49 protein-coding genes (1 of these 49 running past the window's edge) are annotated in these 57,671 nt (G+C 37.1%); 23 read left to right on the top strand and 26 right to left on the bottom strand.

From position 1 onward, the window contains the following. Nucleotides 1-763 carry the 3' portion of a 6-bladed beta-propeller gene (locus tag LVD51_RS15540; RefSeq protein WP_236972278.1) on the top strand. The gene continues 197 nt to the left of window position 1, outside the view, so the window shows 763 of its 960 coding nt (coding positions 198-960); its start codon lies beyond the left edge, outside the window; it ends in the stop codon at nt 761-763. A 1,408-nt stretch (nt 764-2,171) separates the two neighbouring features. Here LVD51_RS15540 and LVD51_RS15535 read toward each other — a convergent pair. Genes LVD51_RS15535 through LVD51_RS15520 form a run of 4 tightly spaced genes read right to left on the bottom strand, consistent with a single transcriptional unit; the run spans nt 2,172 to nt 6,431 of the window. Beyond that, the gene (locus LVD51_RS15535; protein ID WP_236972277.1) at nt 2,172-2,441 is read right to left on the bottom strand and encodes a hypothetical protein; all 270 of its coding nucleotides are present in this window, start codon (nt 2,439-2,441) and stop codon (nt 2,172-2,174) included. Then, a complete protein-coding gene (locus tag LVD51_RS15530) occupies nt 2,438-3,208 on the bottom strand; it encodes a Rossmann-like and DUF2520 domain-containing protein (RefSeq protein WP_236972276.1) in 771 nt (256 codons plus the stop codon). The genes LVD51_RS15535 and LVD51_RS15530 overlap by 4 nt, the downstream gene beginning before the upstream one ends. Further along, nucleotides 3,208-6,033 carry a cytochrome c biogenesis protein CcsA gene (ccsA, locus tag LVD51_RS15525; protein ID WP_236972275.1) on the bottom strand — a complete coding sequence of 942 codons (2,826 nt, stop codon included), beginning with the start codon at nt 6,031-6,033 and terminating at the stop codon, nt 3,208-3,210. Before ccsA ends, LVD51_RS15530 begins: the two co-directional genes overlap by 1 nt. Before the next feature lie 5 nt (nt 6,034-6,038). Next, nucleotides 6,039-6,431 (bottom strand): cytochrome c maturation protein CcmE domain-containing protein, encoded by a 393-nt coding sequence (locus LVD51_RS15520; RefSeq protein WP_236972274.1) that lies wholly within the window; start codon nt 6,429-6,431, stop codon nt 6,039-6,041. A gap of 266 nt (nt 6,432-6,697) precedes the next feature. Here LVD51_RS15520 and LVD51_RS15515 point away from each other — a divergent pair, with 266 nt between their 5' ends. Further along, nucleotides 6,698-7,744, top strand: a complete 1,047-nt coding sequence (locus LVD51_RS15515) for a hypothetical protein (protein ID WP_236972273.1) — start codon at nt 6,698-6,700, stop codon at nt 7,742-7,744. Here LVD51_RS15515 and LVD51_RS15510 read toward each other — a convergent pair. Together LVD51_RS15510 and nhaD are read right to left on the bottom strand one after the other, a co-directional pair. Beyond that, the gene (locus tag LVD51_RS15510) at nt 7,734-8,105 is read right to left on the bottom strand and encodes a hypothetical protein (RefSeq protein WP_236972272.1); all 372 of its coding nucleotides are present in this window, start codon (nt 8,103-8,105) and stop codon (nt 7,734-7,736) included. The genes LVD51_RS15515 and LVD51_RS15510 overlap by 11 nt on opposite strands. A gap of 2 nt (nt 8,106-8,107) precedes the next feature. Further along, nucleotides 8,108-9,421: a sodium:proton antiporter NhaD gene (gene nhaD / locus LVD51_RS15505; protein ID WP_236972271.1), complete on the bottom strand. Its 1,314-nt coding sequence runs from the start codon at nt 9,419-9,421 to the stop codon at nt 8,108-8,110. A 472-nt stretch (nt 9,422-9,893) separates the two neighbouring features. On the opposite strand from nhaD, the gene dusB reads away from it, so the two are divergent. The 3 genes from dusB to LVD51_RS15490 are packed head-to-tail and all read left to right on the top strand — an operon-like array spanning nt 9,894 to nt 12,850. Beyond that, nucleotides 9,894-10,889: a tRNA dihydrouridine synthase DusB gene (gene dusB, locus LVD51_RS15500; protein WP_236972270.1), complete on the top strand. Its 996-nt coding sequence runs from the start codon at nt 9,894-9,896 to the stop codon at nt 10,887-10,889. A gap of 26 nt (nt 10,890-10,915) precedes the next feature. Then, nucleotides 10,916-12,379, top strand: a complete 1,464-nt coding sequence (locus LVD51_RS15495) for a CCA tRNA nucleotidyltransferase (protein WP_394803181.1) — start codon at nt 10,916-10,918, stop codon at nt 12,377-12,379. 15 nt (nt 12,380-12,394) lie between these two features. Beyond that, nucleotides 12,395-12,850, top strand: a complete 456-nt coding sequence (locus LVD51_RS15490) for an FKBP-type peptidyl-prolyl cis-trans isomerase (RefSeq protein WP_236972268.1) — start codon at nt 12,395-12,397, stop codon at nt 12,848-12,850. Between the two features lie 77 nt (nt 12,851-12,927). On the opposite strand, the gene LVD51_RS15485 is transcribed toward LVD51_RS15490, so the two are convergent. Continuing rightward, nucleotides 12,928-13,965 carry a PspA/IM30 family protein gene (locus LVD51_RS15485; protein WP_236972267.1) on the bottom strand — a complete coding sequence of 346 codons (1,038 nt, stop codon included), beginning with the start codon at nt 13,963-13,965 and terminating at the stop codon, nt 12,928-12,930. A 36-nt stretch (nt 13,966-14,001) separates the two neighbouring features. Beyond that, the gene (locus LVD51_RS15480) at nt 14,002-14,559 is read right to left on the bottom strand and encodes a hypothetical protein (protein ID WP_236972266.1); all 558 of its coding nucleotides are present in this window, start codon (nt 14,557-14,559) and stop codon (nt 14,002-14,004) included. Between the two features lie 458 nt (nt 14,560-15,017). Between LVD51_RS15480 and dnaK the strand changes: the two genes are divergently transcribed. After that, nucleotides 15,018-16,940, top strand: a complete 1,923-nt coding sequence (gene dnaK, locus LVD51_RS15475) for a molecular chaperone DnaK (protein ID WP_236972265.1) — start codon at nt 15,018-15,020, stop codon at nt 16,938-16,940. A 708-nt stretch (nt 16,941-17,648) separates the two neighbouring features. Here dnaK and LVD51_RS15470 read toward each other — a convergent pair. After that, a complete protein-coding gene (locus tag LVD51_RS15470; protein WP_236972264.1) occupies nt 17,649-18,365 on the bottom strand; it encodes a sulfite exporter TauE/SafE family protein in 717 nt (238 codons plus the stop codon). A gap of 122 nt (nt 18,366-18,487) precedes the next feature. Between LVD51_RS15470 and LVD51_RS15465 the strand changes: the two genes are divergently transcribed. Then, nucleotides 18,488-18,904 carry an Lrp/AsnC family transcriptional regulator gene (locus tag LVD51_RS15465; RefSeq protein WP_236972263.1) on the top strand — a complete coding sequence of 139 codons (417 nt, stop codon included), beginning with the start codon at nt 18,488-18,490 and terminating at the stop codon, nt 18,902-18,904. An 80-nt stretch (nt 18,905-18,984) separates the two neighbouring features. On the opposite strand, the gene LVD51_RS15460 is transcribed toward LVD51_RS15465, so the two are convergent. The 6 genes from LVD51_RS15460 to LVD51_RS15435 form a co-directional block, all read right to left on the bottom strand. Beyond that, the gene (locus LVD51_RS15460; protein WP_236972262.1) at nt 18,985-21,153 is read right to left on the bottom strand and encodes an insulinase family protein; all 2,169 of its coding nucleotides are present in this window, start codon (nt 21,151-21,153) and stop codon (nt 18,985-18,987) included. A gap of 2 nt (nt 21,154-21,155) precedes the next feature. Then, on the bottom strand, nt 21,156-22,478 hold the full coding sequence (locus LVD51_RS15455; protein ID WP_236972261.1) for a M16 family metallopeptidase: 1,323 nt from the start codon (nt 22,476-22,478) through the stop codon (nt 21,156-21,158). A gap of 30 nt (nt 22,479-22,508) precedes the next feature. After that, nucleotides 22,509-22,709: a hypothetical protein gene (locus tag LVD51_RS15450; protein ID WP_236972260.1), complete on the bottom strand. Its 201-nt coding sequence runs from the start codon at nt 22,707-22,709 to the stop codon at nt 22,509-22,511. Continuing rightward, nucleotides 22,696-23,922 (bottom strand): exodeoxyribonuclease VII large subunit, encoded by a 1,227-nt coding sequence (gene xseA, locus LVD51_RS15445; RefSeq protein WP_236972259.1) that lies wholly within the window; start codon nt 23,920-23,922, stop codon nt 22,696-22,698. Before xseA ends, LVD51_RS15450 begins: the two co-directional genes overlap by 14 nt. Before the next feature lie 34 nt (nt 23,923-23,956). Then, a complete protein-coding gene (sucC, locus tag LVD51_RS15440; RefSeq protein WP_236972258.1) occupies nt 23,957-25,168 on the bottom strand; it encodes an ADP-forming succinate--CoA ligase subunit beta in 1,212 nt (403 codons plus the stop codon). Nucleotides 25,169-25,321: 153 nt separating this feature from the next. Further along, nucleotides 25,322-26,839, bottom strand: a complete 1,518-nt coding sequence (locus LVD51_RS15435; protein WP_236972257.1) for a T9SS type A sorting domain-containing protein — start codon at nt 26,837-26,839, stop codon at nt 25,322-25,324. 122 nt (nt 26,840-26,961) lie between these two features. Between LVD51_RS15435 and mdh the strand changes: the two genes are divergently transcribed. The 3 genes from mdh to LVD51_RS15420 all read left to right on the top strand — a co-directional run bounded on the left by mdh (nt 26,962) and on the right by LVD51_RS15420 (nt 30,098). Continuing rightward, nucleotides 26,962-27,891: a malate dehydrogenase gene (mdh, locus tag LVD51_RS15430; protein ID WP_236972256.1), complete on the top strand. Its 930-nt coding sequence runs from the start codon at nt 26,962-26,964 to the stop codon at nt 27,889-27,891. A gap of 143 nt (nt 27,892-28,034) precedes the next feature. Further along, nucleotides 28,035-29,129 (top strand): vWA domain-containing protein, encoded by a 1,095-nt coding sequence (locus tag LVD51_RS15425; protein WP_236972255.1) that lies wholly within the window; start codon nt 28,035-28,037, stop codon nt 29,127-29,129. Nucleotides 29,130-29,201: 72 nt separating this feature from the next. Next, nucleotides 29,202-30,098: a hypothetical protein gene (locus tag LVD51_RS15420; protein WP_236972254.1), complete on the top strand. Its 897-nt coding sequence runs from the start codon at nt 29,202-29,204 to the stop codon at nt 30,096-30,098. Here LVD51_RS15420 and tilS read toward each other — a convergent pair. Genes tilS through LVD51_RS15400 form a run of 4 tightly spaced genes read right to left on the bottom strand, consistent with a single transcriptional unit; the run spans nt 30,022 to nt 34,333 of the window. Next, nucleotides 30,022-31,518, bottom strand: coding sequence for a tRNA lysidine(34) synthetase TilS (gene tilS, locus LVD51_RS15415; RefSeq protein ID WP_236972253.1), 1,497 nt, complete (start codon nt 31,516-31,518; stop codon nt 30,022-30,024). The two genes, LVD51_RS15420 and tilS, sit on opposite strands and share 77 nt — an antisense overlap. Next, nucleotides 31,518-32,552: an endolytic transglycosylase MltG gene (gene mltG, locus LVD51_RS15410; RefSeq protein ID WP_236972252.1), complete on the bottom strand. Its 1,035-nt coding sequence runs from the start codon at nt 32,550-32,552 to the stop codon at nt 31,518-31,520. Before mltG ends, tilS begins: the two co-directional genes overlap by 1 nt. After that, nucleotides 32,552-33,367 (bottom strand): 3-methyl-2-oxobutanoate hydroxymethyltransferase, encoded by an 816-nt coding sequence (gene panB / locus LVD51_RS15405; protein WP_236972251.1) that lies wholly within the window; start codon nt 33,365-33,367, stop codon nt 32,552-32,554. The genes mltG and panB overlap by 1 nt, the downstream gene beginning before the upstream one ends. Nucleotides 33,368-33,373: 6 nt before the next feature. Next, nucleotides 33,374-34,333 (bottom strand): threonine ammonia-lyase, encoded by a 960-nt coding sequence (locus LVD51_RS15400; RefSeq protein ID WP_236972250.1) that lies wholly within the window; start codon nt 34,331-34,333, stop codon nt 33,374-33,376. A gap of 89 nt (nt 34,334-34,422) precedes the next feature. On the opposite strand from LVD51_RS15400, the gene LVD51_RS15395 reads away from it, so the two are divergent. Together LVD51_RS15395 and LVD51_RS15390 are read left to right on the top strand one after the other, a co-directional pair. Next, nucleotides 34,423-35,106 carry a DUF502 domain-containing protein gene (locus LVD51_RS15395; RefSeq protein ID WP_236972249.1) on the top strand — a complete coding sequence of 228 codons (684 nt, stop codon included), beginning with the start codon at nt 34,423-34,425 and terminating at the stop codon, nt 35,104-35,106. A 30-nt stretch (nt 35,107-35,136) separates the two neighbouring features. Continuing rightward, on the top strand, nt 35,137-35,643 hold the full coding sequence (locus tag LVD51_RS15390) for a metallophosphoesterase family protein (protein WP_236972248.1): 507 nt from the start codon (nt 35,137-35,139) through the stop codon (nt 35,641-35,643). Between the two features lie 227 nt (nt 35,644-35,870). Here LVD51_RS15390 and LVD51_RS15385 read toward each other — a convergent pair whose 3' ends face one another. The 4 genes from LVD51_RS15385 to LVD51_RS15370 form a co-directional block, all read right to left on the bottom strand. Next, nucleotides 35,871-37,388: an NAD(P)H-hydrate dehydratase gene (locus LVD51_RS15385; RefSeq protein ID WP_236972247.1), complete on the bottom strand. Its 1,518-nt coding sequence runs from the start codon at nt 37,386-37,388 to the stop codon at nt 35,871-35,873. Between the two features lie 94 nt (nt 37,389-37,482). Beyond that, nucleotides 37,483-38,145, bottom strand: coding sequence for a bifunctional 4-hydroxy-2-oxoglutarate aldolase/2-dehydro-3-deoxy-phosphogluconate aldolase (locus LVD51_RS15380; RefSeq protein ID WP_236972246.1), 663 nt, complete (start codon nt 38,143-38,145; stop codon nt 37,483-37,485). Between the two features lie 45 nt (nt 38,146-38,190). After that, entirely contained in the window at nt 38,191-39,231 is a 1,041-nt protein-coding gene (locus tag LVD51_RS15375; protein ID WP_236972245.1) for a sugar kinase, read from the bottom strand. Nucleotides 39,232-39,403: 172 nt separating this feature from the next. After that, complete coding sequence (locus tag LVD51_RS15370) at nt 39,404-39,658, bottom strand: RNA recognition motif domain-containing protein (protein ID WP_236972244.1); 255 nt, start codon at nt 39,656-39,658, stop codon at nt 39,404-39,406. 1,069 nt (nt 39,659-40,727) lie between these two features. Here LVD51_RS15370 and LVD51_RS15365 point away from each other — a divergent pair. The 6 genes from LVD51_RS15365 (at nt 40,728) to LVD51_RS15340 (ending at nt 47,635) form a co-directional block, all read left to right on the top strand. Continuing rightward, nucleotides 40,728-41,786 carry a hypothetical protein gene (locus tag LVD51_RS15365; RefSeq protein ID WP_236972243.1) on the top strand — a complete coding sequence of 353 codons (1,059 nt, stop codon included), beginning with the start codon at nt 40,728-40,730 and terminating at the stop codon, nt 41,784-41,786. Nucleotides 41,787-41,902: 116 nt separating this feature from the next. Continuing rightward, the gene (locus LVD51_RS15360) at nt 41,903-42,250 is read left to right on the top strand and encodes a 4Fe-4S dicluster domain-containing protein (protein ID WP_236972242.1); all 348 of its coding nucleotides are present in this window, start codon (nt 41,903-41,905) and stop codon (nt 42,248-42,250) included. A 128-nt stretch (nt 42,251-42,378) separates the two neighbouring features. Then, nucleotides 42,379-44,178, top strand: a complete 1,800-nt coding sequence (locus LVD51_RS15355) for an acyl-CoA dehydrogenase family protein (RefSeq protein WP_236972241.1) — start codon at nt 42,379-42,381, stop codon at nt 44,176-44,178. Between the two features lie 563 nt (nt 44,179-44,741). Further along, nucleotides 44,742-45,776, top strand: a complete 1,035-nt coding sequence (locus LVD51_RS15350; protein ID WP_236972240.1) for a serine hydrolase domain-containing protein — start codon at nt 44,742-44,744, stop codon at nt 45,774-45,776. A 166-nt stretch (nt 45,777-45,942) separates the two neighbouring features. Next, nucleotides 45,943-46,806: a tetratricopeptide repeat protein gene (locus LVD51_RS15345; RefSeq protein ID WP_236972239.1), complete on the top strand. Its 864-nt coding sequence runs from the start codon at nt 45,943-45,945 to the stop codon at nt 46,804-46,806. A 208-nt stretch (nt 46,807-47,014) separates the two neighbouring features. Then, on the top strand, nt 47,015-47,635 hold the full coding sequence (locus LVD51_RS15340; protein ID WP_236972238.1) for a WbqC family protein: 621 nt from the start codon (nt 47,015-47,017) through the stop codon (nt 47,633-47,635). 7 nt (nt 47,636-47,642) lie between these two features. On the opposite strand, the gene LVD51_RS15335 is transcribed toward LVD51_RS15340, so the two are convergent. Next, complete coding sequence (locus LVD51_RS15335; protein ID WP_236972237.1) at nt 47,643-48,008, bottom strand: hypothetical protein; 366 nt, start codon at nt 48,006-48,008, stop codon at nt 47,643-47,645. Between the two features lie 214 nt (nt 48,009-48,222). Then, nucleotides 48,223-49,701: a catalase gene (locus LVD51_RS15330; RefSeq protein ID WP_236972236.1), complete on the bottom strand. Its 1,479-nt coding sequence runs from the start codon at nt 49,699-49,701 to the stop codon at nt 48,223-48,225. A 224-nt stretch (nt 49,702-49,925) separates the two neighbouring features. Between LVD51_RS15330 and LVD51_RS15325 the strand changes: the two genes are divergently transcribed. The 5 genes from LVD51_RS15325 (at nt 49,926) to purU (ending at nt 55,056) form a co-directional block, all read left to right on the top strand. Further along, on the top strand, nt 49,926-50,705 hold the full coding sequence (locus LVD51_RS15325) for a glycerophosphodiester phosphodiesterase (protein WP_236972235.1): 780 nt from the start codon (nt 49,926-49,928) through the stop codon (nt 50,703-50,705). Nucleotides 50,706-50,791: 86 nt separating this feature from the next. Further along, nucleotides 50,792-52,066, top strand: coding sequence for a replication-associated recombination protein A (locus tag LVD51_RS20145; protein WP_236972234.1), 1,275 nt, complete (start codon nt 50,792-50,794; stop codon nt 52,064-52,066). Then, nucleotides 52,067-53,209 carry an acyl-CoA dehydrogenase family protein gene (locus LVD51_RS15315; protein WP_236972233.1) on the top strand — a complete coding sequence of 381 codons (1,143 nt, stop codon included), beginning with the start codon at nt 52,067-52,069 and terminating at the stop codon, nt 53,207-53,209. A 64-nt stretch (nt 53,210-53,273) separates the two neighbouring features. Further along, complete coding sequence (locus LVD51_RS15310) at nt 53,274-54,068, top strand: thioredoxin family protein (protein WP_236972232.1); 795 nt, start codon at nt 53,274-53,276, stop codon at nt 54,066-54,068. A gap of 163 nt (nt 54,069-54,231) precedes the next feature. Then, entirely contained in the window at nt 54,232-55,056 is an 825-nt protein-coding gene (purU, locus tag LVD51_RS15305; protein WP_236972231.1) for a formyltetrahydrofolate deformylase, read from the top strand. A 137-nt stretch (nt 55,057-55,193) separates the two neighbouring features. On the opposite strand, the gene LVD51_RS15300 is transcribed toward purU, so the two are convergent. Next, nucleotides 55,194-57,671 (bottom strand): T9SS type A sorting domain-containing protein (locus LVD51_RS15300; RefSeq protein WP_236972230.1); only part of this gene is annotated, 2,478 nt, incomplete at its 5' end.

Below are 57,671 nucleotides of genomic sequence, written 5' to 3'. Positions count from 1 at the left end.
TTGGGGCCATGATTACCCAGGAGGTCACGGTTTAACACTGGCTGACGAGGGAGATGAACAGTTTCTATTCCTTACAGATACCGACCGCAATCAAGTACTAAAAACCGACTTAACAGGACGAGTCATTATGAAATATGACTATCCCGCAATGACAGGAGTTTACGATTATCCCGGACAATTTAGACCCACTGAAACTGCGGTAAATCCAAATAACGGAGATCTGTATATTGCCGATGGATACGGCAAGAACTATATAACACAATACAACCATAAGGGGGAATACATTAGACATTTTGGTGGCAAGGGAACAGAAAATGACAACTTCAACTGTTGTCACGGAATATTGGTGGATACCAGAGATAGCAGCAATCCTACATTGTTGATTACCGACAGAGGCAATATGCAATTAAAGAGATTTACCCTAGATGGTCAATATTTATCGACTATTCCCTTACCCGGCTCTTTTATCTGTCGACCAGTTTTGAAGGACAACCATATATACGGAGCAGTATATCGAAGTACAACCCAAGCATATCCAGATTCGGGTTATATTACCATCCTCAACGAAAAAGACCAAGTGGTATCTACTCCAGGCGGAACGGCTCCTATGTATATCGGAGGTCAGTTGCAAGAACAGCGAAAAGATCGGTCGTTTTTGGGTTTTATGCATCCCCATGATGTGTGCATAGATGGCGATCACAATATCTATGTTCCACAATGGGCTTCTAAAAAAACCTATCCGGTGAAATTGGAGAGAATATAGTGAAGGAGAAATAAAACCGATAATACTTTAGCTTTCTCGTTGAATTGTCATAAGGTATTTTACGCATACATTTTATTTGACCGAATATAGTACGAAGAGCCAAATGCCTTAAATAGGCATTTGATGTGACTGAGCATAGTTGTCCGAAGGACAACCAAATACCGTAAATCGGCATTTGGCGAAGGAACCGAGGCCACTGCGCCTCGGGTGGGTAGGCCACTGTGCTCCGGCGTGACTGCAACGTAAATCGATAGTTAAATACCCCTCAAATGGAGGGGGTGTCAGTTTACTGACGGGGTGGTTTGGAAATTCTGTAGGGATTATTAAAATTTAATTTTTTTCAATCGAACCACATCGTCTGACAAGTCAGATACCCTTCCTTAGGAGGGGTATTTCGCTGCCGAATTGAAGTGTAATTACGCCAAACCAGCTTGATAAAGAAGTCCTGAAAGCGGCGCACTGAGCTTGGTCGAAGTGGACGTAGTCTAATAGCATAGGGTGAAACCCTATGAAATGGATGCCTTCCTAGAAAAAAGTCCTGAAGGAACGAAGGAATTCATTTCTATTGTCATTGTCAGCAAACAACATTTTTCTATCAAATTGAATGATTGATGTGAATTGAATGATAACATAAATGGTGATGGTCATGGATTTGTCACACTTTTTGCCCAATCTATCCTATTATAATATTACAGGGAATGAGAAGATATGATCTATTTGTGACAGAAGATTGACAATGCAAAAAGTGCGCCAAATCAATTTAAGATCATATCCCATCCGTGGGTTGAAAACCCACGGCTATAACATATCATCCCTTCAGGATGACTGAACATGACTGAATGAAGCTCACGACCGAATGTAGTTCGAAGAACCGTAGACCTTAAATAGGTCTACGATGAGGGAGCCACGACCACTGTGTCGTGGGTGGGTAGGGAAAGACCGTAAATCGGTCAATGATGAAGGAACCGAAACCTCCGTGTTTCGGGTGGGTAGGCCACTGTGCTCCGGCGTGACTGCCCTGTAATTCGTAAGGATTTTAGCCACTGCGCTCCGGGTGGGTGAGCCACAATAATATATTATAAAAAATTTTAATATCGTAATGACGTAAGGCATTGCGTCTCAATTAGGTGGTTTTGGGAGACGCAAGGCCACCCCACCCACGACACGGAGGTCGTGGCTCTTTCATCAGATGAACATTTAGTTCATCTGTTTGCTCTTTGAGCAACTTTATTCAGTCGTGTATTTCATTCGGTCGTGTCTCTACGTTAAGGCGTGACTGCAACGTAATTCGATAGCGAATTTCATGGAATTTCGTCATGCCGCAATGGGCATGACGACGCATCATTATAATAAGTTAAATTATTACTATTGGATATAGTATAATAAATTGTATAGGGCTATCCCTCCATTAAATAATATCCAAAAATTCAGGATCTTGAGGGGGAAGTGGTTCTAATTGATTACGATAGATCAATAAATGGTCTAACTGTTTGACAATTGAAGCAAATTGGGTTTTCTCCATTTCTTGAGTGAGATTCTCCATCACCACAGATTGATCCTCTTTAAATTTTAGGATAATCTCCGCCTGACCTTTCTCAAATTTCACCGACAACTTATCATTGTGGGTAAACAGAGTTATCTTAATCTGAGGATGATGTATTTGACCTAATATTCTCATCCCTTCATATGTTTGGTTATATAATCTGCCATTTCTCGATAGACCTTTGCTATGGGGATATTATACTCATTTAAGAAATCTTCGTGTTTGTAGACAATATCCCAGTCCCTTCTGATGGCAGGTCCAGTTTGGGCCTCTGAAGGTGGAAGTGTCTCTACCTTGTGAGCTGTTTCACGAATCAATGGAATTAAATGATCAAAGGGAATATCAAAATCCTTACAAAGTTTATGACTTATGGCATATATAGCATTGACATAATTACATGCGAATACAGCGGCTATATGCATAGACATACGCTGTTCATCACTAATACTAGATACCTTGGATGATATAGATGATGCCAACTGTGTCAACAATTCCTCCGTTTCACCGTCGGCAGAAGTTACAAAGAAAGGTATACTATGGTAATTGATCTCTTTATTCTTCGAGAAGGTTTGCAAGGGATATAACACGGCATATCGTTGAAAATATGGCGCCATTACCTCTGAAGAAATACTGCCAGAACAATGACAAATAATTGCTTGAGGTGAAAACAAATTTTCGGTTCGCTCCAGGATTTCAATAATGGCATCGTCTTTAATAGACAAGATGGCCAGGTCCGAATCTCCCAATTCAGACAAATCCTTGGCATAATGGATATTTTCTAATCGATCTTCAGCCTTTATAGGACTGCGATTAAATACTGTAACAACATGATCCTGGGTTTCAGCTATCGCTTTAGTTAAATGCTTACCTACATTTCCATAGCCAATAATACCAATATTCATTATGCCGACTTTTTAAATTTTCTTACATAAAGTGAGGCAAAAAATCCACCCATCATTAAGATAGTACCTAACCAAAACAAGTTGATGCCTGGGAATACAATAGCTTCCAATACTATAAAGTCGTTTCTCGGAACATCTTCAGCTATTCTTATTTCAATTGGGTTTTGTGCCCAATGATTTTCCCCGATGGCAAACTCCATTTTACCACTTGCTGGATCGATATGCACAAAATTAGCGGCCAATCCTACCCGTGGCTTATAATCTCTGATGTAGTGAGGACTATTTCCTCTTATGATAAATACTGGCTCCAAGATCTCCACGGGATCGCCATTGCTATTGCGAATAACCAATTCAGCTTGGACCGCTATATCACCTTCTTCAGCCGTATATTCAGGATGTGTAATCTCCTTATTTAACTGCTGTAAAGTAATAGTATAAGGCGCAAAATTAATTTGTTCCCCGTTCTCCAATACTACTTTATGATATTCCAATTTGTCATCGGAAGGGTAGAGGATATCCAAAAATTCATCTCCCAGTTTGGCTTTCACCCTAAATGGATTGTACCTGTCGGGATAATCGGCTATAAACCGATGCTCTTTGATCACCTTAGTCGGTCGGCCAGAGTACGAAGTTCCCGTTTTGGGATCTTGAAACACCAATCCAGCACTTATGGCTATATCAGTAGAATCGGCTTCGTAATCCTTATGGAAATTTGACATAGACACATCTTGAAGAATGGCTATATGATTTCTCAAAAAGATGGTATCTCCTATAAAGATTTTATATTGTTCATAGTGCAAGCTATCTTCCATTTCTTTCGCTTGACTGGCCTTCATTACGTCACCGGGCAATGCAGAAATAGAAGTAAATATATCTTTACCCAAACGTCGGTCCGTAGAAGGATTAAAGGATACTATATTTGTAAAATCGTTGTCGTATACTGCAGACGGACTAAGATTAAATGAATCTATAGGATTGCCATCTTTGTCTTTTTCTACAAATTTGATATGATATTTTCTTTCGTTTCTATCCAATTCACTATCGAAATATAATGCATCAAAATTGCTCATCTGCATGGGTATACTGTCGAACAACAATATGTTTTTTTGAGCCATTTCGTCGTCTTCAATTAATTCCCTCATAAGGAATGGATTGGTTGATATATAGTGTTTTTTAAGACCTGAAGCCATGACGCCCCATATCATAATAGCAAAACCTATATGAGACAACACTGAGGACAATCGCTTAGCGTTGTAGTGAAAACCGGTGAATAGGTAGGATACATTTGAAAAGAATCCATAAGTGGCCGAGAAGATCAATAGAAAATATCCGACGCCGATACCACCTACCCATTTAATACCAATAATAGCGATAGGTATAGATATTAGAAAAGCGATACCCAATGATTTGCCAATGGATTTCCACCGAGCCGCAAAGTTACTCTCTTTGTAACGGAGATATTGAGCGGTTCCCGACATAAATCCAATCAATATGGCTATCCACATTTGATATTTATTATAGTGGGCTATAGGATCCAATGGAGTTTGCCGGTGTAAATCGGTTAAATCTTGATCAGTTATACTGCCGACAAAATCAATAATTTTATTAAATACCGGAATACTGGTGGTAAATGTGATCAAGATAGTTGATAGGATTAAAACAAATGATCCTAAATACAACCAAAATTCTCGCGACCAAAAAGCTTCTTCTTCTTTGGGTGACGGAATCTGATTTCGCTTACTGAAGTAAGTAAACAAGGCCAAGAGTAAAAAGAATAATATAAAAGCCAACAATTGAGTTTCCATACCTAGAGAAGTAAAGGCATGAGCAGAACTTTCACTGGTCAAACCACTTCTCGTTAGAAAAGTAGAATACAATACCATTAAAAAAGTAAAGGCATACATTAAGAAACTCAATTTATAAGATCGCTTCACACTCCTCGATACAAGATTGGCGTGAATACCAGCTACGACCAATAACCAAGGAACCAATGAGGTATTTTCAACCGGATCCCAAGCCCAATATCCTCCGAAGGAAAGGGCTTCATAAGCCCAGGCACCTCCCATAAGAATACCAATACCCAGGATTCCTCCAGCCCATAGGGCCCATTGCAATCCTACTGAGACCCATTCTGTGACTTTATTGTTGAGGATGGCACCTGCACTAATCGCAAATGGTAGACTACACAGGGCAAAACCCAAAAACAAAGTAGGTGGATGTATGACCATCCAATAATTTTGCAACAATGGATTAAGGCCTCGACCGTTGATGAGTTCTAAGTAATTGGGATTTGAAAAAATAGGAGCTATGTTTTCCTCTCGCAACAAATTAAACGGAGTGCTACCAATTCTTCCATCACCTACTACAAAGCCCAGTACCATACTCGACAAAAACACTTGGATAAGTGCCATAATCCACATGGTAGACGATTCCCATTTAGGGGAAACTTTAATAAATACTATCCCTACAATAATCTGCCAGAAAGTCCACAAAAGGAAACTTCCCTCCTGATCTTCCCAGAAGGCAGAAAACATATATTTAAAGGGTAAATCATCGGAAACGTGTTTGAATACATAATTGTATTCATAATGACGTCCCAACATTAAGGAAAAAAGAATAACCATGGCCGTGATAACGGAAAAACCATGAATATAGAACGAATAACGCCCCATTTTTTTCCAACTTAAAGCATCATCGTTATCTTTAGTAGATAGATAATATGATATCGCACTAATTATGGCAGCTACAAAAGCAGTTATTAATAAGTAATGCCCCAGTTCACCTGGCCAAAGTAGTTCACCTACGTACTCCACATTTTCATTCATAAACCTTAAGATTGGTTTTCGGACCTAATAAATATTTCCTCTTCTTTGTATTTAGATGGACATTTCAATAAAATGTCATCGGCTACAAAATCATTCTCTACCATTTTTCCAGTAACTACTATTTGCTCAGACATTTCAAAGTCTTGAGGTTTTGCCTGGTGCATAATTACCTTGCGCACCTGACCTTCGTTATCTTCCACAAAGAAGGAGAAGTAATTAGGATTTTCTTCAGGAGAATAATAGATTTCTTTATCTTTTACCAATTGCCCTACAATTTTCACAGTACTCGTTTGTGCATCTGTAAAAGAAGCATAAGACGCAAAGTCTTTCGAAGCAGAAAAAATCAAGGCCATGGCAACAACCAGAACCCCAATTCCTATTATATGTATTTTTCTCATATTTCTAAATTCGTTATACAAGCACAAAGGTACGATGAATTACACAATTGCGTTACAAGTATTATCAAAATGTCCACGTAAAATACGTTAATATGGTCTTAATCTATGTTTCCAAGATCTTTGAAAATGAAATTAAACATTCATCCTTCAATTCTGAGTTATTTTACAACATCTCTTCAGTATTCAATTTCTTCAATTAACCTTTTTAGCTCAACAATGTTTACTTTTATCGAGAAATTATATGAGTTAAACATAGAACACATTCAATGGTCATAAGTAAATTGGGATTAAAAATTGATTTTAAATTATTTTTTTCATGGTCAAGAGAACATTTACTGGGCAGGAAATACACCATACCCCATATAGAAGGTCTACCATGTCAGATGGTCATTGAATTGAAGAGTCTAACTCCAATACAATTTCAGGGCGATACTATGGCATTCGCATCTGGATTTATCCTATATTTCCAAAACCCTGAATTATCAGCTTCATTGAATCTCGAATGTGACTTAAATATTGGACTTCTAAATATTGAGAATACCGAAATTTGGACTCTGCCCATAGAAGTTCAATCATTGGAATTGGAAAAAACAACATCCTTACAGCTCCTATCAAATCCTTCTGTCACCATTGCGTCGACGCTAAACTCCACAATCACTTCTCATTGGGCAAAAATTAAGGTGGTTATTAAAGAACAAATCAATTTAAAAATCAAAGAGGAATTAACGAAAGTAATGATTCCTGATTCTCTTCCTAAGGTTATGAACTGGAGATGGGAAGACCATTCCGAAGGAGTAAAGATTTTAACTTTTAATTATATCAACCCAGAAGCTAGTCCATTAAATACAACAACCATAGCAGCCAATATCAAAACGGAAGAACTCCTTAAAAGAATATCTGATATTGGATTGCCGAGTTTTCACATCCAAAATACCGTAATTCTATTAAAGCAGATTCACGTGATAGATGAAAATAGAATCTCTATTGATATTGAAACAGAAGATGGCAAAATTCAATTGTGCGCATATATAAAACTATACTTGACAGGAAAACATATTTATCAAAAAGTAGAAGATATTCAATGGATTGAAGGAGGATTTATTCAAAAGACATTGTTTCGAATGTTGAGAGAATTAATTATCAACAAAATTGAATCTCGTCATCTTGACCTAGTGGATGCTTGGACGACAGCTCAAAATAAATTAAAACCCCAATATCCATTTATTGATCTAACAAACCCTCATCTATCAGAAATTTCTACCTTAAAAATCGGCAAACAGGTGACCACAATACATTGTAGCTTTATTGCTTAATAAAGATCACCTTTTTCTGTTCTAGAGAATCTTTCAACAACAATCCTAAAGAGTCCCCTGAAAACTTAAATATTTCTATCTGTCGAATCTTAGAAATCGAATCTTCTTGGAAGGTCAATTCCAACATATCGTCCACCACTCTGTACTGACCTTGTTCAGATAAATTGGCGTTATTAAAAGAATAATCAGGCTTATCAAATACGAATTCAATATCGCTTTGGATTTCGTGTACTACACTATCACCCACCTGATGTATTGATTTGCCCTTCCACAGTCCATTTAATTCTTGTTCGCGCTTACTATTACTACAAGAAAACCACAATGATATTGTCACCAATATCCACACCCAATGTTTCAACATAATCAATGAAATAATGCAGATAAGAAATGATCTTCAATTAATATAAAAGCACAACCCGCCAGAAAACCGACTAAAGCCAACCAAGATATTTTTTTCAAGTACCATATAAAATTAATTTTTTCCATGCCCATAGCGGCAACCCCAGCAGCAGACCCGATAATCAACATACTTCCACCAGTACCTGCGGCAAATGCAATGAAATGCCAAATATCGTGATCCATAGGAAGAGTATACATACTCATAGATGCTGCTACCAAAGGTACATTATCGATGATAGCAGAGAATACCCCTAGCAAGATAGCCACCATCTCTCTGTTGGGGATGAGGGTATCCAACCACTCGGCAAAGTGTTGTAATAATTCTATGGATTCCAATGCACCAACGGCCATTAATATACCTAAGAAGAATAATATGCTCGTCATTTCAATTCGAGAAAGAGCCTTGTGTGCAGAATAGAGGTGTCTATTTTTTTCATCAAAATTTTCTTCGGGGTGGATATATTCTGAAACCAACCAAACTACACCTAAAGACAACATCATACCCAAATAAGGAGGAAGGTGGGTAACGGTTTTGAAAATAGGTACAAAAACAATCATCGACAAACCTAGGATAAGGATGGTTTTAGAGGACAATAGTTTTTGTCTGTTTTTATCCTCTAAATCTTCTTCCTCATCAGCTTCTATTTCTCCTTTAAATGTGGGTAAAAATGACGCTATATAAGTGGGAATAATCATACATATTAGAGAAGGAATAATCAGTTTTTCGATCAACATTAAGGTGGACACCTTTTTACCAATCCAAAGCATGGTCGTAGTTACATCACCGATAGGGGACCATGCACCACCGGCATTGGCGGCAATGACTACCATACTGGCATACCAGATACGGTCTTCTTTATCTTTAATCAACTTCCTCAACAAAGTGATTAGAACAATGGTAGCGGTCAAGTTGTCTATGATGGCAGAAAGCACAAAAGCAAGGATCGAAATTATCCACAACAGCTTTTTCTTACTTTTAGTAGTGACCATATTTTTCAGTATATCAAAGCCTTGATGTAGGTCAATGATTTCAACGATAGTCATGGCACCGATAAGAAAAACTAATATTTCCGCTGTCTTACCCAGGTGATACAATAGAGATTCTTCTAGGCTATGGGGCTCAGAATGAACATATGTTTCCATATGACCTAAAGACAATAAAGCCCATGTAATAGAAGCCATCAATAAGGCCGGCACGGTTTTATCCAATCTCAATGGATGTTCAAAAACGATAAGCATATAGCCAATAACAAAACAAGCGATTACAGCTGAAACCATTGGTTTATATATTTAGAATTTAATATTTATGCTAAAAAAAGAAAATAAAATTACATTATTATAATTTCATCTTAGAAATTTCACCTAAAAATTATATTAAAAAACAAGCACTTTACTTTAATACTTTAATTTTCAATCAAATATAAGCTTTCCTTAAATACCAATATTCCCCCAGGATAAACAGAGGCTAGGGGTTTAAGAAATGCTGACCAATATAATAAAATATATGATAATAAATTTCAACTTCTTTAACCATGTTGAAGAACAATTCATTCAATAAATGCAATGTAATGGCCTCATGGTGTGACCTGTTCTACAAAAACTCACAGAGGAAGGGAATCACAATATTTTAATAAAAGTAGTTTAAATAAATAATTTGACATTATATTATAAGGATAAATAGTAGAACTTTACACCGAAGACCGAATATGTTCTTTAAAATATTTACTTTTGCATTTGCAAAAAAATGAATATGGTAAAAATTGGTAATATAGAAATACCAGATTTTCCTTTACTCCTGGCTCCAATGGAAGATGTATCTGATCCACCTTTTAGAGCATTGTGCAAGGAACAGGGTTGTGATTTAATGTATACAGAATTTATATCTGTTGAGGGATTGGTAAGAGATGCGCGCAAGAGTGTTCAAAAGTTGGACATTTACGATTATGAGCGTCCAGTTGGTATACAGATCTTTGGAAGTGACATGGAAAATATGAAGCAGGCGGCTGCCATTGTTGAAGAAGCGCAACCGGAAATATTAGATATCAACTTTGGTTGTCCTGTTAAAAAAGTAGTAGGAAGAATGGCTGGTGCAGGGATTTTACAAGATATTCCTCGAATGGTGGCTTTATCCAAAGCCATGGTCGAATCCACCAATTTACCGGTAACGGTTAAAACGAGACTGGGCTGGGATGACAATACCAAATACATTGTAGAAGTTGCTGAACGGTTACAGGACGTAGGAGTTCAAGCCATCAGTATTCACGGTCGTACTCGAAAGCAAATGTATAAAGGGGAAGCAGACTGGACTCTAATCGGTGAAGTAAAAAACAATTCTAGAATGCATATCCCTGTATTTGGCAACGGCGATATTGATTCACCTGAAAAAGCGGTCTTATACAAAAACAGGTATGGTGTTGACGGTGTTATGATAGGAAGGGCTAGTATTGGCTACCCTTGGATCTTTAGAGATATTAAACATTATATTGCTACCGGAGAACATCTAGCGCCACCCAATATTAACGAACGAGTAAATGCAGCTATAAAACACCTTAAATTCAGTATAAGTTGGAAGGGCGAGCGTTTGGGAATATTGGAAATGAGAAGACATTACACTAATTATTTCAAAGGTCTACCTGGGGTGAAAGAATTTCGATCGAGATTGGTCAATGAAATGGAGCCTGAAATTTTATTTGAAATTTTAGACGAATTGAGAACGACTTACTCTGATCATACCGTAAATATTTAATCTTGAGAACTGATTTACTAAAAGAAATGGTAAAAACACTTCCTAGTCAAGACATCGATCTATTTTGTAATCTAGCAGTGACTGTAGAGGCTTTACAAACAGAGGCCTATGTTATTGGTGGATACGTACGCGATCATATTCTGGGAAGACCGTCAAAGGACATCGACATTGTATGTGTAGACGATGGGATAGTTTTAGCCCGAGAATATGCCAAAGCACACAATATATTACATGAGTTGAAGACTTATAGCCAGTTTGGAGTGGCAATGATAAAAATAGGAGATTACGAAATAGAATTTGTCAGTGCACGAAAGGAGTCCTATACTCAGGACAGTCGCAAGCCCAAGGTTGAAAAAGGCAGCATTTCGGACGATCAACTCAGAAGAGATTTTACCATCAATGCTCTGGCTATTTCACTTACGGAAATTCTGAAGAAAAAAGAAGCCCATATAATCGATGCCCAATCTAATCCATTGGGTTTTGATGTAATTGACCCATTTGGCGGAATCGAAGATTTATCCAAAAAGATTATACGGACCCCTACCGATCCGGACAAGACTTTTAGCGATGATCCACTACGCATGATGAGGGCAGTTCGATTTGCCAGTCAATTGAATTTTGAAATTCAACCATCGACCAAGGAATCGATCAAAAAGAATGCCCACAGGATAGATATAGTAAGTAAAGAAAGAATAAGTATTGAGCTCAATAAGATCATGGCTTCCAAACAACCTTCCATAGGATTGAGTTTAATGGAAGATTTGGATCTAATGAAGCGGATCCTACCGGAAATGTCCATTATGAACGAGGTGGATATCAAAAATGGCAAGGGGCATAAAAACAATTTTTATCACACCTTAGAAGTCATTGACAACGTAGCAGAAAATTCTGACCATCTATGGTTGCGTTGGGCAGCCTTAATGCATGACATAGGCAAACCAAGAACCAAACGGTTTGAAGAATCCGTTGGTTGGACATTTCACGGACACGAGGTAGTGGGAGAGAGAATGGTCAAACAAATTTTTCGACGCTTAAAACTTCCCTTGGATCACAAAATGAAATTTGTTTCCAAATTGGTCAGACTGCACCTGCGCCCTATTGCTTTGGTCAATGAAAACACTACTGATTCGGCCATTAGACGATTGCTCTATGAAGCCGGAGAAGATATTGACCAATTGATGTTGTTGTGTGAAGCTGACATCACTTCCAAGAATAAAGACAAAGTCAATCGCTATCTTCAAAATTATGTAGAAGTTCGCAGAAGGATCAACGAAGTGGAAGCAAGAGACAAACTACGCAACTGGCATCCACCCATTGATGGAGCTATAATAATGAAGACCTTTAATTTAAAACCTTGTAAGACCGTAGGTGTCATAAAGACCGCCATAAGAGAAGCCATATTAGATGGTGATATAGAAAACACATTTGACGCTGCTTATACGTTTATGATAGAACAAGGTAAAATCTTGGGATTGGAACCTATAAACTAACTCTAAAAAACAACTATGAAATTAATTCAGATTTTAAGCTTAGCCTGTTTGGCTTTTATTTTTGTATCATGCGGAGATGATGTAGAACAAGTGGACCGCGTGGCAGTAGATGACCAGCTCATCCTCGACTATTTATCTGCCAATAATATTACGGCGACTAAACACGAGTCGGGATTATATTATACCATCGAAGAAGAGGGTAGTGGCTCTCATCCTACAGCCAGCAGTATTGTTTCTGTAGATTACAAAGGATATTTACTCGATGGAACCGTGTTTGAAGAAAATACTATAAACGGAGGTTCATTATCTGGTTATATAACTGGATGGCAAATTGGTATTCCTTTGCTTAAAAAAGGCGGATCTGGAACCTTATATATACCTTCTTATTATGGATATGGCAGTAGATCTGGCAATACCATACCTGCCAATAGTGTGTTGATCTTTGAAGTTACATTAAAGGACTTTAAATAATCATAATATTTTTAGAAATAAAAAGGCCAAATATAGAATTTACATTTGGCCTTTTTTATTTTACATATTACCAAGGTCTAATCAAACAAACCTTCGTATTCATTGCTTTTATCATCGGAATCCGATTTGCGTTCTATCTTAACCCTTTCATTGGGTTTGGCATCTAAGTCAAAAAAGTCATCAGCCATATTGGATTGACCATCACCCAAAAGCATTATCGTACTTTTCTTTTCCCATTCCTCCAACATTTTCAGTCCTTGTTCTTCGAACACCCCATTTTGAAGGTCGACAGAGTCCATAACGGAAGAAGACATTTCCATAAATTGTTCCATTTCTCCAACTTTATTGGCCAAATCATCGGCAATATTTTCTAGAGCAGCATCAAACATTTCTCTTTTATTCCCAGTTCCAGCTATAATATCCATAGCACTTTTCATAGCACCGTAACTGGTTCTGATAGCTTTTCTTTCTTGCTCTTTGAGTTTGACCTGATCTTTGGTATCTTCCAACAGTACTTCTGAATTGGAATACATCTTGGACAACACCTTGTACAAGACCGTCATTTTATTGAGCAAGGAGGCGTACTTCTGATTGCTCTCTTTGAGTCTAGCCGCTTTTCTAGAAGCAAGGAGAAGTTGATTGTCTTGGCCTATTTCTTTGGCTTTTTGAGCCAACAACATATTGTTGTCAATCTCTTTGACATTGTCTTCCATTAATGTTTTGATCTTTCTCATTTGGCCGCGCAAAAGACCGATTTGTTTACTCATCTTTTTGAGATTGTCCTCTAGGTCTTGAACATAGCTTTTTAGGATACCTATTGGATCGATCTGAATAAACATCCCAGTTATCCAACGCATCACACTTTTGTACATATACCATACTAGGTTTCTCATTCTAGGATCTAAGACCATATACAGAAGAACTGCAAAGGCTACGATAATCAATGAGAGATAAAATACATTGGCCATTAGACCAATAATGAAACTTAGATTAGAGACGATTAAAAAACCGGCGCCCAACAATATTCCACTGATAAATAAGGCACCCACTACTCCTTCTGGTTTTTTCCAAAAAGATTTTGGTCTCGCTGATTTAAATGATTGTAAATCTGACATATTCTATTAAAATTTTACCTCGTAGAGAGAGGTCATTTAAGATGATATATGGTTATTAAATTGTTCAATATCTTGTTGAATTCTTTCGGTAATGGTTTTCAAGGTAGCCTGAAATTTCTCACTGGTATCTTCAATTTTTTCTTTGGCTTTGAGGGCATCCTCATCCATTTTTTGAAGTTTAGTTTCCAAAACTTTTTGTTCTTTTTGCAGATCGGCTATTTTCTGAGTAATGGTTTTTAATTTTTCTTCTGCTTGCTCTTTTTGCTTTTGTTTGGAATGCACTTTGGCTTCCATTTGTTTTTCTAAAGCACTGTTAAACTGATTGTATTCTTCTTGTAATATAGCCAAATAAAAATCAGCGCTTTTCATTAGCATGGACTTAGTAAGTCCTACGGTAGAAGCAGTCGCATAAGCAGATTTAATAGCGGTCTCCTCATCTAAAGCCATTTTCTCCAACCGAATCATAGCTTGTTTAAATTCTAAATAATCAAATCCCTCCTTATTATTTCTTTCAATGGCTTTAAGCAAAAATTCACGCGACTTTTTATCTAAAGAATTTTGATTATCGAAGATTTCTACAAGATTTATATTCATTCTGTTATAGTTGGAAGATTTAAGTAAAAAAAGTTTTATATATTCTCTATAAAACATTAAACCCTAAAAATACACATTAGTTTCAGACTATTTTACCATGACTTAATTTCGAATAAATTTTTCGATAAATCCATGGTAAAAGTAGATGAAATCCAATCATCATAGGTTGTCAAAATAGAAAGATATTATTTTTATTTGTTTTATAGATATTTATATAGAAGATTTTCCAGAGGAATTATAGAATCCGAGAATTCTATAGATCTGGATCGAAATATATAACAGAGGTTCTGTCCATATTCTATTAAAAAAGTGACGATATGTCAGTCTGTCACATCAAACCTGTCATTAAAAAAAGGACTTTAATAGATAAAGATGTCAATTTGTACGAAAATTGTGGATGGCACTCATATTGTATAACATTAAGTAACGTATTAAAAAAAATAAAATTAAATATTGATATGGGAAAAATTATCGGAATAGATTTAGGTACCACCAATTCATGTGTATCCGTGATGGAAGGTAATGAACCTGTGGTTATTCCTAATGACGAAGGTAGAAGAACAACTCCTTCAGTAGTTGCTTTTCTAGAAAACGGTGAGCGTAAAGTAGGGGATTCAGCAAAAAGACAAGCTATTACCAATCCCCATAAAACGATCTCATCTATTAAGAGATTTATGGGGTCACGATATAGTGAATCATCTAAAGAAATTTCAGATGTACCCTACGAAATCGTAAAAGGCGACAACGACACAATCAGAGTGGCTATCGACGATCGCAAATATTCACCACAAGAGATTTCTGCGATAGTATTGCAGAAAATGAAGAAAGTGGCTGAAGATTATTTGGGCCACGATGTTACTGAAGCAGTAGTCACTGTACCTGCTTACTTTAATGATTCACAGCGACAAGCTACCAAAGAAGCTGGTGAAATCGCTGGCTTAAGTATAAAAAGAATTATCAATGAGCCCACAGCTGCTGCTTTGGCTTATGGATTGGACAAAAGTCACAAAGATCAGACCATCGCTGTATATGACTTAGGAGGGGGTACTTTTGATATATCTATCCTAGAATTGGGTGACGGTGTATTTGAAGTAAAATCTACCAATGGTGATACTAGATTGGGTGGAGATGATTTTGATAGAGTAATTATCGATTTCTTGGCTGATTCTTTCCAAGAGCAAGAGAATATGGATTTGAGAAAAGATCCATTGGCTTTGCAAAGATTAAAAGATGCAGCTGAAAAAGCGAAAATCGAACTTTCTGCATCTACAGAGACCGAAGTGAATTTGCCATATATCACTGCCAAAGACGGTGTTCCTAAGCACTTAGTGGTAAAAATATCTAGATCAAAATTCGAGCAATTGGCCGATAGCTTGATCCAACGTGCATTGGAACCATGTAAAGCCGCACTTAAAGATGCTGGTCTTTCTACCAGTGATATTGATGAAGTGATTTTGGTAGGTGGATCTACACGAATTCCTAAAATCCAAGAAACCGTTGAACAATTTTTTGGTAAAAAACCACACAAGGGAGTAAATCCAGATGAGGTTGTAGCCATCGGTGCTGCCATCCAAGGAGGGGTATTGAGCGGTGATGTTCAAGATGTATTGTTGTTGGATGTAACTCCACTTTCATTGGGTATTGAGACCATGGGAGGTGTATATGATGTAGTTATCGAGTCTAACTCAACCATCCCTACGAAGAAATCAAAAGTATATTCTACTGCAGCTGACAATCAGCCTTCTGTGGAGATACACATATTGCAAGGGGAACGTCCTATGGCCAAAGATAATAGAACGGTAGGTAGATTTATCCTAGACGGTATTCCACCTTCACCAAGAGGGGTACCTCAAATTGAAGTTTCATTTGATATGGATGCCAATGGTATATTGAACGTTCACGCCAAAGACAAAGGCACAGGTAAAGAGCAAAAAATCAGAATTGAAGCCTCAACTGGATTATCTCCAGAAGAGATCGAAAGAATGAAAAACGAAGCTCAAGCCAATGCCGAGTCTGATAAATTGGTAAAGGAAAGAGTGGACAAATTGAATGCTGCTGATGCAACCATCTTTAGCACAGAAAAACAATTGACTGAATACGGTGATAAAATTCCTGCTGACAAAAAAGCAGCCATCGAATCTGCATTGGCAGATTTGAAGGAAGCTCATAAAAAAGAGGATTTAGATCAAATCGATAGCATTTCTGAAAAATTGACTGCAGCATGGACAGCAGCAAGTCAAGATATCTATGCCGCTACCAATGAAAATGGTGAAGGGGCTAGTGCAGGAGCAAACGGTAGTGCAGGTGATGCCGGCAACAACCAATCAGATAGCGACGATGTAACCGATGTTGAATTTGAAGAAGTAGACGAGAATAAATAATCGTAACTTTATATATAGATTTATAGAAAAGCTGTCTCATGTTGATGAGACAGCTTTTCTTTTTTAATATCACTTCTATTTAAATATACCTAAACAGCACGATGAAGGATCCGAGGGTCCCATCCCTCGGGTGGGTGGACAAAAAGCACCAGAGCCCGTTAATCGGTCTCTGGCGAGAGAAGTCACGACCTCCGTGTCGTGACAACAATACATTAAAATTGACAAGGATAAAATTTCATTTTACATCAATAATTTAATAGCATTGAAGGAACCGAATCCACCGTACTTCGGATGGGTTGACCTCCATGTCGTGGGTGGGGTGGCCTTGCGTCTCCCAAAACCACCTAATGGAGACGCAAGGCATTGCGTCTCTACATCTTCAAAATAAATTAAAATAATCCCTACAGAATTTCCAAACCACCCCGTCAGTAAACTGACACCCCTCCATTGGAGGGGAATTTGACTATCGATTTACGTTGCAGTCATTCCTCACCGTAGAGACGCAATGCCTTGCGTCTCATTCGACCCTGTTGGGAGACGCAAGGCATTGCGTCTCTACTGCCAACATTGCAATCACGCCCGGAGCGCAAAGACTAAAAACACAATCCAATTCATGGCTCCCAAACTGCTTAAAAAATAGATAGTCAATTATCTATTGAACCATGAGGTACAGCAATCAATCCAATAGCTATATTGAGTAAACAGTAACTAACGGATAATCAAAAATATCCCGGAAATAGCTAGCAACAACAAAAGGATGTTTTTAAATGAATTTTCATTGAGCTTGCCATAGGCCTTAGTGCCCAAAAACTGAGCGGCAAAAAAGAAAGGTAATATAATAATACTGTGTTGTAAATGGGACTTAGTCAATATTCCATTGATACTAAGCATAGGGACGCGCACCAAGGACACCAAAGCCAATATACCTATCATGGTGGCGCGAATAGATTTTGAATCCGTCACCGTGTTGCGAACGGACATCACATATAATGGGCCACCTGTCGAAAATAACCCAGAAAAGAATCCACCTAAAAACCCGAGGGGAATGGTCAATTTGGGCAGTCTAATATCTTTGGAATATTTTAAAAGAGAATAAATCACATACATTAAAATAAATACTCCGAGGATTTTCTTTAAAAACAATGGCTTGGAAAAACTCAAAACGTAAATACCCAAACCAATACCCACTATAGAAACTAAAGTCAACTTTAAAATGATCTTAAATTGAATATTTTTCCAATTCTTAATAACCATTTCTACACTGGAAAATAAATAAAATAGAGATATGGTCGCAATGGCATCGGGCATAGACATCACAGTCAGCAAAACAGGTAATGCAACCAGAGCTCCAGCAAAACCAATCATAGATTGAACGAAAAAACCTAAACATATTCCCAAGGCTGTGATCAACAATATGGTATCCATAATCTATTTATTTTATACTTACAAAATTAAGATTAATTACCTTGTCAAGAATGTGGAATCTGCGTCAAATCTGTTATATTCCCGTGGAATCATCAATATAATTGTTAAAAATCCTAATAAAAATGATAAATGCCATTGACTTAAAGTTAGTTCGAATTTTGGAACAAAACGCTAGACTGAGTTACGCCGAACTCGGTCGAAGATTAGACCTTTCTCCATCAACAATTCGGGAAAGAATTCAAAAATTAGAAGATAGGGGAGTGATTAAAAATTATACCATCTCGGTTAACTACTCTCTATTAGGATATGGCCTTGAAGCTTTTATAGGCCTAAAACTGCATTCTGGAAAACTCAAAACCTTTATGCAAGTCATTCATACCTTCCCAGAGATAATAGAATCCTACCGGGTCACTGGTCCACAAAATATTCAGATGAAGGTAATTCTTAAAGATCAACTTCACTTACAGTCTTTTATCGATCAACTCATCCTCTATGGCGACCCAACCACTTCACTGATACTATCTAAAATTAAGGGATAAAAAAAGCTCCCAATTCTCTTCAAGAGAATTGGGAGCTTTTCTTTAATATCCGTTCTATAATAGCATTTCTTATACCTGAATTATTCTACCTGAAAGACGCTATCTTCCATCGGAGTATTAAACTCAATCTTTTCTACCTTTTGAACCATTTCAAACGGCATACCACCGCCTGAAAAAGTAATAGTATGTGGGACCTTAATTCCATCCACTTCTTTGTAATCTCCCAATAATTGCTGGGTCACGATCTCTTGACCATTACTGCTCACTGTGTTTACCATCTTTTGTTTTAACCCAGTTTTAATGTCATAGTATTCAGTAGTAACGGTTCCGTCCATGGAAGTCAATCGGATTTTATAAGCTTGTCCCGTTTCCAATTCCTCTGTTCCTTTTACCTCTACTTGATATTCCCCTGAAGTAAAATAATCAGATTCAGGACAAAATTTAGCCATGGCTTTAAATCTGGAAAACTCTTTGGGATCATCGATGATCTGATTGCCTTGCATGCCACCTACCTTGGCTTTAAATCCATTGAATATAATTTCTTGAATAGTCATTCCTTGACTTTCCATTTTCATGTTGACTTTGCTATTGTCTTTGGTCTTAATAGTCGTAGATAGATTCCCCATTGGTGTTTCCGCTTTGGTAACCATGACTACACTTTTGACATTATCCAACTTATCCTGCCCTCCAATTACTTCGATATAATGTGCAATAATCTCTTCGGCAGTCACTCCCAAGTCTTCAGCTGACATCATTGGCTTTTTGTCAACCTTCTCTGCAGCGATATCGTAATAATCGATATTACCATCACCGTCGAAAGCCACTAATCCCTCTGAGATTTCTTCATCATTTCCAACAATTACAATCTGCAATTGATTGGGGTTGAGATACTTTTTAGCTGCTGCCAATATATCATCTGCCGTTAACTTTTCCAATCGACTGAGATAGGTCTGATAATAATCCTTCGGCAAATCGTATCGAGCAATATTAAGCGCATTCCTAGCAATAGTTTGTGGAGATTCCAGTCCTCGAGCAAATTGTCCAGTTAATACATTTTTTACCAAACTAAGCTCTTCTTCTGAAACCTTTTCGGACTGCATTCGCTTCATTTCCTTTAAAATTTCAGTAATTGTACTATCGGTCACTTGATTTCTTACACTAGCAGAAGTAGAGAAATTCCCCACATATCGATCCGGTGAAAGCCTAGATCCAATACCATAAGTATACCCCTTGTCTTCTCTTATATTTTTATTTAACCTAGAGCCAAAATATCCTCCGAGAATGGTATTCATTACAGAAGCCGCCAATCGATCTGGTGAATTGTGTGGAAATCTTATGGTCGAAGAAATATCGATAACTGATTGTACCGCACCTTCCTTGGGTACTATACTTACACTATTTTGAGCAGGAGGGGATGGGAATACAGGTTCATGTACTTTAAAATTGGGATTGCCTTCCCAATCGCTAAAATAAGAAGTAGCCAATTCTTTGGCCTCTGCAACGTCAATGTCCCCTACCACGATTAAATAAGAGATATTGGGTATCAAATATTTACTGTAAAATTCTTTAACATCTTCTAATGAAATATTTTCAATGGTTTCTTCAGTCACAAACTCGCCGTAGGCGTGATCTTTACCGTACAAGATAGCACCGCTTACATTGGAAGATATGGTATTGGGATCCGATTTAGAAAAGGCCAATCCAGATTTGGTTTCCTGAACAATTTTGTCAAATTCTTCCTGAGGGAAACTGGGTTCATAGATAAGTTCTGTAGCCAAATCCAAAAGCTTCTTTGTATGTTTTTTCAATGCCGAAGCGTAGAATCCAGAGGAACTAGTACTTATAGTAGCTGCGATAAACTCTATCTCTTCATCTATTTCCGCCTTGGTTTTGTTCACAGTACCCCGTCTCAACATTTGACCGACAATAGATGTCAATCCCGTCTTATCACCCTCTAGGATAGCACCTCGGTCGACGAACAACTGAAATGAAACCACGGGCAATTTATGATTTTCTACTACGATGACTTTCAATCCATTGTCTAGGGCAAATTCTTCATAATCGCCCAGATTGAAGTCTGGAGCCGGACTAGGACTGGGTGCTTGAGACCTCCAGGCCTCAGTATCTACTACTGGAACATTTACTTCTGGAGTAGTAGTCTCTACAGCCATTTTGGGTGTACAAGACACTATTACTGCCATACAAAGTACAGCCCAGATATATGATTTGAATGAAACTATATACTTCATATCTATTGATTTTGTTGTTTTGGCAAGTAATATAAAATGACTCTATTGGCTGGGTCGAAATACTTTCTGGCAACCTCTCGAATATCTTCTCGACTTACTGCCATATACTTCTCGATTTCCGTATTTATCATATTGGCGTCTCCGTAATAGGTGTGATAATTGGCCAGAGACTCGGCAATAGACACCATTGAAGAATTGCCTCTGATAAAACTGCTTTCAACGTTATTGAGCAATTTTTGATATTCTTGTTCTGAAATTAACTCGTTCTGTACTTTTTCTATTTCGCCATCAATTCCATCTAACAAATCATCCAAACTTCGTCCCACATTGGGAAGTGCTATAATAAAACTAACACCGGGGTCTTCCAATTCCATCGGAAAATTGGATACTTGGATGGCCAATTGCTGCTTGTCTTTGAGCTCTTTGACCATTCTTGAACTTTCCCCACCGGATAGGATGGTATTTAGCATTTGAATGGCATATATATCGTCATCGGTCTGTTTCGATATTCGGTAGGTTAAGAACATTGCCGGTAGAGAGATATTGTCGTATACCGTATCAATAATATTACCCTCTAAAGGTGGTTCTACCACTGCTGGTCTACTCGGTTCTTCCCCTTTCGGAATAGTGGAAAAATACTTTCTCACCAGCAATTTAGTTTTCTCAATATCTATATCTCCGGCAATAGATAGCGTGGCATTATTGGGGATATAGAATTTTTTATAAAAATTTTCAAAATCCTCATTTGAAGCGGCATTTAAATCATCCATTGAACCGATAACACTCCATTTATAGGGATGCTCTTTGTAGGCATATTCAAAAGAATTATTCAACCAAGTCCCATAAGGTTGATTGTCTACTCGCTGCCTTTTCTCCTCTTTGACCACTTCTCTCTGAGTTTCTATACCCTTTTCATCAATTTTGGCGTGCAACATTCGCTCCGATTCCAACCAAAGCCCCAATTCCAATTGATTGGAAGGAAATATCTCATAATAAAATGTTCTATCTTTAGAAGTATTGGCATTATTTACTCCACCGGCATTAGATATATAGGTATCAAATTCACCGCGATTTACATATTTTGAACCTTCAAACATCAAATGCTCGAAAAAGTGAGCAAACCCAGTACGGTTGGGTTCTTCATTTTTAGATCCGACGTGATACAGTACTGAAACTGCTACAATAGGAGTGGATTTGTCTTGATGGAGTATGACATGTAGACCATTGTCGAGATCGAACTCCTCAAAATCAATTTTGTTCATTTGAGCTTGAACTATCCCAGCCATACAGCATGCGAACAGGCAAGTAATTATACATTTTCTCATAATTCAACTTTTTAATATATTGATCGAAGCTTAAATATTAATATTTTTATCAATCTTCACCTCCAATTCCCTCAATTTATTCTGACAAAATTCGATAAGTAGTTTGGCTCTATCGATTAAATCTTCCAATTCATCTACTTCATACTGATTTTCTGCCAAATTGGTTTTTAATTGTAAAAGTTCTGTTTTCGCGGCACTATAATTTTTAGGCAACTTTTTACTTTTGGTCATTGATTTCTAATTTATCTGTATTGATTTGTATCGTAAATGGCTTCTTTTGGGAGAGGTCGTTGAGATTTTTTATCCATATACGATCTTGGAACAACATGGCATAACCTTGTTGCATTGCTTCATTAGGAGTTAAGATAGTAAAATTTTGAAGAAGTTGATTAATTTCTTCGTATTCTTTTTTCCAAATTTTATTAATTCGACCATAGATCTGACCATCTAATTTTTGCAATTGCATTTCCTCTGCTTGCATATACCGTCCTATTTGTCGGGTTAGATAGGGATAGATCTGATTAATTTCATTAATATAAATGGATAGATTCTTTTGCGCCAGATAGGCGATGTCGTTATAAATATCTATAATTTCGGATTCAAATTTCTGATTGTGATACAAAATAAATTCAGCGACAGCTGTAGGCGTTTTTACACTTTTGTATGCCACCATATCAGTTACCGACATATCTTTATCATGTCCAATACCACTTACCACAGGTAGTGGGGCCTTGGCTATGGCTTCCGCTACTTCATATTGATCAAAATCGCTTAAATCCATAGATCCACCACCACCGCGAACCATGACTATAACATCGTATTGTTGGGCAATGGCGTGAATTCGCTCCATGGCTTGATTCAGGGTAGAGCTTACTTCGTCTCCCTGCATTTTGGAAGCAAACAAGTCATGAGACACCTTATAACCCAAACTATTGTGCTGTAATTGATGGACAAAATCTTGGTATCCTGCCGCGTGCGGAGATGATATCACTGCTATGCGTTGGATGACGTCCGGCAAAGTCAATTGTTTATTGAGATCGAACAATTGATTGGATTCGAGTTTTGCCAAGGTTTTTTGTCGTTCTAAAAACAAATGCCCCATTGAATAATCCAAATCCACATCGACTATATGGAGCTTATATCCATATCTAGGGTGAAACTTGACATCACAATACAGTCTCACCTTACTTCCAGGCTGAAGAATTTTGTTAAAATGATTCCCCAGTTTCTTTTTGATAGCTGTGGCATGATTCCGCCATAAAGCAGCAGAGGCCTGCGCTAGCAGACCTCCGGTTTCTGTTTTTTCTATCAGTGATAAATAATAATTGCCATTATTGAGATTGTTTTCCGCTATTTCAGCCTCTATCCAAATACATTCTTCAAAATTGAGAAGAAAAATTCTCTCGATATATTGATGTAAATCGAATAAGGAAAAATGCTTCATAAACCATCCTCAATAAAAAACAAATATTCAAATATTAAGCTTCGGCTCCGTCCAAAGCTTTCTGTACTAATTCTGCTGCATCTTGCAACATAATAGCTGATTGTACTTTTAATCCACTTTCGTCGATCAATTTTTTGGCGATATCGGCATTGGTTCCCTGTAATCTTACGATAACTGGAACATCGATTGAAATATTTTTAGCGGCTTGAATAACACCATTGGCCACACGATCACATCGAACGATACCTCCAAATATATTGATCAAAATCGCCTTTACGTTGGGATCATTTAAAATAATCTTAAAAGCTTGTTCTACTCTCTCTGCATCAGCTGTTCCTCCTACGTCCAAAAAGTTGGCAGGCTCACCTCCGTAAAGTTTAATCATATCCATAGTGGCCATCGCTAATCCAGCTCCGTTCACCATACATCCTACATTGCCATCTAATTTTACATAACTCAAGCCATATTTTCTGGCTTCTACTTCCATAGCATCTTCTTCGTGCTCGTCTCTTAAAGCTGCGATATCTTTGTGACGGAAAAGTGCATTGTCGTCGATAGATACTTTGCAATCCACTGCCAAGATCCGATCGTCACCAGTTTTCAATACAGGATTGATTTCAAACATTGACGAATCTGTTCCTGTAAATGCAGCATATAGAGAAGTCAAAAACTTAACCATTCCTTTAAATGCAGTACCAGACAAACCTAAATTAAAGGCAATTTTTCTGCTCTGAAAAGGCAATAAACCCAATTCTGGATCAATAAATTCTTTAAATACTTTTTCTGGTGTTTCTTCTGCTACTGTTTCTATGTCCATTCCACCTTCAGTAGAGTAGATAATTACATTTCTCTTACGCTCTCTGTCGTTAAGAATAGAAACATAAATTTCTTCATTGGCATCAAAGTCTGGAGCGTAAACATCCTCAGCAAGAAGGATTTTTCGAACCAATTTACCTTCACCATCCATACCACCTGGAGTCTGAGGGGTTTTCAACATCATACCCAATATATTATTGGCATGTTCCTCAACTTCAGAAAAATTCTTGGCCAATTTGACACCTCCGCCTTTACCACGACCACCGGCATGAATCTGTGCTTTTATTACAGCAAAATCAGTTCCTGTACTGTCCTTTAATTGATGATATGCTTCTTCCAATTTTGAAAGATCGTCAACTACCACGCCTTCTTGAACCGTCACACCGTATTTTTTCAAAAGTTCCTTTCCTTGATATTCGTGTAAATTCATTCTGTTTTGGTTTATTTTTGCCAAATGTAAGAATAATCCTTTAAAATCAATTCATCAAATGGTGTTGATTCACCATATATTCTAGATACTTAGATTTATCTTTTGACTAGGATAAAGCATTGTAAATGGTCATTGACTAGAATTATTCTTTATTTATTGAATAATTATTTTCTGTATTAAATAATCTTGACCATTGGAAAATTTAAAGAAATACATCCCAGCCGTTAAATTGGGCAATTGAAATGGCTCCGTAGTATCTCCTAAAATATGTGAGTCTTGACTGAGGACAACTTTACCCTGAAGATCAATTAAATCAATATGGAAGGTCTTGGCCTGCTGAACCATATATTGAATATTGATATTTCTATCTTGGCCAGACAAGACATTTGGAAAAATCGTTACTTTTTCTCCGTTAGAAAATTGTTGAGTATTGGTCTGGGTTCGAGTTGTAAATTTTTGTTCCGTTGATGAAACAGGACAGAGGGTAAATGGATTTAATGGATAAACCTTCCAGTAATATTTAGTATCCAATAAAAGATTATTGGCCCCCACATCGACAAAAGAATTCGTGGAAACCAAGGTGATTTTATTGGGGTCTTCATTAAATAATATACCAGGGAACCTTGAAATTTCAACGTAGTACTCTGTACTTCCCGCCAATGCTTCCCATTGCAATCTCACATTGAGATAATTAACTTCTGCATCTTGAGCGGGTGCAATCGGTACAATATTTTCACCAGAAACCAATTCATCGGCCACAAATTGATATTTTAATCCAGAGTAAAGCCCATTTCTAGAATCCAATAAATTCACAAGCATCTTATTGGATTGTTCGGTGGAAAAAGTCTCCTGACAGCTATTCAAACTATAGGACATAAAATTCCTTCCATCTACTTTAAACTCTACTCCATCGGGATCCACATAAGTATCTAAACTGTATCCATCCCGGTCGCATGACCATCGAAAACCGAGATAATCTGGTGGAGTATCGCAAAATCCATCACTGGCTTTATCACAATATTGACCAGATACTCTTTCGGTATATAAGGTATCAGATCCTCTTATACTCAAAGTTCGAGGTACTCTTGTTTGATTATAGGTAAGGTTTTCCCATCCGAAAAAAGTATGAGGGAGACCGAGATAATGCCCCATTTCATGGGTCAGCGCATGAAGTCCACCCTCGAAACAATTCTTGGCAATGGCTATCGCGGGATTGGTTTGATTAAAATATCCACAGGTAGAATCTGGATTATCGACTATATATACATTGAAGGCATTGCGATCATTATTATTTCTCATCATTTCAAAACCACTATTCTTATCGTGGTCATAATAAGAAGTCCTATTGAGATATTTTATCTCATCTTTTATATAAAATTGTACATCGAGAAATTCAAAATCTTGGTTGAGTGCACATAGACTCGATCTAATGGTAACAGGGTCGAGATGACCTTGGCCCTGATCATTGCCTACAGAGACAACATTTAAAGGGAAATAGCTCGTAGTACTGCTTCTAAGTTGAATATCAGAAGATGAAAAATTCATTTGAGCGAAATAAGTTGACAGATCTCCGGTACCACAAGGACTATTCGGATCAATAGTAGGACTTTGAGAGAAACCGAATTCAACAAAAATCAATAACAAGATTACGGGAAATATTCTTACATTCATGTTTTCAAATAAAATGGGATGCGAAAAAGCCGCGACCAAAATTATAAATTATTTCATATTATACTAATACAACATCAGTATTTTGTGATATGTTTTGTAAACTAAAAAAAAATAATTAGAAAATGCGTAAAGTAACCGTCGTAGGAGCCGGAAATGTAGGAGCCACTGTAGCCAATGTATTAGCTCACAAGGATATTGTTAAGGAAGTCGTACTACTTGACATTAAAGGCGATTTGGCCAAAGGAAAAGCTTTGGATAGCTGGCAACAAGCACCTATAGATTATTACAGCACTACTTTGAAAGGATCAGAAGATTATGCCGACACAGCCAATTCTGACATTGTAGTAATTACCGCTGGTATTCCTAGAAAACCAGGAATGAGTAGAGATGATTTAATTTCTACCAATGCCAAAATTGTTAATGCTGTAACTTCTTCAATTCTTGAATATTCTAAAGATCCTATCATTATTGTGGTATCCAATCCATTAGATGTTATGACTTATGCAGCTTTTGTTCATTCAAAACTACCTAAGACTAAGGTATTTGGAATGGCAGGTATTTTGGATACAGCTAGATATAGAGCTTTTTTAGCTACTGAATTAAATGTATCACCTAAAGATATCCAAGCCGTATTGATGGGTGGCCATGGAGACACCATGGTTCCATTACCTCGATATACTACAGTAGCAGGTATCCCTGTCACTGAGATGATAGAGTCAGACAAATTGGACGCCATCGTAGAAAGAACAAAGAAAGGAGGTGGAGAATTAGTCCAACTTATGGGTACTTCTGCTTGGTATGCACCTGGTGCAGCAGCCGCTCAAATGGTAGAATCTATCGTAAAAGACGAAAAAAGAATTTTCCCATGTTGTGTATATTTAGAAGGAGAGTACGGTATCAATGATATTTTCTTGGGTGTACCTGTTCAATTGGGTGCCAATGGGATAGAAAGAATCATTGAATTGCAATTGAACGAAGATGAGACTGCTTTATTGAAACAGTCGGAGTCACATGTAAGAGATGTAATGGACGTTTACAAAAAAATGTCTTAACCTAAACACAGGTGTTAGCCTAGATATTTACCTGTTTTAGGTCTTAATAAATATATGTGGAGATTCAATTTGTGTTGAATCTCCTTTTTTTATCCAACTTTTCAGACTAAATTACGTTTAGTGTTTATTAGAAAATAATGTATATGAGAGGATGGCTAATTTCAGATTTAATTCCAGAGCAAGAAGAGAAGACACTTTTTGATGCACTTTTAAAAATATTTCAAGAATTATTAATGCAAACTGGTGGCGATGTAGCCGAAGCTTTGTCTTGGTTGACTCAGCTCGATAACACCTATAAAATCACCAATGCAGATTATTCAATATCTGATTTCATAGAAGAACTTAAGGAAAAAGGATTAATATCTGACAATCCGACACAAGGTGGATTTCGGCCTACAAATAGGCTGAATATCAATATAAGAAAAGCGGCTTTTAACGATATTTTTGGCAATATTAAAAAAGTCCAAAAAGGCAACCACAATACCAAAAACAATGGGAGGGGAGAAGATTATATCTCTGATCTCAAATCCTATGAATTCGGGGATAAAATAGAAAATATAGCCATCACCGAATCCCTTAAAAATGCCCATGTCAATCACGGATTAGACAACTTCATGTTGACACCCAATGATTTGGAAGTCCATGAAACTTTCTATCAAAGTAAAATGAGTACAGTATTGATGATCGACATTTCTCACTCCATGATACTATATGGTGAAGATCGCATCACACCAGCTAAAAAAGTGGCCATGGCCTTGGCTGAGTTTATTCAAACCCGATATCCCAAGGACAGTCTCGATGTTATCGTTTTTGGCAACGATGCTTGGCCCATCAAAATCGAAGATCTTCCCTATTTAGAAGTCGGACCGTATCACACCAATACCGTAGCTGGATTGGAACTGGCATTGGACATATTGAGAAAACGACGAAATCCCAATAAGCAAGTTATGCTCATTACCGATGGGAAGCCAACTTGTATTAAAAAAGGTAAAAAGTATTACAAAAATCCTTTTGGCCTCGATAGAATGATTATCAATAGAACCTTGAATTTGGCGACTAAATTCAAAAAACTCGATATTCCCATTACTACCTTTATGATTGCTTCTGATCCCTATCTTCAGCAATTTGTAGAACTCTTTACCCAAACCAATAATGGGAAAGCATTTTACTCCGACCTTAATCAACTCGGTGAATTTATCCTACGAGATTATAAAAACAGAAAAGACAAACGCTATTAAATCAATAGAGCTTGCAACATGGAAAAATATCCTATAATGCGAAATTATCTCATTTTTATCATATGGTTATCAATGTCGATAACGGTATACGGTCAGTCCCCTAATTGGGATGAAATGATCGACAATGCCAGTCGTTTAGTTAGAGATACCAATGTCGATGAAAGAATAAAAGCATTTGAATTTCTAAATCAAAATCTTGGCCAATACATGGTAGATTATGATGAAGAATTAGAAAATATTGAGGGCTTATCTATTCTTAATTTACCGGAACAGGATATCAAAATCATATCTTATCAACTCTACATAGACACATCGACCTATCAATATGGAGGTTGGATTTATGCACCATTGCTTTCATCTCCGATATTCCTAAACGACCAGTCCCCTTCATGGGAAATGGACGCTGATTTGGATTATTTGTCCTTTACACCAGATCAATGGTATGGAGTACTCTACTATCAAGCCCTACCATTAACCATCAGTGAAGACCAAATTGTATTGGCTTTATTTGGCTATGATTCATATAAATTCTTTACGAAAAGAAAACTAATTGAGACCATAGCTATTTCCAGAGACAAGATTCAGTTTGGTTTACCATTAATCCAAATGGAAAAAGACCTGCCCAAGGTGTATTTTAAATCTCGCTTTATTTTGGATTATGCTGTACAAGCTGCGGCGACGATGAGATACGATATACAACACGAAAAAATCATATTCGATCATTTGATGTTTATGAAGAGTGATATTCCTCAACAAAATGTAATGCGGGTTCCCGATGGCACTTATTCAGGATTTATTGTTCACCCTGATGGCATTTTAGAATACGAAGATAAAGTATTTCATGAAGTCCTCGACGAAGCACCTGGAGGTAGAACTGAAAAAGGAGAAAATACTAAGGAAACTCTTTTCGGGGAAAATTTGGACGATAAAACTCATACCAAAAAGAGGGGGAGTAAATTAAATAAATAAAGTCACGACTATTGAGGGAGGTTTGATATCCGCTTTTATAGTTTGGTTGGAGAGCATCGTTATCAACTTCTGTTTTGGATTTTCCTTCGGTTAACACCTCTATTTTTTGCCATATAGAAGAACTGGACCTCAGCCCCAAAATAGATTCTATTCTACCATTATGATCCAATAACCAAATGCGATTTTTAAGAAACAGAGGAATTTTTTCATCGGCAAAATATTTTTTAATTTTTTTAGAAAACGTCTTACCTTCTTTAAATTCAATCCTATCACCGGGCAACCAACTCCTCAAAACCATCGGCCACACGACCTCGGATTTAGGGATGGCTACAACAAAACCATCATGATCAATTATGGGATAATCATCGGAGATCTCCAACTCATCACCCCATGGCAATCGATGTTTACCCAGCCCTGATAACTCCACAGATTGTTTAACCTTCAATTCTTCGTTCACTGAAGTTGGAATACAATACCATTTTCCTCTATCGATGTATATGGTTCTTTGATCCGATGAAATTTCAAAGGAATTTGAACCCATTTTCTTAGCCGCCATTATATCCTCATATTGGGAAGGACTAAATCCCAAATTCAATAAATACAATTTAAATAGAAAGTAATCTTCAGGCTGTTTATCTATGTCTTCGTGGGATATAACCTCTATTCCATTCCAAAAACCTTTGATATAACTCTCGATAAACTTATTTAATTTAACGTATATATAGTTCTGATATTCAATTAAATACGATATACTACTTAAAGTGTTGTTGTAATATTTTTCACTCCACGACCTAATCAATGGTGACAACAAATGACGAATTTTGTTTCTCAAATATTTAGTCTGAATGTTAGAACTATCTTCCCGATAAGGAATCTGATGACGATCCACGTATTGGGCTATTTCTTTTCTCGTCCGCTGCAACATGGGGCGTAATATATACTCCGAACGCAAGGTGGGAATTGCCGTAAGTCCCTTGAGACCAGAACCTCGAAACACATGCATAAAGAAAGTCTCAATATTGTCATCCCCATGATGTGCTGTACATAAATAATCATAGTGGTGATCTCTCTTTAACCTATCGAAAAAACCATATCTCAATTCTCGAGCTGCTTCTTGAATACTTATTCTTTGACTAGATGCATAGGCTTCTGTTTCAAAAGAGGTAACATGGAAGGTAATATTGTGAACTTCGCAATAATTTTTCACGACCTCCTCATCTAAATCGGAATCATTTCCTCTCAATCTAAAATTGCAATGAGCTACTGCTATTCCAAGATTTAATTGACGAAAGAGATCCAACATACACATGGAATCAATTCCTCCACTCACGGCCAACAAAAAAGATTTGTCCTTAAAAGACAGATTGTATTTGTCTTCTATGGATGATAGATCCGCTTTTAATTTGTCGAGCAATAACATTATCTAATTCCTTTTGCATCGAGCCATCGTCTATATGCATTGGCATTTCTATTGTGCTGACTGAGATTACTGGCAAAATTATGTAATCCACTGTTGTCTGGTTTCGAACACATATATAGATAATTGTGATCTACAGGATTTAAGACGGCATCTATTCCCGAGATAGAAGATATACCTATAGGACCAGGAGGCAAACCTGGATAGACATAGGTGTTGTATGGGGAATCTGTCTTTAAATGCTTATACAAAACTCGTCTGGTTTCAAATAATTGGTTGGCGAACACCACTGTGGGGTCGGCTTGTAGCAACATACCTTTTTTTAATCGATTTAAATACAATCGAGCCACGATGGGTTTTTCCCTGCTGGCTAATGTTTCGCGATCAACGATAGAGGCTAGGGTGTAGACTTCGAATGGACTTAGTCCTACTTCCTTCGCCTTGGTCAATCTATTTTTTCGTTCCCAAAACACCTTGTTTTCTCGCAACAATCGATTGACCAAAGATTCACCAGATATAGACCAGTACATTTCATAGGTATTGGGTATAAAGAGGGCCAAAAGATTTGGACCGGAAAATCCAGCCTCAGCCAATGCTTCAGATTGCATAACATATGACTCTAAAGATACAGAATCGATATACAGGTATTTACTGATTTTGCCTACTACATCGGATACGGTATTTTCGTTATAAATAACGACTTTAACTGGACTCTGTCTCCCTCCTTTAAACAAATTGATGAGGTCGCGATTGGATTTCACAGTTTTTATGTCGTATCGCCCCACTTTTAGATCCGAAGTTTCAAATGACAACACACGTCGAGCTTTATTAAAACTTCCTCGATGTACAAAGTATGGTTCCAATTCAGTGATTAGGGAATCGACGCTGGAACTGGGATAGACGTAGACAATGTTGGTACGATCACCGACGTCGACGTTGTCGTGGAATAATGCACTATAATATTGATAGCCTATATAGGCAGTAACACAACTTGCTATTAAGAAAAATGAAAGAATAATGGCCCATTTCTTATTCATTAGTACTGCTCACTTTGATTGGGAAAATCCTTGCTTTTTACGTCTCTTAAATACTCTTTTGAAGCATTGTAAATATCTTCGTATAAATCGCGATATCTTCTGAGAAATCTCGGTTTAAAATCCTTAGTTATGCCCAACATATCATGGGTTACCAAAACCTGTCCGTCTACTTGATCGCCAGCGCCAATACCAATGATAGGAATGCTTACCGTTTGGGCGACTTTTGCGGCCAAAGGAGCGGGTATTTTTTCCAAAACAATACTAAAACAACCCAATTCTTCCAATAGAATGGCATCACTGAGCAGTCTTTCTGCTTCCATCTCTTCTTTTGCACGGACGGTATAAGTTCCAAATTTATAAATAGACTGAGGGGTTAGGCCCAAATGTCCCATAACGGGTACTCCAGCCGATAATATCCGAATAATACTTTCCTTTATTTCTAGTCCTCCTTCCAACTTCACACCATGAGCGCCCGACTCCTTCATAATACGAATGGCTGAATCCAATGCATTTTTAGAGTTCCCTTGATAGGTACCAAAAGGTAAATCTACTACTACTAGGGCTTTGTTAATCGCTCTGACAACACTGCTGGCGTGATATATCATTTCATCGAGGGTAATGGGAAGAGTAGTTTCATGTCCAGCCATAACATTGGAAGCGGAATCGCCTACCAACAATACTTCTATACCGGCCTCATCGAGAATGCGTGCCATTGAATAATCGTAAGCCGTAAGCATAGCGATTTTTTCACCGGCCTCTTTCATCTGGCGAAGTGTATGTACTGTAACACGTTTTACTTCTTTGGATATCGACATATATAATTATTTAAATATTTCTGCCAAGTTAATTAAATCTAGGTTACCACCAGTAATAATAATACCAATTCTCTTGTTGGCAAAGACCTTTGGATATTTTTTAATTAGAGCTAGGGGGAGGGCAGAGGATGGTTCGATCACTATTTTTAAATATTGGTACACATCCTTCATTGCCATTATGGTTTCATCGTCATCCACAGTCAATATATCAGTGACATGACGTTGGATTATTGGAAAATTTACATCACCCAACTGAGTTCTCAATCCATCTGCTATGGTTTGAGGTTGAATCGAAGGCTGAATGAGACCAGTGGCTAAGGAAGCCACGGCATCTGCAGCTCCACTGGGTTCGGCTCCATAAACTTTAATATGAGGAGCAAAATGATGAGCAGCCAATGCTGTACCTGCCAATATTCCACCGCCACCCACCGGAACGATGACCATATCTAAATCACTGTTTTCAGACAACATTTCAAGAGTAATCGTGGCATTGCCAATAATCATACTATAATCATTGGAAGGGTGTAAGCCTTTGTAGTTTTTGTGAGTGGTTAGAAATTCATTAATTGCATTTTCTCTGTCGACGATGGTATTTCCAGTAAATACAATTTCCCCGCCCGCATAACGAACACCATCGACCTTAGTTTGAGGGGCATTTTGGGGCATAAATACGGTGGCCTTTTTCTGATTAATTTTTGCAGCCATGGCAAGAGCTTGGGCAAAATTGCCAGAAGAGTGGCCGCAAAATTGACAATCTTTATCTTCCTTTATACTCTGTTTTATACCATAAAGTGCGCCTCTAAATTTAAATGACCCTGTTCTTTGAAAATTTTCGCATTTGAATATAACCTTTACGCTATATTTATCGTTTATATATTGGGATTGGAGTATTGGGGTATTTACCACATCACTCTGAATAGACTCTGCTGCGTGCTGTATTGATTCTTTCACTTTAATGGTATCCATCTTCATTGGGCTTTAGTGTAAATTCTGATGCACAGTAGTTTTAATTTTTTTAGACAAATTTTTATAAACATCCTTAAAAGACAAATTTAATGAAATTAGATAACGGGACAAGAAACTTTATTAAAACCACCATCATTGGTGGACTTGTGGTGATATTACCAGCAGCGATTCTTTATCTTGTCGTCACATTTGTTTTTTATACCGTATCTGGCGTTGTAAAACCATTGTTGGGACTTTCAGATGCACATGAAGTATTTAAATATCCCTTATTAGTTGATTTATTTGCCTTTGTTTTCCTTGTCTTATTCTGTTTTTTAATTGGACTTTTTGTCAGTACAGCAAAAGGGAAGCGGATGATAGAGACCATGGAAAATAGGTTGCTTAAAAAACTACCGTATTACGGAATGATTAAAGAAGCCGTTCAGCAGTTAATGGGCAATTCCAATATGAATTTATTCAAGGTTGTCCTCATTGACCTTTACGGCACTGACACTCTAACTACGGGTTTTCTAACCGATGAAACCACGGGAGAGTATTGCACTGTTTTTGTACCTACTGGGCCCAATCCGACCAGTGGTTTTATATACCACGTTAAAAGATCTCAGATCAAAGTGGTCGATGTAAAGGCAGAGGAAGCCATGAGATCGATAATTGGTGTGGGTACAGGTTCGGCTAATATCCTCAGCAAACATTTCCCTTCCGATATTCCGGACAATACCGACATCAATAAGCCAAGTTTTGAGACATCTATAAATGAACCACAAAAAAATTAATATTTTGTTCTTTCAAAAGAAGAATAATATATGAAAATTGGATTGCTCTCAGACAATCACGGTTATTTAGATGATCAAATAAAATCACATTTACAAGATGTAGATGAAATCTGGCATGCGGGAGATATAGGTGATATTTCTATTATAGATCGATTAACCACCTTGGCTCCAGTTGTGGCTGTATATGGGAATATTGACAACCATATCACTAGGTCTGAATTTCCAGAAAATCAAATTTTAAAACGTCACGGTATGACTTTTCTCATTCGTCATATTGCAGGGCGAATTGAACGGTACAATGTAGGTACACGAGAGATATTGGCGGAACAAAAATTCGATGCATTAATATGTGGTCACTCACATATACTCAAGGTACAATACGACAAGCGATATCAACTCTTATATATCAATCCCGGTGCTTGTGGACATCATGGATTCCATTATGTGAGGACATTAATTACATTCCATATTGACGATGGAAAGATTCATACTATGAATGCCATTGAACTGGGCAAACGCGGAGCTATTGAACAATAATCCCATTGATAATCAACCATTAATCATTAACCATTAACCATTAACCATTGATAATCAACCATTGACCATTAATAATTAACCATTGATAATCAACCATTAACCATTAACCATTGACCATTAACCATTAACCATTAACCATTAACCATTAACCATTAAAATTATGTCTCTTGTGGTGAATACTCTAAACATTGTGACAAAAAACATCCTATACCGTGGACATAGCCCCGCTATTCCTGTGTATCTCTTTCTATGATTTGGTAGGCTTTACCGAGATGTTCGATAATATCCGAACTTATTAACGAGGTTTCTCCCCAGTCTTGTTTTGCAAGATCTCCTGCCAGTCCGTGGACATACACCCCCAACAAACAGGCATGAAGCGGAGTCAATCCTCGAGCCAACATAGCTGTAAGTATCCCTGTAAGTGTATCACCACTTCCAGCTGTAGCCATTCCAGGATTCCCTGTTGAATTGAAAAAAAGTTCTCCTTCAGGGCTAGAAATACTGGTATGAGCTCCCTTAAGGACGATATACAATTGATATTTAACCGATAGATCCAGCTGTTTCTGTAATTTTTCTTCATCGTTTTGCCAATCGCCAAACAATCGTCTAAATTCTCCAGGATGGGGAGTCAAAATACTCTGAGGAGGCAATATCGACAACCAATTTTTCTCACCAGCGATAATATTTAGAGCATCTGCATCTAATACCATTGGTTTCTTACAATTCTTCAACAAATAGGAGAGGGCTTCTTTGACACCGGATCGATGATCTATTCCCGACCCCACACCTATGGCAGAATAAGGAGAGGTATCTATACAAGAGTGAAAATAAAATTCGTGTTGGTCGATGGATACCATTGCTTCTGGCACAGAGGTTTGCATAATCGGATAACCTATCCTCGGCACATGACAGGTCAATAATCCCACACCGCTTCGCAAACAAGATCTGGCGGCCAAAATAGCTGCACCCATCTTTCCATAGGAACCATTGATCAACAATGCATGACCAAAATTTCCTTTATGAGCAAATTTTTTCCTAGGACTAATTTGGATAGATTTCAAAAATGATGGAAGTAAATAGGTATCGTTACATTCTATAGAATCCAAGGATTCCTTATCCCAACCAATATCTACAATAGACCAATCGCCTAATACTTCTTGATTTTCGAGGAAAAAAAATGACTTTCGAGGACAACCAATGGCTAGGGTGCGATCCGCATGAATGGATAATCCTCCTAGGTAGCGATCTGGGTGTAAACCAGAGGGAATGTCAACACTTATAATATAGGCTTGAGACTTATTAATATGTTCAATCAGAGACTGCCATATTCCACCGACAGTGCGATTGATACCATTGCCCATGATGGCATCTATGACTATGTCTTTTTTATTTATATCGGGAAAGGAATGGATATCTGCAATTTCGCTACTCTGTAAGTATTTATATTGGGGTAGGGTATTCCGCATAGCGAGATTCTCTGAAGATACTGCACTGTAATTGCAATAATACAATCTGACCTCTATCCCTTGTTCTGCCAAATGAGCTGCGATACCTATACCATCACCTCCATTATTTCCAGATCCAGCAAATACGTGAACTATTTTATCCGTAAAGATATATTCGTCATCAATCCTCAGCATTAATGCTGCAACTGCGCGTTCCATTAACTCTATACCAGAAAGTCCCTGAGACTGTATGGTCTTTTGATCGAGATTGCGTATTTGTTGTTGGTCCAGTATTTTCATAAAAAATAAAACCTAAGGTATCAATTATACTGGAATAATCCAAGTAAACTCCTTGACAACTTAGGCTTTATTGTAACAGGCTATAATCTATTGATTACAGTGTTTTTATAAGAGCTAAAGTATCGGCCACTTTTTGTTGCAAAGCAGACCAATCTTTAGATTTCAATAAATCTTTAGACAACAATTTAGAACCAATTCCCACAGCACTTACGCCGGCAGAGAACCATGTTTTCAAATTGGATTCTTCTGTACTGACTCCACCAGTTGGCATAATTTTAGTCCACGGATTAGGACCTTTAATAGCGCTTACAAAACCGGGACCGTATACACTGCCTGGAAATAATTTCACAAATTCACAACCCATTTCTTCTGCGTTGCCAATTTCTGTTAAACTTCCACATCCTGGCACATATAGTACTTTACGACGATTACAAATTCTTGCTACGTCTTCGCGGTAGGAGGGACCTACTATAAAATGTGCTCCCAATTGCATGTATAAACCAGCAGTTGCGGCATCGTTTATAGAACCAATACCCAACATCATACCAGGCAATTCTGCCAATGCGTATTTATTGAGTTCAGTGAATACTTCGTGAGCAAAATCACCTCTATTGGTAAATTCCATTAATCTAGCGCCACCATCGTAGCATGCTTTTAATGCCGCTTTTGCCAATTCGGCATCGCTGTGATAAAACAGGGGCATAAGACGTTGTTCTTCGATTTGTTGAACAACTTGACTTCTTAAATATTTAGCCATTGTATTAAATTATCTAAATTAAATGATCGTTTAGTTTCAAAAATCTTATCTGCTCACTCGGCCACTGGCATCTCCGCCCATAAGTTTCTCAACTTCGTCTACGGTTACCAAATTGGCATCGCCTTTAATGGTATGTTTTAGACAGGATGCTGCCACAGCAAAATCCAATGCATTTTGATCGTCATCAGGGTACTGCAACAAACCGTATATCAATCCTCCCATAAAAGAATCACCTCCTCCCACGCGATCTACGATGTGAGTGATTTGGTATTGACGGGTTTCGTACATTTTTGATCCGTCCCACAATACACCAGCCCATGTGTTATGGGAAGCGGAAATAGATCCTCTAAGTGTAGTGATAACTTTTTTAGCTTTGGGAAATTTCTTCATCATTTGCTTGCAAACTGATAAAAAGGCTTCCGCTTTGACATTATGTCCATCCTTGTGCACATCGAGGCCTTCGGGATGAATGCCAAAATGCTTTTCTGCATCTTCCTCGTTTCCGAGTATAATATCACAGTAGGAGGTAAGTTCTGTCATTATTTTTTCTCGATCCCCACCGTATTTCCATAGTTTGGCTCGATAATTCAAGTCTGTAGAAATAGTGACGCCCATTTTATCTGCTACTTTCAATGCTTCCAGACATACATCTGCAGCACTCTGGGAGATAGCAGGAGTAATTCCCGTCCAATGAAACCATCCAGCACCTTCGAAAACCTCTTCCCAATTAATCATGCCGGGCTTGATTTCTGAGATTGCTGAGTGAGCTCTATCGTATACCACCTTACTACCTCTACTTACTGCTCCTGTTTCTAGGAAGTAGATGCCTAATCGATCTCCTCCGAAAATAATATTATCGGTGTTTACACCTCTTTTTCGCAATTCCATAAGAGCGCATTCTCCTATATCGTTCTTGGGCAATCTGGTAACAAAATCTACTGGTATTCCGTAATTGGCAAGAGAAACGGCTACATTTGATTCACCTCCACCATATACAACATCGAAGGAAGATGCTTGAGAAAATCGCAAATATCCAGGAGGACTCAATCGCAACATGATTTCTCCAAATGTGATTACTTTTTTCATAGTGTTATATTTATATTTTAAGCCGTAAAAATGAAAAAAAAATATGTGGTTCTAAAACGTTTGCGGCAATAAAATAAAAAAATAATGATACTATAATATTTTGCATAAAAAAACTCCGACAATAGACATTGTCGGAGTTTATAAAATTACTTTACTATTGTAACGTTATTGTCTACCAAGCTGCATCTTTCGGTCTAGCTTTTTTAACAACAATTTTTCTTCCATTTACTTCGCTTTCGTTCAATTCTTCAATTGCATTATCTGCTTCTTGGTTATCATCCATCTCTACAAATCCAAATCCCTTAGAACGTCCAGTAAATTTGTCAAAAATAATTTTAGCTGAAGATACGCTTCCGTAATCTTCAAAAAGATCTTGTAGATCTTCGTTGGTCATGCCATAGTCTAAACTGGCTACAAAAATGTTCATAAAAAAAAATATAAATTAATTAATAAAGTTCTAACGAAACTGGATGAATCGTAGTGATTCACTCTGATTCGCTAGTCGAGGCAAAGATAGATAATTATTATAAATAATAGGTATATAATTGAAAAATAATCTATTTTGACTAGACATGTTAAAAAAATATGATTCTAAATCTGCATTTCTCAAGTCCAGTAAAAATTATGATTTAATGGTTAAAACAAACTTCAATCTGACAAAAAACATTGCATCTATATTTAATTTACTCCAAGGCTTAAAATATATCATAAAATAAATAGAAATTTTGACTTCTTAAAAAATACAAATTCAATATAACAACCTATGAAATTTTTAATAACTAGATGAATTTGTCACAATACATATCCTGTAGTTTTCAGATAAACTTATACTAATATGCTTTTAGTGATTTGACGTCAGAATTTCTCCTGGATGTACAATGAAGGATGAAATTTCAAGTAATCTAAGAAAGCACAAAAAACCTCCAACATATATATATCAATAACATCATACATTCAATTATTGGGCTGAAAATTATTACAAAGCACAAGTTCAATTACACCTTATATATAATGGAGAGGTTTTTTATAATAATATAGCCAATGAAAGGGATATAAATGAGAATTGCTGTTTTAGAAAGTTCTATTTAACATAATATATATTATAGGCAAAATAAAAGATCTTATATAGTATATGATGGATTTACAAGTCTATAAAACTATAGTAAGAACTGTGGGCATAAGACTGAATAATATGATAGCCAAAACTAAGAACAAGGAAAATTTAGATACTTAATAATAATATGAAGTGTAGTTAACATTTAAATTTATGATAAATCACAATAGATATTTAGAGCAGATTGAAATTGAGATATACGGGATTAAGCAATCAATCCATATCCAAAATTATTAAGTATGAATAGCTAAATATATCAATAATCTCATATAATGGTAATTTAGTCGAAATCCATCCGTTACAAATGAAAGATAATTATATAAAATCCATATAAACATTATATATTTATCATTGTTTGATTTACTATACAATACAATAAAAAATGAGCATACTTAACGACATTAAAAAATTGGTCTTTGGAGCTAAATCTATGGCGAGATCAGCTGGCCGCAAACTGACCGATGAGTCAGACGAAATGTTGGAAGAAATTAAAAACACCGGATCTAAGGTAGCCAAGGATGTAATGGTTGGTGCTGAAATCATCGGAGAAAAAGCCTCCGGAGAGCTTAAAAAGATCCAAGATAAATACATGAATTTTCATTCTGAAGTAGAAAAAAGTGGAAATGAATTCAAAACCAAAGTAGATGCTGATGTTGCCAATGCGGAAACAGCGGCTCAAGAGAGAATGGCTGCATTAAGAAAGCGAGCAGAGGAATTCAGAGAAGAATTAAAATCTGCTGACAATTTAGCAGATCAGGATATAGAAAAAACTATATCAGAACTAAATGCTGAATCTTCGGCCATTAAAGAAGATTTGGTAGATACAGCTGAGACAATTCGTCAAAAAGCAAAGAACTTTCACGATGAGGCAACTGAATCCTTTCAAAAAGAAGGTAAAAAAGCGACTTCTGGCTTAGATCGATTAAAAGAATCTACCGAAGCCATTGGAGAATCCATATTCGGAAAAACATCAGACGTGCTTAACGCTGCAAAAATTCACGCAGAAAAGATGGGCGAACTTCTAGAGAAAAAAGGTGAAGCACTATATCAATCCACTCAGAATTACCTCAACGAAAAGGATGAAAATGGTATGAGTATCATTGATCGGGCTAAAGCCAGTTTGGACCAGATCAAAAACAAATGGAATAAAACCGTTGACGATGCACAGAAAATGGCAGAAGAAGAAAAAAATAAGGGCGAATATGTGTCGAAAGATCCCAATATGGAAAATTTGAAAAAATCAGAATTAGACGACAAGGACAATTTTTGGCGTAAAGCCGAGGCCTTTGCCGCTGGAGATTTTGACAAGGTAAAAGATGTCAGTATTTCAAAGATTGAGACTAAAGATAATAGGCCAAAACCCAATGCACCGGGCTTTGAGGACCAAGATGGAGATGGAGATGAAATCATAGATGACGCCATAATAGTGGACGAAGACTAGCTTCTCCCCTTCCTTCTTAATTAAAAAAACCAAAAACAAGGACATTGAAACACTTTTTAATGTAAGATTTAGTAGTTTTGTGCTTTGTTCAAAATTTAATATAACAACTATATATAATGGCAATTTTTATAACCGATGAATGTATCAACTGTGGAGCTTGCGAGCCTGAATGCCCAAACAATGCAATATATGAGGGTGGTGTAGAATGGAGAGTCGCAGACGGAACAAGTGTTACTGGAAATTACACCTTAGAAACGGGTAAAGATGTAGATGCAAGTGACGAAAACGAGCCTGTAGAAGAAGATTTCTACTATATCGTACCCGATAAGTGTACAGAATGTGTTGGCTTCCACGAAGAACCACAATGTGCTGCAGTATGTCCGGTTGACTGCTGTCTTCCAGATCCAGATCGAGAAGAAACAGAAGAAGTCTTGTTAGCCCGTAAAGCAGCATTACACTTATAAGAAAAATTAAACATATTATTTTTATTAAAGCCATCTAAATTAGATGGCTTTTTTTTTAATATTATTTGACTTTTGTTCAATAAATGCGTATATTTATTGGCATATTACAAAACACAAACTACATAATAATGAATACTACATCTCAACAATTAGATCGAATCAATGGAGGAGACTTTATTGTAAATCAAGAAGATACAAACGTTTTGTTTTTTCCTGAATTTGCTAGTGAAGAACAATTATTGATTGTTGAATCCCTGTCTAATTATATTGACTCTAAGATTAAACCTAAACTAAAGCTAATAGAAAAAGGAGAATTCTATCACTCGGTTAATATCTTGGAAGAAATGGGTGAAATGGGATTTTTAGGAATCCATATGCCAGAACAATTCGGGGGGATGGAAATGGATGAAAATACCGATATTTTGGTCAATGAATTATTTGGCCCCCTTCACTCCTTTAATGTAAGTTATTCAGTACAAGTAGGTATTGGGATGTTGCCTATATTGTATTTTGGAAGTCCCGCTCAGAAGCAACACTATCTCTCCAAGATTATTTCTGGTGAAATGAAGTCGGCATACTGCTTAACAGAACCAACTTCAGGATCTGACGCTCTCTCCGCTAAAACCAAAGCTGTATTATCTGAAGATGGTAAACACTATGTCTTAAACGGTCAAAAAATGTGGATTTCCAATAGTGGATTCGCCGATGTGTTTATTGTATTTGCTCAGGTCGATGGGAAACACTTTACCGGCTTTATAGTCGATGGTCATACCGACGGGATTACCTTGGGAAATGAGGAAGATAAAATGGGTATTCACGGATCTTCTACCAGACAAGTATTTTTTGAGAATGTAAAGGTTCCTGTCGAAAATGTATTGGGAGAAATCGGTCAAGGTCATAAAATAGCCTTTAATGTACTCAATATAGGTCGGTTAAAATTAAGTGTGCTTTGTGTGGCTGGGTCAAAAAATCTGAATAACCTATCGATTCAATATGCCAATGACAGAAAACAATTCAATACTCCAATTTCCAATTTTGGGGCGATTAAAAATAAAATTGCAGAACAAGTTATTCGCACCTTTGCTGGAGAATCAGCCATATATAGAACCTCTAGTGCCCTCAATGCAATGGCAGAATCGTTGAAATCTTCAGGTGTTTCTTATGGTGATGCCAAATTACAGGCTGCACAAGAATATGCCATTGAATGCGCCATTTTAAAAGTATATGGATCTGAAGTAATTGATTTTGTAGTAGATGAAGCCGTACAAATTCATGGAGGTATGGGATTCTCTGAAGAATCTGAAGTTTCTATGGCCTATCGAAATGCTAGAATAAATAGAATATTTGAAGGTACTAATGAGATCAATAGATTGCTCTGCATCAATATGTTGGTTAAGAATATTCAAAAGGGGGATATAAACTTAGGTGCTGGAATAGAGAAACTAACCCAATCATTGACCCAAACTACTGACAACAGTGCTTCTCTCCCCCACTTAAAAGAGGAATTTAACGGGGTGCAAAGCTTTAAAAATCAACTTATGTTGCTGATTACAGCTTTGTTTAAAGAACAACAAGAAGGTCGATTTGATCTCAATGATTCCCAAGAAGTAGTCATGAATTTAGCCGATATTCTTATTGACATATACGTAGCTGAATCACTGGCTTTGCGTGTTTACAAATTAAAATCAAGTGGTATCGATACGGTAGCTGGTCTCCAAGAATCCATACTTAAAGTATTTTTACACGATGCTAAATTTAGAATTGTAAAGAATGCCATCGATGCTGCCGCTTCTGTTTTCACTGAAGAAACATTTAAAGATATACATCAAAAAATCGTTAGATTAGACTCATATAGTATTCAAAACGTATTGAGCCTTAGACGACAAATAGCTGACAAAGCCATTGAATTGAATCATTATCCAATGTAAATATTCATCATTTATATAAATATCATTGGGTCAATATTCATCCTTATTGATCCAATGATATTTTTCCTATCTCACTCCAGTGTCTGTAAAAGAGCATGACAATCTCCCAGTCTGCCAACCAATTCGATAACGATATTCTATATTACCTTGCTCCCACCACAGAAAACCACATAAATTCACACACCTATCATTATGGTAATAGAATCTCAAGTAAAGGTCTTGGCTGGCACTTCCCTGCGACGAATTCAATAAAGATCGATATCCGATCAGAAATTAAATGCTTCTTACCAACATTGGGTTAATCCAACCTCGATTGGACGTATTTTTGCTAAGTTGCAGTTAATTATTTTTAGATCTATAGATAATATTACCGTGCTTTTCAAATTATTTAATGGCAAAAATCATGACAAATCCATGAAAAAACAACATTGATTTACAGCCATATAATATCCGATTACTAATTTTATGGTAATTTCTCAACTGAAAAATTTATTTTAACTTACCAATTTATATATGGCAAGTCTATATAGTTATACGAATTACATTTATAATTAACGAAGACAATGGCTAAGAAAAATATTTTGCGAATCATCAGAATAGCCTTACTGACGGGAACTATAGTATCATTGTACTATGTGCCTTGGATATTGGTTAAAGCTTGGATAATGCCACTGCCGGATACCGTTCAAGAACAACTTGAAGAAGCCATTGATCATGGATTTGAAGGAATTGTGGTATATATAGATCAAGCTGGCATGACCCCAGAAATATACACTGCAGGATACCACGACAAAGCCAAGAAAATTCCAGCACGTCCCAATGCCTTATTTAAAATTGCCAGTATTAACAAGCTTTATATAGCGGTGGCCATTGCCAAACTCGTTAAAAATGGACGACTATCACTCGACCAAACCCTGGCTGAGTTTTGTCCAGAACTTTTGGGAAGAATTGAAAATGCTGATAAAATCACATTGAGAATGATGGTTCAACATCGCAGTGGCATACCCAATTATACCAATACCCATAACTATTGGGCCGCACCCAAAGAAAACAATCATGAAAAACTGGAATTAGTACTCGATTTACCCGCTAGTTTTGAACCCGACAAAGGTTACGAATACAGCAATACCAATTATTTATTACTTTCGGAAATTATGGATAAGGTATTGGGTTATGATGATTTTCTCTTCATTCAAGAAGAAATTTTAAATCGACTTAATCTAAAAAATACTTTTAAATCTTTGAGTCAAGTCAATATTGATGATGTCATGAGTGGTTACCACGTGGGACATCCAATTGATTTAAAGACAGACGAGGTAGGTATGATTGCTTCTGCAGAAGATGTAGGTATATTTTTAAGGGCATTAAATGACGGTTCATTGTTCGATGAAGGAGAACAGGAAATCTATTCCTCCATATATGTATACGACCATACTGGTTTAGTTCCAGGCTATCAAAACATTGCCCAATACCACAAAGAAATAGATGCTATCGTCATTCAATTTACTAGTCCAACTAATTTTGAAGGATACAATTGGAATTTGTCAGAAATTGTCTACAACCGAATTGTCAAGATCATAAAAACCCCAAAATATTAGACGATAAGAGTTTAAAGCACAACATCTTACACATCTTACCCATTACTAATTAAATATATAGAAATTTAGGTTTTGTTACTTATAATAAATTATCTCAAATTGATTTATCTTTGTCAATTACAAAATCGATTGGGTATCGCAACAACCTGATGAATAATCAACTGCAATGAGTAAAGAAAAAGACAAATTAGAGGGAGGAACAATGAATCGAGATTCTAATTCAGAAACTGATATAAATAAAGAGTTAACAACCAATTCTAAACCTTCAAAAATAAACTTAAACAAGAAGTGGCGCTCGCAAGATTTGGTACGTGAAGCCTACAATGAGACAGCGGAAAAGGGAAAAATATTAGTTAAAAAAGCGCTTAAATTATATCCGAATAATGTTGATGCATACTCGTATTTGGCGAGTATTGAAGACGATATAAGCAAAGCAATTATGCTTTATAAAAAGGCCATACAAGTGGGTGAAATAGACCTTGGGAAGGAAATGTTTATTGAAGATAGAGGTTATTTCTGGGGCTATGTAGAAACTAGACCATACATGAGAGCCAAAGCAGATCTTGCTGATTGCTATTATTCAATTGGAGAAGATGAAAAAGCCATAGCCATTTACGAAGAAATGTTGGAGTTAAATACTATGGATAATCAAGGAGTTAGATATATGCTATCTAATTTATTGTTGGCTTTAGATGATTTGTCAAAATATGAATCGTTTACGGAGAATATGGAAGATGAGAATTGTGCGGTATTGAATTTTAACAAGGCTCTATATGGTTTTAAGAAATGGGGAAATACATTAGAAACGAAAAAATGGTTATCAGAGGCCAATAAGAATAATCCCTATGTAATTGACTATTTATTAGGGGCCAAAAAAATGCCTGATTCACCTCCATTGTATATAGGAATAGGGGATGAAAATGAGGCGATAGCCTATGTAAATGATGCTTATGAAGTATGGGATGAAACGGATGGAAGTTTTAAGTGGTTAATTGATTTTAAAAAGAATAGATTGAGAAAGAAAAAATAGAATTCTGAGCTAAAACTTCACTATTGGAAAATTGTGAAAATACATAATTCAGTTTCCAGTTTTTCTTCAGAAATACCAAAATATATTGAAAACTGGCAAGTGAGTTTTTTACAATGTCTTCAGAAATATGGAAATGTAGGTATCGAAATTTAGGTGTATAATATTAAAAATTAATTATGTTTGCCCCTAATGAAGAATTTGAATGCCCATGAGTGAAAGATTAATTGAATTGCAATTTGCTCCCTCCCTACTCTACTTTTTATTGCTCAAGGAAACCACCTTTATAGAAGCACATGAAAACTACAATAAACGGAGTTTTAGAAACAAATGCTATATCAAGGGCAATCGCGGCTCTCAATGGATCATCCTTCCACTGGTTAAAGGCAAAAACAGACTACCTATACAAGAAGTCGCCATTTCTTACGAACATCGATATATTAGTAGTATCAAACACAGTCTTCAAACAGAATACGGCAGTGCGCCATACTATATGCATTATATAGACGATATAATGAATATCCTTGACCGAAACCATCAGTACTTATACGACCTCAATCTGGACATCTTGTCTTATTTATGCAAACAACTTGATGTTTCTATGCCCCAACAAACTACCGAATATGAGCATCAACCCAATCAAAAGGTAGACTATAGAGACCAAATCAAACCCCAACTCATGGACAAAAATCCTAGGCTATTAGAGGAACACGAGGTAGAATTTTATCATTTCGTACCTGGTCATTCCATCCTTGAGGTGTTGTTTAACTATGGTCCCGCCTCTGCTAACATAATCCAGCGTTTAACGCTTTCCGAATTTATAGGTGAATAAAAAATAGCTATAAAGCTAAAATATCAGCATTGATCTTATACTGCTTAATCAAGCGCTCGGCAAAGGCCTTGTGACCCCGGGGAGCAAATAAAATAAGTTTACTATTTTTGACATCGGCCAAATGATTTAACAACTTCCACTTGGTCACTAGAGGTTGTATGGAATCGGTTTTCATTGCAATATCAAAATAGTGCTTTTTCCCACTCCTTTTAGCTGTAAAATCGGGTAATACTTCCTTGTCTTTTTGTTTCTCTAGAAAAGATTGGGGATTTTCATAATCTGGTAAACTGGATCTAAAGTCTTTGAATCCTTTTCCTTTCGCTAATTCCACTGCTTGTGCAATGTACTTTGCGCGCTCTTCTGCAACTTCCATATATTATTCAATTTTTATTTTCACTAGACGAGAAACCAATCGGCAACTGTGTATATCAACAAAATATTGAACAATTAGTTCACAAAAAACTTTAATTAAAATATTTTAAAACATTGTAAATAAAGATGTTAAAATACGTAAAACATCATAAAAAAAAGGTATGTAACACAATATTTGCATTACATACCTTGTCAATATAGTGTGTCAAAATATCCTAAACTAAGTCGGTCACATCGATAGTAACTCCTAATCCTACTGCAATGCGTTGGCCCAATTCTTTGTCAGCGCGATAAAAATGCGATAATTGTCTTTCTATAATTTCGCTACGTCTTTCCGTTCCAATATTATTCATAAAACCAACGGTATTGTTTACCAAATGGGTTTTTTCTTCATCACTCATCAACCGGTATAAATTCCCTGGTTGAGTATAATGATCGTCGTCATCGTGATTTCTATCGAAATAAGCCACTGTATTCGATTCCAATTCATAAGGGATACCTTGTGCCCCTTCATCAACGGTCATTCCGTCAAAGCTATTTGGCCAATAATTAGGCGAATCACCTCCATTGTCATCAAATCTCATGGCACCGTCTCTGTGATAATTTTTAACGGAAAAAGGACATTTGTTTACAGTCAGGTGTTCGTAATTGACTCCTATTCGATACCTATGGGCATCGGGATATGACAATATTCTTCCTTGCAACATTTTGTCAGGCGAGAATCCAATACCATCGACCACATTGGTAGGAGCAAAACCAGATTGCTCAACATGGGCAAAATAATTGTCGGGAACTTCATTCAATTCCATCACCCCAACATCTATTAATGGGAACTGACCATGTGGCCATACTTTGGTCAAATCAAATGGATTCCATCTAAAGGATTTAGATTCTTCATCTGTCATGACTTGGATTTTCATAGCCCATTTAGGGAAATCTCCGTTTTCTATCGATTCAACCAAATCTCTTTGAGCGTGATCAGGATCTTTTCCTTTCATTTCCCCTGCTTGAGCATCGGTAAAGTTTTTAATTCCTTGAAGCGTTTTCATATGAAATTTGACATATACTCTTTCGTTGTTCTCATTGACCATAGAAAAGGTATGACTACCGTATCCATTCATATGGCGATAACTCAATGGTGTACCTCTATTGGACATAAGTATCACTACTTGATGGAGACTTTCCGGTGTATGAGACCAAAAATCCCATGCCATAGTTGCACTTTTACAATTCGTCTTAGGATCTCTCTTCTGTGTATGAATAAAGTCGGGAAATTTCTTAGGATCTTTAATAAAGAAAACCGGTGTATTATTTCCTACCAAATCCCAGATTCCATCTTCAGTATAAAATTTTAAAGCAAACCCTCTTGGATCTCGTTCGGCATCGGCAGACCCCTTTTCTCCACCTACTGTCGAAAATCGAGCAAACATCCTGGTCTTCTTACCCACTTTCGAAAAGATCTTAGCACGTGTATATTTACTTATATCGTGGGTTACCGTAAAAGTACCATAAGCTCCAGAACCTTTTGCGTGTACTATTCGCTCTGGAATTCTCTCTCTATTGAATGTAGCCAATTTTTCATGTAAGAAATAATCTTGTAATAATAATGGACCTCTTGACCCTACGGATTGAGAATCGTCGTAGTGACCAACCCTTGCTCCCGCCGCTGTACGTATCTTTTTATCATTAGACATAATATTAAAATATTTTTAGTGAATTAAACTAATGCAAGGTATAATATGCTAAAGATCTAATCAATCGAAATAATTTATTGGGCTATAAATATTGTTGATATTGTTATTTTTATATAAAATATGGAGTATTCAAATATCCAAAACCAATAATTTCTGGGATTTTCATTAGATTGGTGATTTTGTAATAAATAACTATTTATACTAGACCATATACTAATTAAACTATGAAAACTTTTTACGTATTTTTATTATCATTCATCATCAACACTCCCTTATCTATGGCTCAAAAAGCTTCTATAATTGCCCATAGAGGAGCTTCCTATATAGCTCCTGAAAACACCATGGCAGCCGCTCAACTTGGCTGGGAATTGGGTGCTGATGCCGTTGAGGTAGATGTGTATGTTACCGGCGATGGTGAAATAATTGTTTCACACGATAAAGATACCGAGCGAACTACAAATAAAAAATTGAAAATATCGGATACCGATCTAAAAACTCTCCAATCTTTAGATGCTGGGAGCTGGAAAGATAGCAAATATGCTGGAGAACCTATGCCCAGTCTAAGAGAGATAATGGCTGTCATCCCTTATGGCAAAAAATTAGTGGTAGAAATAAAATGTGGTGTAGAAATAATAGAACCACTAAAAGAATTAATGTCAGAATTAGAAGATCAAAGTCAAATTGTATTTATTGCCTTTGGTTGGGACGTCATCCAAAAGACCAAAGAAACCTTCCCCAACAATAAATGCTATTGGTTAAGCGGTAGAATAAAAGAAATTATGGCCAAGTGGTCTGATATTTTATCTTCAGGTTTGGATGGCATCAATGTACATTACAATGTTATCAATGAGGACTTTATGGCACAAGCCAAAAAAGATGGGATGCCGGTTTTGTCTTGGACGATTGACGATTTCACCTTGGCTAAAAAATTGACCGATCTTGGCGTTGTAGGTATTACAACCAATAGACCTGGAGTTATCCGATCTCAATATTTAAACGAATAATAAGGTTGCCGCGTTATTAGGTATGAAGTCAATAAGCTACCTTTGCAGTAGAAAATTGTATTGTATATTGAAGAATTACCTATTCTGTGGAACCATTATCTGAGCGAGTACGTCCTGAAAATTTAAATGATTTTTATGGCCAGAGTCATTTACTCGGTCCTAACGGTATTCTTCGTCGAAATTTAAAGGAAGGATACCTACCATCTATGATATTATGGGGACCTCCTGGTGTCGGAAAAACCACCTTGGCCAATATAATTTCACGAACCCTCAATCGGCCATTTCACATACTCTCCGCCATCGATACTGGAGTCAAACAACTGCGTGAAGTAATTGAAGCTGCCGCCAAACAAAAATCATATGATAAGCCAGCCCCCATATTGTTTATCGATGAAATACACCGATTCAGTAAAAATCAGCAAGATGCATTGCTCAAGGCTGTAGAGCAAGGAACAGTTACCCTAATTGGAGCCACTACAGAAAACCCCTCTTTTGAAGTGATCTCCCCCCTCCTCTCTCGTATGCAAGTCTATCGAATGTTGGAACTGGAGGAAGACGATATGAAAGCCATCATCGAAAGGGCTATTGCCATCGATACCACCCTTCAATCCTTAAAAATAAAAGAGATTAACTTCCATTTCTTATTTCAATACGGTGGAGGTGATGCTCGAAAAACACTGAACTTACTAGATCAAGTCGTACATAGCCAACCCCATGATACAGAATTGGTTATCAATCAAGAGACTATTACTCATGTGGCTCGACTCAATCCCTTGAATTACGATAAAAAAGGCGACCAACATTACGATATCGTATCTGCCTTTATCAAGTCGATTAGGGGCAGTGATCCCAATGCCGCTGTATACTGGCTAGCGAGAATGATAGCTGGAGGTGAAGATCCATTATTCATCTGTCGTCGCATGATCATTTCGGCTGCGGAAGACATCGGTCTGGCCAACCCCAATGCTCTTCTTTTAGCTAACAATTGTTATCAAGCGGTACACCATATCGGTATGCCTGAAGGACGAATACCCATGTCAGAAACAGCCATATATTTAGCAACTTCAGAAAAAAGTAATTCGGCTTATACTGCCATCAATGACGCATTAAAAAAAGTAAAAGAAACAGGGGCGATTCCCGTACCTTTACATTTGAGAAATGCGCCAACAAAATTAATGCGGGAAAATAATTTTGGAAAAGACTATCTTTATCCACATAATTTTAATAATCACTTTATTCATCAGGATTATTTACCTGAAATAATAAACGAAGAAATATTTTATACCCCACAGAATAATGCGACAGAATCCAAGTTAAAAAATAGACTAGAGCAATGGTGGGAAAAAAAACAGAAAAAATAGATGATTGACATATTAACTGAAGAATTTAATCTTATTGTTAATTCTGTAAAGCAATTCGCCGCAGAACATATAGCACCTCACGTATTAGAATGGGATGAAACCCAACATTTCCCTACCGAACTCTTCAAAAAAATGGGAGACCTCGGATTACTCGGTCTAATTGTTCCTGAACAATATGGTGGATCTGGATTGGGATACCACGAATATGTGGCTGCTATCAAAGAAATAGCCACTGTAGACCCCTCAATTGGACTATCCTATGCCGCTCATTGTTCCTTGTGTACCAACCACATCCTTATGTTTGGCACCGAAGAACAAAAGCAAAAATATTTGCCTGAACTTACTTCTGGTGACGCCATCGGTGCTTGGGGATTGACAGAAGCTACTACTGGTAGCGACGCTATGAGAATGTCGTGTACAGCCACTAGAGACAACGATTATTTTATCCTCAATGGGACCAAAACCTGGATTACCCACGGAAAATCCGCTAAATATGCTGTAGTAATCGCCAGAACTGGTGATTTGTTAGATAGCAGAGGAATGACGGCTTTTGTAATAAAACGTGGCACCAAAGGATTCACCGCTGGAAAGAAAGAAAATAAACTGGGGATGAGGGCATCTGAGACAGCCGAAATGTGTTTTGACAACTGTCGAATCCACGAATCACAAATACTGGGAAAAGAAGGCGAAGGTTTTATTCAAGCCATGAAAATCTTAGATGGAGGACGTATTTCTATAGCAGCTCTAAGCTTAGGTGTGGCCAATGGTGCTTACAAAGCAGCTTTAGCCTATGCCAAAGAAAGAGAACAGTTTGGAAAACCCATCATTGATTTTCAAGCCATAAGTTTCAAATTGGTTGATATGGCTACCCAATTGGAAGCTTCACAACTCTTAACCGATCAGGCAGCAAGTTTGAAAAATGCCAATAAAAGTGTAACCAAAGAATCGGCAATGGCCAAATATTATGCTTCTGAGGCCTGTGTGAGAATCGCTGAAGATGCAGTTCAAATCTTTGGAGCCAACGGATACACCAAAGATTATCCAGTTGAGAAATTCTACAGAGATTCAAAACTATGCACTATAGGAGAAGGAACCAGTGAAATTCAGAAAATCGTTATAGGTAGATCCATCATATCTGAATAAACTTTTATTAAACAAAGTCTTCCGAACGACGTTGATTCAAGATTATATACATTAACAGCTGAATATGACCATCATAGATCCTGAAAATTTTGAATCAGAAGTTATTCTCAAAAGCTATACTCAACCTGTAGTATTGGACTTTTGGGCACCTTGGTGTCGTCCTTGTTTACAGTTGATAGACAATATTGACCAAATTAAAGATAAATGGAAAAATGAATTCCATTTTTGCAAACTCAATGTCGATCAACATACAGACTTGGCGTTAGATTGGAAAATAAGAGGAGTTCCCAATGTAAAAATCTGGACCAATGGTTATGTTCTTTCTGAATTTTCAACAGCTTTGACCAAGGCCGCACTAAACCAGTATTTACATACGATAAAAGAAGAAATCCATCTATTAAACATCTATAAAACCACTACAAAATCACTGTCCTTACCCAATACTCCACACATTGAAACAGTAATAGATCCCGACAATATATCCACCGATAATCTGCTTCACCTATGTCGATGGTACCTGGTTCACGATACAGTACAAGCCATTCATTACATGGATCTAATGAGTAATGAGAATGAATTATACGATGCATATTTGTATTTAAAAGATCTTCTTGAAATGGTACAAATGCCCTATAGTGATCAAATAGTAGGCAGAAAAGTTTGGGCAGCCAAGAATGCTTTTCAGAAAAAAGATTACAAAGCCACCTATCAATTTTTATTACAAGGTCATCAAACCGCCAATACAACCCAAAAACAACAACTCACCAATTATATCATTGCACTAGGTCAATTTTTAGGAGATCAACATCAAGTACTGTCAATCTATAAAGTACAAATAGATAAAATATTTCTCCAGTAAATTTATTCACTCCGAAATAGCTCAACCTATCATATTGTATTAAGTATTAATATTACTAGTCCGAACTTCAAACAGTACAGAAGAAAGTCATATATAGACTAAAGACGGTGTTTGATTTAATTATTTTTCACTATTATTACGCCACGAAAAAAAACTTAATACATTGATACTTAAAATATCTTGTGAAGATCAAAAAGGTCTTGTACATAAAATAACTGGAGTACTATACCGATACGGATTAAATGTTTTACAAAACGATGAATACGTAGACAAAAACCTCAATAGGTTTTATATGCGAACAGCATTTAATTCTAAAGTCAATAAGGATGAATTGATGAAGGAAGTTAAAGCTTTGCTTCCCGAAGATGCTTACTGTGAACTTTTGGGTAGCCAACCACAGAAATTAGTGTTGATGGCCAGCAAAGAATATCACTGCCTCAGCGATATCATCGTTCGAGCAGAGTCTAAAGATTTAAATGCTGAAATACAATGTGTAGTATCCAATCACAAAGTATTATTGGATTTCGCAGAAAAATTTGACATTCCCTATTACTATGTAGATCATAAAGATATAACTAGGGAAGCTCATGAAAATAAAATCATTGATATCATCAAACAATATTCACATGATTATATTGTTTTAGCCAAATATATGAGGGTTTTAACCCCAAACTTTATTCATACTTTCAATAAAAAGTTAATCAATATTCACCATTCTTTTTTACCAGCTTTTAAGGGTGCCCGCCCCTATCAGCAAGCATATGAACGCGGAGTAAAAATCATTGGTGCCACAGCCCACTTTGTCAATGAAGACTTGGATGAAGGACCAATTATCGAACAAGATATAGTCAAGGTAAACCACGGCTACAGCGCCAAAGAAATGGCTAGATTCGGTAAAGATGTAGAAAAAATTGTTTTGGCTAGAGCACTGAATTTGGTATTGGAACACCGCGTATTTATCAATGGTAATAAAACCATTGTTTTTTAAGAAGTTTAATGAATTGTAACCTTATAACATCCCTTTATTACAGATACCTCCATCTCACGAAATAAAAAAACCTCTGTGGGATTACTCCCGCAGAGGTTGATATACTTTATCGACAATTTGGCATTAATTTCTTATTATCAATCCACTACGATCATCTTCTTCGTCGCTGTATGCTTATCTGTGGTCAGCTGGTAATACAATACTCCACTGCCTCCAATCTCAGTCGACCTAATTCTCACTTCATTGTAGCCCGCACTGTAGTCTCCCTTAACCGTCTTCATCAATCGACCCGATACATTGTATATCGTCATTACTGCCTCTCCCGACTCTGGCAATACAAATCCAATGATGGTCTCTCCTTTGTACGGATTCGGCCTGTTTTGATATAAGGCAAACTTGCCCCCATCTCCATTGAATCGCAAATGAATGTCTCTTAATTCACCCGCATCTCCATAGGCTTCCGTCTTCGTTACCAAGTCGTTCAAAGTAAGGATATCTCGCAATAAGGCCTCACTCTTAGCTTTTACCACTATGGTAAACAATACCTCATCTGCACCTGCACTCATTCCCTCTGAATCATTCCAACTCGCCGTCAATACCCCTGGTCTATACTTCAGATAATTGTCTTCCGTCATTTTCAAGGCCCCTGGCAATATCGATTCTACCGATACATAGGCATCAGCATAGTTCAATGTGTACTGTAATCCTCTGATGGCATCAAAATTGTCAGATCTCACATCGATATGATAGATCTCTCCACCCTTCAATCTCTTATCTGACATATTCAAATTCAAATTACCCGTTACACTTCTATTGCTGCTCGCAGGATCACTCGACAAATTAACATCACCGACCTTCACAGCGGTAAAGTCCACTCTTTCATCTCCAATCAATGGATTGATTTCGTAAACCTCATTATCTGTCTTCGATTCAAAGAACCTCCAACTCGTATTGTTGGCAAAAACACCTCTTGGATTCAATACCAGTTTTCGCAATTCCAATACATCTAAGGCTTCTATCTGACCATTGCCATTCACGTCTGCTGCAATACGCTTGTACTTGCTGTCCAATTCATTCTTCTGCAACACATGACTCAATATATCTATAATATCAGCCGTACTTATTCCATTCGAAAATCCAGTATTCTTACTCGGTACTATAGTCAAATCAGAGCCCTTCTCTAAGGAGAAACTATAATCCCCAGACTCTGACGTAGATAGCTTGATTGGACTCCATTGTCCCAATACCGCTTTGACATCTACTCCGCTAACCGCACTTCCCAACTCCGTCTTGATCTGACCGGATACAAGACTTACATCGCCCGTATTATCATCTACATTGCACGCAGGATCTATCGTCGCTACCACTACTTGGGTATAGGTCAATTCCTTCGTACTCGATGTCTTCGTGCCACACCAATCACTCATGATCCATGTAATCTCATACTTCTTCATCGTTGGGGCACCCACTACATCGTAGGATTTCACTTGCTTTCCTATTGCTACCAAGTTGCACAATACGCCTTCCAATTCAGGCTTAAGCGTCAACCTGCCTATCGTATCTGGGAAGTAGCTATCTGACAATGCCTCTGGCAAACAAATTGGTCCGTCCTGTGTCCCTAGGTCTTCCGGTAAATCAAACATACTCTCTCGCAATCCACAAGCTGATGCTACATTGATCACCTGCTCAAACGTCATACCAGATCCAGCTGATCCACAGCCGTCTCGGATGATAAAGCGACGAGTTATCGTCCCTTGATCACATTCATCTAGATCTACCCACACATCTTGTATACTCATGGCTGAACAATTTATACTCACCACTCCATTGATACTACTATGCAATGTCGTATCCAAGTATGTCGTCGTACTTACCTTGTTCACCCAATCTATTATTCCGTCATGTCCGATCACCGCTACTTGCTCTGTCTGTGATTCCTCCCCACAACTAATGTTGTAGTAATCAAAGTTCAAATCACTTTCCGATAATAAATTTCCTTCTTTATCTACCGCTCGGCCTTGATTATCCACATATGAAGTCAGATAATATCCAAATACATCGTTCATCGCTGCAAAAACACCATTTTCATCATTCTCACTTCCATTCTCTCCCAATGCTGCTGCACCTTCTACAATGTCTTTGTAGTATACATTATATGCCTCGCAGGTAATGTCCAAATCTGGCAATTGTCTCACGAGTTTCACACTGCTTTTGTCCTCTACATAAGCCTTCGAACTGCCGATACCAAAGTTGCAACAATAATCAAATACCGCCAACTCAACATCTACTCCAGCACATGCGTCTTCACAATGGAATGGAACCGATTTACTCCAGCCTCCTCCCAAATGAGCCAATACTTTACTATATCCAGGCTGGCCAAACAGATTGTCAAAGATTGATTCTAAATCTTTCAATTTCAATCTATTCCCATGTTCATCTACAGAAGAACAGTTTTCTACTATATAACCTGCAATCGCATACAAATAACCGTGAACTACTTTGTCTCCATTCAATTCACTATCTTCCCACAGCCATTTTATCTGATTGTGGTAGTACAACTCTACTTCACCTTCATTCAATACCGTCCCTAATCCAGCAACATCGTATTTCTCATT

This window comes from Membranihabitans marinus, assembly GCF_021729155.1.
Taxonomy (GTDB): domain Bacteria; phylum Bacteroidota; class Bacteroidia; order Chitinophagales; family Saprospiraceae; genus Membranihabitans; species Membranihabitans marinus.
The sequence above is the reverse complement of the archived record's forward strand: the minus strand, read 5'-3'. Positions and strand labels throughout refer to the sequence as shown.

Coding starts and splice junctions, on each gene's coding strand:
- LVD51_RS15510 (WP_236972272.1), bottom strand. CDS start 8,105: ATGTTGAAACATTGGGTGTGGATATTGGTGACAATATCATTGTGGTTT.
- LVD51_RS15375 (WP_236972245.1), bottom strand. CDS start 39,231: ATGAAAAAAGTAATCACATTTGGAGAAATCATGTTGCGATTGAGTCCT.
- LVD51_RS15480 (WP_236972266.1), bottom strand. CDS start 14,559: ATGAATATAAATCTTGTAGAAATCTTCGATAATCAAAATTCTTTAGAT.
- LVD51_RS15370 (WP_236972244.1), bottom strand. CDS start 39,658: ATGAACATTTTTGTAGCCAGTTTAGACTATGGCATGACCAACGAAGAT.
- LVD51_RS15385 (WP_236972247.1), bottom strand. CDS start 37,388: ATGAAAATACTGGACCAACAACAAATACGCAATCTCGATCAAAAGACC.
- LVD51_RS15535 (WP_236972277.1), bottom strand. CDS start 2,441: ATGAGAATATTAGGTCAAATACATCATCCTCAGATTAAGATAACTCTG.
- LVD51_RS15470 (WP_236972264.1), bottom strand. CDS start 18,365: ATGGATACCATATTGTTGATCACAGCCTTGGGAATATGTTTAGGTTTT.
- LVD51_RS15400 (WP_236972250.1), bottom strand. CDS start 34,333: ATGGATACCATTAAAGTGAAAGAATCAATACAGCACGCAGCAGAGTCT.
- LVD51_RS15310 (WP_236972232.1), top strand. CDS start 53,274: ATGACCATCATAGATCCTGAAAATTTTGAATCAGAAGTTATTCTCAAA.
- LVD51_RS15380 (WP_236972246.1), bottom strand. CDS start 38,145: ATGGCTAAATATTTAAGAAGTCAAGTTGTTCAACAAATCGAAGAACAA.
- LVD51_RS15520 (WP_236972274.1), bottom strand. CDS start 6,431: ATGAGAAAAATACATATAATAGGAATTGGGGTTCTGGTTGTTGCCATG.
- ccsA (WP_236972275.1), bottom strand. CDS start 6,033: ATGAATGAAAATGTGGAGTACGTAGGTGAACTACTTTGGCCAGGTGAA.
- LVD51_RS15455 (WP_236972261.1), bottom strand. CDS start 22,478: ATGAGAAAATGTATAATTACTTGCCTGTTCGCATGCTGTATGGCTGGG.
- panB (WP_236972251.1), bottom strand. CDS start 33,367: ATGTCGATATCCAAAGAAGTAAAACGTGTTACAGTACATACACTTCGC.
- mdh (WP_236972256.1), top strand. CDS start 26,962: ATGCGTAAAGTAACCGTCGTAGGAGCCGGAAATGTAGGAGCCACTGTA.
- LVD51_RS15460 (WP_236972262.1), bottom strand. CDS start 21,153: ATGAAGTATATAGTTTCATTCAAATCATATATCTGGGCTGTACTTTGT.
- LVD51_RS15530 (WP_236972276.1), bottom strand. CDS start 3,208: ATGAATATTGGTATTATTGGCTATGGAAATGTAGGTAAGCATTTAACT.
- LVD51_RS15465 (WP_236972263.1), top strand. CDS start 18,488: ATGATAAATGCCATTGACTTAAAGTTAGTTCGAATTTTGGAACAAAAC.
- LVD51_RS15335 (WP_236972237.1), bottom strand. CDS start 48,008: ATGGAAGTTGCAGAAGAGCGCGCAAAGTACATTGCACAAGCAGTGGAA.
- LVD51_RS15515 (WP_236972273.1), top strand. CDS start 6,698: ATGGTCATAAGTAAATTGGGATTAAAAATTGATTTTAAATTATTTTTT.
- LVD51_RS15345 (WP_236972239.1), top strand. CDS start 45,943: ATGAGTAAAGAAAAAGACAAATTAGAGGGAGGAACAATGAATCGAGAT.
- LVD51_RS15450 (WP_236972260.1), bottom strand. CDS start 22,709: ATGACCAAAAGTAAAAAGTTGCCTAAAAATTATAGTGCCGCGAAAACA.
- dnaK (WP_236972265.1), top strand. CDS start 15,018: ATGGGAAAAATTATCGGAATAGATTTAGGTACCACCAATTCATGTGTA.
- LVD51_RS15360 (WP_236972242.1), top strand. CDS start 41,903: ATGGCAATTTTTATAACCGATGAATGTATCAACTGTGGAGCTTGCGAG.
- LVD51_RS15325 (WP_236972235.1), top strand. CDS start 49,926: ATGAAAACTTTTTACGTATTTTTATTATCATTCATCATCAACACTCCC.
- LVD51_RS15395 (WP_236972249.1), top strand. CDS start 34,423: ATGAAATTAGATAACGGGACAAGAAACTTTATTAAAACCACCATCATT.
- LVD51_RS15355 (WP_236972241.1), top strand. CDS start 42,379: ATGAATACTACATCTCAACAATTAGATCGAATCAATGGAGGAGACTTT.
- LVD51_RS15495 (WP_394803181.1), top strand. CDS start 10,916: ATGGTAAAAACACTTCCTAGTCAAGACATCGATCTATTTTGTAATCTA.
- LVD51_RS15365 (WP_236972243.1), top strand. CDS start 40,728: ATGAGCATACTTAACGACATTAAAAAATTGGTCTTTGGAGCTAAATCT.
- LVD51_RS15330 (WP_236972236.1), bottom strand. CDS start 49,701: ATGTCTAATGATAAAAAGATACGTACAGCGGCGGGAGCAAGGGTTGGT.
- LVD51_RS15490 (WP_236972268.1), top strand. CDS start 12,395: ATGAAATTAATTCAGATTTTAAGCTTAGCCTGTTTGGCTTTTATTTTT.
- dusB (WP_236972270.1), top strand. CDS start 9,894: ATGGTAAAAATTGGTAATATAGAAATACCAGATTTTCCTTTACTCCTG.
- LVD51_RS15390 (WP_236972248.1), top strand. CDS start 35,137: ATGAAAATTGGATTGCTCTCAGACAATCACGGTTATTTAGATGATCAA.
- LVD51_RS15485 (WP_236972267.1), bottom strand. CDS start 13,965: ATGTCAGATTTACAATCATTTAAATCAGCGAGACCAAAATCTTTTTGG.
- tilS (WP_236972253.1), bottom strand. CDS start 31,518: ATGTTATTGCTCGACAAATTAAAAGCGGATCTATCATCCATAGAAGAC.
- xseA (WP_236972259.1), bottom strand. CDS start 23,922: ATGAAGCATTTTTCCTTATTCGATTTACATCAATATATCGAGAGAATT.
- sucC (WP_236972258.1), bottom strand. CDS start 25,168: ATGAATTTACACGAATATCAAGGAAAGGAACTTTTGAAAAAATACGGT.
- LVD51_RS15435 (WP_236972257.1), bottom strand. CDS start 26,839: ATGAATGTAAGAATATTTCCCGTAATCTTGTTATTGATTTTTGTTGAA.
- LVD51_RS15350 (WP_236972240.1), top strand. CDS start 44,742: ATGGCTAAGAAAAATATTTTGCGAATCATCAGAATAGCCTTACTGACG.
- mltG (WP_236972252.1), bottom strand. CDS start 32,552: ATGAATAAGAAATGGGCCATTATTCTTTCATTTTTCTTAATAGCAAGT.
- LVD51_RS15425 (WP_236972255.1), top strand. CDS start 28,035: ATGAGAGGATGGCTAATTTCAGATTTAATTCCAGAGCAAGAAGAGAAG.
- LVD51_RS15420 (WP_236972254.1), top strand. CDS start 29,202: ATGTCGATAACGGTATACGGTCAGTCCCCTAATTGGGATGAAATGATC.
- LVD51_RS15315 (WP_236972233.1), top strand. CDS start 52,067: ATGATTGACATATTAACTGAAGAATTTAATCTTATTGTTAATTCTGTA.
- nhaD (WP_236972271.1), bottom strand. CDS start 9,421: ATGGTTTCAGCTGTAATCGCTTGTTTTGTTATTGGCTATATGCTTATC.
- LVD51_RS15340 (WP_236972238.1), top strand. CDS start 47,015: ATGAGTGAAAGATTAATTGAATTGCAATTTGCTCCCTCCCTACTCTAC.